The organism is Enterococcus haemoperoxidus ATCC BAA-382 (assembly GCF_000407165.1).
Classification (GTDB): domain Bacteria; phylum Bacillota; class Bacilli; order Lactobacillales; family Enterococcaceae; genus Enterococcus_L; species Enterococcus_L haemoperoxidus.
This window is the reverse complement of record NZ_KE136480.1, coordinates 807,402-865,072: the sequence shown is the minus strand read 5'-3', so window position 1 is coordinate 865,072 and position 57,671 is coordinate 807,402. Positions and strand designations below refer to the sequence as shown.

The 57,671-nt window shown below is 36.4% G+C and carries 43 protein-coding genes, 8 tRNA genes, 3 rRNA genes and 1 other annotated feature (2 of these 55 cut by a window edge); of the genes, 9 read left to right on the top strand and 45 right to left on the bottom strand.

Annotated elements, in window-relative coordinates; all coding sequences use genetic code 11:
• The 17 genes from gor to I583_RS14560 form a co-directional block, all read right to left on the bottom strand.
• Positions 1 to 617: the beginning of a glutathione-disulfide reductase gene (gene gor / locus I583_RS14645; protein WP_010762189.1), read on the bottom strand. 736 nt of this gene lie to the left of the window's left edge; only the first 617 of its 1,353 coding nucleotides appear in the window; the start codon lies at positions 615 to 617; its stop codon lies off the left edge, out of view.
• 66 nt (positions 618 to 683) lie between these two features.
• Complete coding sequence (locus I583_RS14640) at positions 684 to 1,925, bottom strand: peptidase U32 family protein (protein WP_010762188.1); 1,242 nt, start codon at positions 1,923 to 1,925, stop codon at positions 684 to 686.
• Positions 1,926 to 1,938: 13 nt separating this feature from the next.
• On the bottom strand, positions 1,939 to 2,859 hold the full coding sequence (locus I583_RS14635) for a peptidase U32 family protein (RefSeq protein ID WP_010762187.1): 921 nt from the start codon (positions 2,857 to 2,859) through the stop codon (positions 1,939 to 1,941).
• 255 nt (positions 2,860 to 3,114) lie between these two features.
• Positions 3,115 to 5,604, bottom strand: a complete 2,490-nt coding sequence (locus I583_RS14630; protein WP_010762186.1) for an ATP-dependent Clp protease ATP-binding subunit — start codon at positions 5,602 to 5,604, stop codon at positions 3,115 to 3,117.
• A gap of 4 nt (positions 5,605 to 5,608) precedes the next feature.
• A complete protein-coding gene (locus I583_RS14625; protein ID WP_010762185.1) occupies positions 5,609 to 6,076 on the bottom strand; it encodes a CtsR family transcriptional regulator in 468 nt (155 codons plus the stop codon).
• Positions 6,077 to 6,606: 530 nt separating this feature from the next.
• The gene (locus tag I583_RS14615) at positions 6,607 to 6,825 is read right to left on the bottom strand and encodes a hypothetical protein (RefSeq protein ID WP_010762184.1); all 219 of its coding nucleotides are present in this window, start codon (positions 6,823 to 6,825) and stop codon (positions 6,607 to 6,609) included.
• 212 nt (positions 6,826 to 7,037) lie between these two features.
• A tRNA-Pro gene (locus I583_RS14610) sits at positions 7,038 to 7,111 on the bottom strand.
• A gap of 84 nt (positions 7,112 to 7,195) precedes the next feature.
• Positions 7,196 to 7,269, bottom strand: a tRNA-Arg gene (locus tag I583_RS14605).
• A gap of 10 nt (positions 7,270 to 7,279) precedes the next feature.
• Positions 7,280 to 7,365 (bottom strand) — tRNA-Leu (locus I583_RS14600).
• Between the two features lie 14 nt (positions 7,366 to 7,379).
• Positions 7,380 to 7,451: transfer RNA gene (locus tag I583_RS14595), tRNA-Gly, on the bottom strand.
• Positions 7,452 to 7,459: 8 nt separating this feature from the next.
• A tRNA-Thr gene (locus I583_RS14590) sits at positions 7,460 to 7,532 on the bottom strand.
• 35 nt (positions 7,533 to 7,567) lie between these two features.
• Positions 7,568 to 7,649 (bottom strand) — tRNA-Leu (locus I583_RS14585).
• Positions 7,650 to 7,661: 12 nt separating this feature from the next.
• Positions 7,662 to 7,734: transfer RNA gene (locus I583_RS14580), tRNA-Lys, on the bottom strand.
• Between the two features lie 6 nt (positions 7,735 to 7,740).
• Positions 7,741 to 7,813: transfer RNA gene (locus tag I583_RS14575), tRNA-Val, on the bottom strand.
• A 14-nt stretch (positions 7,814 to 7,827) separates the two neighbouring features.
• Positions 7,828 to 7,943: ribosomal RNA gene (gene rrf, locus I583_RS14570) — 5S ribosomal RNA — on the bottom strand.
• Between the two features lie 97 nt (positions 7,944 to 8,040).
• Positions 8,041 to 10,952: ribosomal RNA gene (locus I583_RS14565) — 23S ribosomal RNA — on the bottom strand.
• Positions 10,953 to 11,239: 287 nt separating this feature from the next.
• Positions 11,240 to 12,800, bottom strand: a 16S ribosomal RNA gene (locus tag I583_RS14560).
• The 16S, 23S and 5S rRNA genes sit together here with 8 tRNA genes alongside, the layout of an rRNA operon.
• Positions 12,801 to 13,573: 773 nt before the next feature.
• Here I583_RS14560 and croR point away from each other — a divergent pair.
• The 4 genes from croR to I583_RS14540 all read left to right on the top strand — a co-directional run bounded on the left by croR (position 13,574) and on the right by I583_RS14540 (position 18,625).
• On the top strand, positions 13,574 to 14,263 hold the full coding sequence (croR, locus tag I583_RS14555) for a response regulator transcription factor CroR (protein ID WP_010762183.1): 690 nt from the start codon (positions 13,574 to 13,576) through the stop codon (positions 14,261 to 14,263).
• Positions 14,253 to 15,404: a sensor histidine kinase CroS gene (croS, locus tag I583_RS14550; protein WP_010762182.1), complete on the top strand. Its 1,152-nt coding sequence runs from the start codon at positions 14,253 to 14,255 to the stop codon at positions 15,402 to 15,404. The genes croR and croS overlap by 11 nt, the downstream gene beginning before the upstream one ends.
• 38 nt (positions 15,405 to 15,442) lie before the next feature.
• Positions 15,443 to 15,655 (top strand) — a binding site (T-box leader).
• A 94-nt stretch (positions 15,656 to 15,749) separates the two neighbouring features.
• A complete protein-coding gene (gene serS, locus I583_RS14545; protein ID WP_010762181.1) occupies positions 15,750 to 17,021 on the top strand; it encodes a serine--tRNA ligase in 1,272 nt (423 codons plus the stop codon).
• Positions 17,022 to 17,131: 110 nt separating this feature from the next.
• Positions 17,132 to 18,625 carry a polysaccharide deacetylase family protein gene (locus I583_RS14540; RefSeq protein WP_010762180.1) on the top strand — a complete coding sequence of 498 codons (1,494 nt, stop codon included), beginning with the start codon at positions 17,132 to 17,134 and terminating at the stop codon, positions 18,623 to 18,625.
• 41 nt (positions 18,626 to 18,666) lie between these two features.
• Here I583_RS14540 and guaB read toward each other — a convergent pair whose 3' ends face one another.
• The 5 genes from guaB to I583_RS14515 all read right to left on the bottom strand — a co-directional run bounded on the left by guaB (position 18,667) and on the right by I583_RS14515 (position 24,279).
• The gene (guaB, locus tag I583_RS14535) at positions 18,667 to 20,151 is read right to left on the bottom strand and encodes an IMP dehydrogenase (protein WP_010762179.1); all 1,485 of its coding nucleotides are present in this window, start codon (positions 20,149 to 20,151) and stop codon (positions 18,667 to 18,669) included.
• 158 nt (positions 20,152 to 20,309) lie between these two features.
• The gene (locus I583_RS14530) at positions 20,310 to 21,986 is read right to left on the bottom strand and encodes a glycosyltransferase family protein (RefSeq protein ID WP_010762178.1); all 1,677 of its coding nucleotides are present in this window, start codon (positions 21,984 to 21,986) and stop codon (positions 20,310 to 20,312) included.
• A 207-nt stretch (positions 21,987 to 22,193) separates the two neighbouring features.
• Complete coding sequence (locus I583_RS14525) at positions 22,194 to 22,877, bottom strand: DUF1129 domain-containing protein (RefSeq protein WP_010762177.1); 684 nt, start codon at positions 22,875 to 22,877, stop codon at positions 22,194 to 22,196.
• Between the two features lie 100 nt (positions 22,878 to 22,977).
• Positions 22,978 to 24,078 carry a redox-regulated ATPase YchF gene (gene ychF, locus I583_RS14520; protein WP_010762176.1) on the bottom strand — a complete coding sequence of 367 codons (1,101 nt, stop codon included), beginning with the start codon at positions 24,076 to 24,078 and terminating at the stop codon, positions 22,978 to 22,980.
• A gap of 3 nt (positions 24,079 to 24,081) precedes the next feature.
• Positions 24,082 to 24,279 (bottom strand): DUF951 domain-containing protein, encoded by a 198-nt coding sequence (locus I583_RS14515; protein ID WP_010762175.1) that lies wholly within the window; start codon positions 24,277 to 24,279, stop codon positions 24,082 to 24,084.
• 310 nt (positions 24,280 to 24,589) lie between these two features.
• Between I583_RS14515 and I583_RS14510 the strand changes: the two genes are divergently transcribed.
• Positions 24,590 to 26,101 carry a helix-turn-helix domain-containing protein gene (locus I583_RS14510; RefSeq protein ID WP_010762174.1) on the top strand — a complete coding sequence of 504 codons (1,512 nt, stop codon included), beginning with the start codon at positions 24,590 to 24,592 and terminating at the stop codon, positions 26,099 to 26,101.
• A gap of 232 nt (positions 26,102 to 26,333) precedes the next feature.
• Here the strand turns inward: I583_RS14510 and I583_RS14505 are convergent, their stop codons facing one another.
• The 14 genes from I583_RS14505 to I583_RS14440 all read right to left on the bottom strand — a co-directional run bounded on the left by I583_RS14505 (position 26,334) and on the right by I583_RS14440 (position 40,579).
• Positions 26,334 to 27,437, bottom strand: coding sequence for a tyrosine-type recombinase/integrase (locus I583_RS14505; RefSeq protein ID WP_010762173.1), 1,104 nt, complete (start codon positions 27,435 to 27,437; stop codon positions 26,334 to 26,336).
• Between the two features lie 388 nt (positions 27,438 to 27,825).
• Positions 27,826 to 29,022: a hypothetical protein gene (locus I583_RS14500; RefSeq protein WP_010762172.1), complete on the bottom strand. Its 1,197-nt coding sequence runs from the start codon at positions 29,020 to 29,022 to the stop codon at positions 27,826 to 27,828.
• 367 nt (positions 29,023 to 29,389) lie between these two features.
• A complete protein-coding gene (locus I583_RS14495; RefSeq protein WP_010762171.1) occupies positions 29,390 to 30,568 on the bottom strand; it encodes a WxLIP family cell surface protein in 1,179 nt (392 codons plus the stop codon).
• Positions 30,569 to 30,881: 313 nt separating this feature from the next.
• Positions 30,882 to 32,006, bottom strand: coding sequence for a hypothetical protein (locus I583_RS14490; protein ID WP_010762170.1), 1,125 nt, complete (start codon positions 32,004 to 32,006; stop codon positions 30,882 to 30,884).
• A 17-nt stretch (positions 32,007 to 32,023) separates the two neighbouring features.
• Positions 32,024 to 32,812, bottom strand: coding sequence for a coiled-coil domain-containing protein (locus I583_RS14485; RefSeq protein ID WP_010762169.1), 789 nt, complete (start codon positions 32,810 to 32,812; stop codon positions 32,024 to 32,026).
• Between the two features lie 33 nt (positions 32,813 to 32,845).
• Entirely contained in the window at positions 32,846 to 33,673 is an 828-nt protein-coding gene (locus I583_RS14480; protein WP_010762168.1) for a helix-turn-helix domain-containing protein, read from the bottom strand.
• Between the two features lie 1,021 nt (positions 33,674 to 34,694).
• Positions 34,695 to 35,588, bottom strand: coding sequence for a ParB/RepB/Spo0J family partition protein (locus I583_RS14475; protein ID WP_010762167.1), 894 nt, complete (start codon positions 35,586 to 35,588; stop codon positions 34,695 to 34,697).
• Complete coding sequence (locus I583_RS14470) at positions 35,581 to 36,342, bottom strand: ParA family protein (protein WP_010762166.1); 762 nt, start codon at positions 36,340 to 36,342, stop codon at positions 35,581 to 35,583. Before I583_RS14470 ends, I583_RS14475 begins: the two co-directional genes overlap by 8 nt.
• Before the next feature lie 15 nt (positions 36,343 to 36,357).
• Positions 36,358 to 37,074: a 16S rRNA (guanine(527)-N(7))-methyltransferase RsmG gene (gene rsmG / locus I583_RS14465; protein ID WP_010762165.1), complete on the bottom strand. Its 717-nt coding sequence runs from the start codon at positions 37,072 to 37,074 to the stop codon at positions 36,358 to 36,360.
• Positions 37,075 to 37,309: 235 nt separating this feature from the next.
• Positions 37,310 to 38,068: a class II aldolase/adducin family protein gene (locus I583_RS14460; protein WP_010762164.1), complete on the bottom strand. Its 759-nt coding sequence runs from the start codon at positions 38,066 to 38,068 to the stop codon at positions 37,310 to 37,312.
• A gap of 6 nt (positions 38,069 to 38,074) precedes the next feature.
• A complete protein-coding gene (locus I583_RS14455; protein ID WP_010762163.1) occupies positions 38,075 to 38,335 on the bottom strand; it encodes a hypothetical protein in 261 nt (86 codons plus the stop codon).
• 26 nt (positions 38,336 to 38,361) lie between these two features.
• Complete coding sequence (locus tag I583_RS14450) at positions 38,362 to 39,717, bottom strand: PTS galactitol transporter subunit IIC (protein ID WP_010762162.1); 1,356 nt, start codon at positions 39,715 to 39,717, stop codon at positions 38,362 to 38,364.
• A gap of 96 nt (positions 39,718 to 39,813) precedes the next feature.
• On the bottom strand, positions 39,814 to 40,116 hold the full coding sequence (locus tag I583_RS14445) for a PTS sugar transporter subunit IIB (protein WP_010762161.1): 303 nt from the start codon (positions 40,114 to 40,116) through the stop codon (positions 39,814 to 39,816).
• Positions 40,109 to 40,579: a PTS sugar transporter subunit IIA gene (locus I583_RS14440; RefSeq protein WP_010762160.1), complete on the bottom strand. Its 471-nt coding sequence runs from the start codon at positions 40,577 to 40,579 to the stop codon at positions 40,109 to 40,111. The genes I583_RS14445 and I583_RS14440 overlap by 8 nt, the downstream gene beginning before the upstream one ends.
• 198 nt (positions 40,580 to 40,777) lie before the next feature.
• Between I583_RS14440 and I583_RS14435 the strand changes: the two genes are divergently transcribed.
• Together I583_RS14435 and I583_RS14430 are read left to right on the top strand one after the other, a co-directional pair.
• Positions 40,778 to 41,536, top strand: a complete 759-nt coding sequence (locus I583_RS14435) for a DeoR/GlpR family DNA-binding transcription regulator (protein ID WP_010762159.1) — start codon at positions 40,778 to 40,780, stop codon at positions 41,534 to 41,536.
• 65 nt (positions 41,537 to 41,601) lie between these two features.
• The gene (locus tag I583_RS14430) at positions 41,602 to 42,567 is read left to right on the top strand and encodes a 1-phosphofructokinase family hexose kinase (protein WP_010762158.1); all 966 of its coding nucleotides are present in this window, start codon (positions 41,602 to 41,604) and stop codon (positions 42,565 to 42,567) included.
• A 71-nt stretch (positions 42,568 to 42,638) separates the two neighbouring features.
• Here the strand turns inward: I583_RS14430 and I583_RS14425 are convergent, their stop codons facing one another.
• The 5 genes from I583_RS14425 to I583_RS14405 form a co-directional block, all read right to left on the bottom strand.
• On the bottom strand, positions 42,639 to 44,030 hold the full coding sequence (locus I583_RS14425) for a M24 family metallopeptidase (protein ID WP_010762157.1): 1,392 nt from the start codon (positions 44,028 to 44,030) through the stop codon (positions 42,639 to 42,641).
• Between the two features lie 37 nt (positions 44,031 to 44,067).
• A complete protein-coding gene (locus I583_RS14420; protein WP_010762156.1) occupies positions 44,068 to 44,778 on the bottom strand; it encodes a GNAT family N-acetyltransferase in 711 nt (236 codons plus the stop codon).
• A gap of 251 nt (positions 44,779 to 45,029) precedes the next feature.
• Positions 45,030 to 46,037 (bottom strand): GH25 family lysozyme, encoded by a 1,008-nt coding sequence (locus tag I583_RS14415; RefSeq protein ID WP_010762155.1) that lies wholly within the window; start codon positions 46,035 to 46,037, stop codon positions 45,030 to 45,032.
• Between the two features lie 157 nt (positions 46,038 to 46,194).
• A complete protein-coding gene (locus tag I583_RS14410) occupies positions 46,195 to 47,241 on the bottom strand; it encodes a bifunctional transcriptional activator/DNA repair enzyme AdaA (RefSeq protein ID WP_010762154.1) in 1,047 nt (348 codons plus the stop codon).
• Between the two features lie 15 nt (positions 47,242 to 47,256).
• The gene (locus I583_RS14405; protein WP_010762153.1) at positions 47,257 to 48,084 is read right to left on the bottom strand and encodes an isocitrate lyase/PEP mutase family protein; all 828 of its coding nucleotides are present in this window, start codon (positions 48,082 to 48,084) and stop codon (positions 47,257 to 47,259) included.
• A gap of 762 nt (positions 48,085 to 48,846) precedes the next feature.
• Here I583_RS14405 and I583_RS14400 point away from each other — a divergent pair.
• Positions 48,847 to 53,157, top strand: coding sequence for an LPXTG cell wall anchor domain-containing protein (locus I583_RS14400; protein ID WP_010762152.1), 4,311 nt, complete (start codon positions 48,847 to 48,849; stop codon positions 53,155 to 53,157).
• 858 nt (positions 53,158 to 54,015) lie between these two features.
• Here I583_RS14400 and I583_RS14395 read toward each other — a convergent pair.
• The 3 genes from I583_RS14395 to I583_RS14385 all read right to left on the bottom strand — a co-directional run bounded on the left by I583_RS14395 (position 54,016) and on the right by I583_RS14385 (position 56,221).
• Entirely contained in the window at positions 54,016 to 54,990 is a 975-nt protein-coding gene (locus I583_RS14395; RefSeq protein ID WP_010762150.1) for a dimethylarginine dimethylaminohydrolase family protein, read from the bottom strand.
• A 97-nt stretch (positions 54,991 to 55,087) separates the two neighbouring features.
• On the bottom strand, positions 55,088 to 55,852 hold the full coding sequence (locus I583_RS14390; protein WP_010762149.1) for a peptidoglycan amidohydrolase family protein: 765 nt from the start codon (positions 55,850 to 55,852) through the stop codon (positions 55,088 to 55,090).
• Positions 55,853 to 55,876: 24 nt separating this feature from the next.
• The gene (locus I583_RS14385) at positions 55,877 to 56,221 is read right to left on the bottom strand and encodes a hypothetical protein (RefSeq protein WP_010762148.1); all 345 of its coding nucleotides are present in this window, start codon (positions 56,219 to 56,221) and stop codon (positions 55,877 to 55,879) included.
• Positions 56,222 to 56,541: 320 nt separating this feature from the next.
• Here I583_RS14385 and I583_RS14380 point away from each other — a divergent pair, with 320 nt between their 5' ends.
• Entirely contained in the window at positions 56,542 to 57,060 is a 519-nt protein-coding gene (locus I583_RS14380; RefSeq protein ID WP_010762147.1) for a hypothetical protein, read from the top strand.
• Between the two features lie 43 nt (positions 57,061 to 57,103).
• Here the strand turns inward: I583_RS14380 and mnmG are convergent, their stop codons facing one another.
• Positions 57,104 to 57,671 carry the final stretch of a tRNA uridine-5-carboxymethylaminomethyl(34) synthesis enzyme MnmG gene (mnmG, locus tag I583_RS14375; protein WP_010762146.1) on the bottom strand. The gene runs 1,337 nt beyond the window's last position, so the window shows 568 of its 1,905 coding nt (coding positions 1,338-1,905); its start codon lies off the right edge, out of view; it ends in the stop codon at positions 57,104 to 57,106.

Below are 57,671 nucleotides of genomic sequence, written 5' to 3'. Positions count from 1 at the left end.
AATTCTCGCAACGGACGCTCTTTACGAAATGCCCAATGTGTTTCAGCACCTAATCCGTGAAGTGTTCCAGCAAGTTCAGCTGCTATATAACCTGCGCCAATAAATACGACTCGTTTCGGTAGCTCTTCTAAAGCAAAAAAGCCATTAGAATCTATTGCATATTCTTCACCAGGAATGCCCAATTTTTTAGGACGTCCGCCAGTAGCAATCAAAATATGAGGAGCTGTATACATTTCTCCACCTGCTTCAATCGTATGATCATCCACAAACGTTGCATACTCAGATAAAACGTCTACTTTGTTACTATCTAATCCGCGATGATACGCTGCATGTAAATTATTGATATATGCTTCACGATTTTGAACAAGTTTTTTAAAACTGAAGTCTTTTACATCCACGTCAAATCCGTATCCTTGTGTATCTCGTCTCATCATTTCCATCATCGAACTTGCTTGCCACATTACTTTTTTAGGCACACACCCAACATTGACACACGTTCCGCCAATATCTGCGGCTTCAATCAATAAAACGCTGGCCCCATGCATCCCTGCACGATTGGCAGAAGCAATTCCACCACTACCGCCACCGATTACGATGTAATCATATTGTTTTACCATTATTCACTTATCCTTTCTGCAATGAAAGGGATAAGCTATTAAAAGCCAATCCCTCACTCAAATTATTTATTTCTTCTTACGAATCATATCACCAACCGCTACTGGTTCTTCAACCGGCATCGTTAAAATCATCATTGGATTTGGTGCCCGATCGATCGACTCGCCATCTTCATTATACATAACTTCTACTGTTTGATGGAAGTGATTGAACCCAGGACCATAAAATTCAATTTCATCGCCTACACTAAAATGGTTTCTTTGACGAATCGTTGCGACTTTTGCCTCAGGATCATAAGCCATAACTTCCCCAATAAATTTATATTGAGGAATCTTGCGACGCTCTCCAAATAGTTGTTCTTCATCTGTCGGTACATGATAATAAAAACCCGTTGAAAGTTCTCTTTGCGCAACTTTCCAGAGTTCATCGATCCATTCTTGTTTGCATTCATAATTTTCAGGATCTTCCATATACGTATCGACAGCTTTTTTATATACATTCGCCACAGTTGAAACGTAGTGAATTGATTTCATGCGTCCTTCTATTTTAAAACTATCAACACCGTTTTGAATTAATTCAGGAATATGTTGGATCATCGCCATATCCACCGCACTCATTGAAAATTCTTCTTCGACTTCACCTTTATTAGTCAAACTTGTACGTTCACCGCCAAAAGGCATATCATAAAGCTCATATTTCCAACGGCAAGATTGAGAACAGCCGCCTCGGTTAGCATCACGCATAGACATATGATTAGACAGCGTACATCTACCTGAATACGATATACACATTGCGCCATGAATAAACGCTTCGATCTCAACATCCGTATTTTTACGAATTTCGGCTACTTCATCCATTGATACTTCACGTGCTAAAACAACACGTTCTAGCCCTTCGTTTTTCCAGAATTCCAATGTTTCATAATTGGTAGCTGAAGCTTGTGTAGACAAATGAATCGGTAAACCAGGCGCTTCTGCTGCACAAATTTCAATCAAAGCCGGATCAGAAACGATTACTGCAGAAATACCAACATCGCGGATTTCTCTGAAAAAGTCCCCTGCGCCTTCTTGATTCCCTTCATGCGTGACCATATTTGCTGCTACATAAACTTTAGCCCCGTGTTCTTTAGCGAAGGCTACACCTTCGATCATATCTTCTTTTGTGAAATTGCCTGCACGACTACGTAAACCATAAGCATTTCCGCCAATGTATACTGCGTCTGCTCCGTAATGAATTGCTGTTTTTAGTTTTTCTAGCGTCCCTGCTGGTGCTAAGACCTCAGGACGCTTCAGTGTTCGTTCTTTTGTCATGTGTTTTTTCTCCTTATTTTATCTCGTCTGGATCTAAATCAAAAAATCCAATGTCTAAACCACGATTTTCTGGATGCAAAGCTTCGATTTCATCAATTGCTTTTTGTGCCTCAGCATGTGACCAAAGACCTGATTCGAGTTTTTCTTTTGCATCTACGAATTGTTTAGCTACTTTTACAAAGTTCTCCCCTGGCGCGTAAATCCCATCAAGTTTCCATTTTGTGTAATTATGTTCATGAAGCTTGTCCAGTTCACCAATTAAATTCACATCATTATCTGCAAAAATATGCGTACCGTGACTGTCTTCATAAATTGAATAGTGTGTCTCTTCTTTTTTAGGTTCTGATATAAACAAACCACGTTCTTTGCCAGCTGTTTCATCATTTTTAGTAAAATTATAGTAGTTTTGCAGCAATGGTCGTTTTGATTGGTGGATGCATGTAGCACCATACACTAGAACTTCAGCTGGAACCATCAAGTTATCCTTCATCGCTTTCATTTCTTCAAAAGGAACTTCACGTGCCAATACTGCACCAGTTGCTCCACGTTTCGCCCAAAAATTGATTTGGCGAGAGCTAGTCACTAAGGTTTCGCCATCGTAAATATATGGGATATCAATGCCATCACGCTGCATCACAAATACAACACCTGGATCCCCAACTGTTACTTGGTCTACTTTGATCTCCTGCAAAAATGCCAAATATTCCGGAACCTTCTTCATTTTTTCAGGATGCATAATGCCATTCAATGCAACCGTTACTTTTTTACCGACTTCGTGTGCTTTTTCAGTAATAGTCCGCTGTTCCTCACGAGAAAATGACGTCGGCAAGCGTAACCCGAACAGCTCTTCTCCAATGTATAACGTGTTTACCCCTACTGCTAACAAAGCCTCTGCTTGTTCAATCGACTCAGCAGTCGCAATAAGTTCAATCATTTTGTATCCTCCTTTAAAAGCTGAATGAGCTTGTTCAGTCTCCAACAAGATCCATTAAAAACAATGCTATTATCTTTTCCAAACGTTCTTCTGACAACTGTTTTATAGTAGCACAGGTTCACAAACTTTCCAATAGAATCTCTTTATTTTAACGCTCATTTTTCATAAAAATTAATTCGTCATTCTCTTTTTTATGAAGAAAAAAAGCTGTACAAAACAGATTCGTTTTGCACAGCGAATTATTGATTTTTTTGATTAAATTGTTTGTAATACTTGTTTAGGTTTAGGTGATTTAACATTCAATGTTATCTTGCCTTTACTTGCACCAACCGTTACTTTATCACCTAAATGGATTTGACCGGAAAGTAATGCCTCACTTAAACGATCCTCAACCTCTTTTTGTAAAGCTCGTCTAATCGGCCGTGCGCCATATTCTGGATCAAAGCCGACTTTTCCAATCACTTCGATGGCAGCTGCTGTGATCTTCACATTGACATCTTGCTCTCTCAAACGCTTAATGATGGATTTGCTCATAATTTTCACGATTTCATGGATTTCTTCTTGATCCAATGAACGGAAGACAACTGTCTCATCCACACGGTTCAAGAACTCTGGACGGAACGCTTTTTTCAATTCTTCCATGATTCGTTTTTGCATCGCATCATAATCTTTTGTCAGGTCTTTAACGTTGAAACCGACATTTTTTTCTTCACGAATCGCTGTTGCCCCAATATTTGATGTCATGATCAAAATCGTATTTCTAAAATCAACTTTACGTCCTTTAGAATCGGTCAAATGACCATCATCTAATACTTGTAAGAGAATATTGAAGACATCTGGATGCGCTTTTTCTACTTCATCCAATAAAATGACAGAATAAGGTTTTTGACGGATTTTTTCAGTTAACTGACCGCCTTCTTCATAACCCACATAACCTGGAGGAGAACCGATCAAACGACTAGTACTGTATTTCTCCATAAATTCAGACATATCCACTCGAACAAGGGCATCTTCACTACCGAACATCGTTTCAGCTAACGCTTTGGCAAGCTCTGTTTTACCCACTCCTGTTGGGCCTAAGAACATAAATGAACCAATTGGTCTATCTGGATCTTTTAACCCACTGCGAGCTCGACGGATTGCACGTGACACAGCTTGGACAGCTTCATCCTGACCGACTACTCGATGATGTAAAATACTTTCTAATTCAAGTAAACGTTCACTTTCTTTTTTCTCTAACTGTTGTAACGGCACGCCTGTCCATTGTGAAACAACATTCGCAACATCTTGCTCTGTCACTTGGTTAGCATAACCAGAAGCTTCTTTTTGTTCTAATAGTAGAATGTTTTCTAATTTACGGGCTAATTTTTTCTCTTTTTGGCGTAGTCTGGCTGCACTTTCAAAAGACTGTGACTGAATCGCTTCTTCTTTTTCTTGAACTAAACGAGCAATGTCCACGCGCAAATTATTGATTTCAGAAGGTTCATCTGCCAAATCTAAACGAACTTTAGCTGATGACTCATCCATCAGATCAATTGCTTTGTCTGGTAATTGGCGAGAATTAATGTAGCGTACAGATAATTGAACCGCCGCATGTAAGGCGTCATCTGTGATTTCTACACCATGATGTTCTTCATAGCGAGAACGCAAACCTTTTAAAATCTCTTCTGCTTCTTCCGGTGTTGGTTCATCAACTTGTACTCGAGCAAAACGACGTTCCAAAGCTGAATCTTTTTCGATATATTTTTGGTATTCATCTAGTGTTGTTGCGCCGATCGTTTGCAATTCTCCTCTTGCAAGTGCTGGTTTTAAAATATTTGATGCATCGATCGCACCTTCAGCACCACCTGCACCGATTAAGGTATGCAATTCATCGATAAACAAAATCACTTCGCCATCTTGATAAATTTCATCGATTACTTTTTTTAGTCGATCTTCAAATTCACCACGATACTTAGTACCGGCAACTAAAGCACCCATGTCCAACATCATCAAACGTTTTTCCAGCATATCTTCAGGAACTTCACCATTCACAATTTTTTGTGCTAGTCCTTCAGCAATCGCAGTCTTACCGACACCAGGTTCGCCAACTAAAACAGGATTATTCTTTGTACGGCGACTTAGAATTTGAATTAAACGTCTAACCTCTTGTGAACGTCCAACAACAGGATCTAAATCATTTTCACGTGCTAATTTCGTTAAATCCCGCGCTAATGAATCCAAGGTTGGTGTTCCTTTTGGCGCAGCTTTTTGAGCTTGATTATTGCGCCGGCGTCCTACATTCCCACTCATTTGCGGATCAGTAATACCTATTTTCTTCATTAATAGCTGACGCATTTTAGATAAACTTAAACCTAAATTCAATAAAATGCGTGAAGCCAAGATATCTTCATCTCTTAATAAACCTAGCAAAATATGTTCCGTTCCGATATTTGGTGCACCCAAACGCTTCGCTTCATCGCCTGCATAAGCAAAAATTTGTTTTGCACGAGGAGAATACGGTAAATAAGCACCTTTAGGATATCCTTTCACGGTCCCATAGCCAGTTAAATGTTCGATTTCTTCACGAATATCGTTTTTATCTGCGTTCAACTGACGTAATGACTTCCCGGCAATTCCATTTGGCTCTAAAACTAACGCCAACAACAAATGTTCTGAGCCCACAGATTGATGCCTAAAATATTTTGCTTCTTCTTGTGCAATAGCTAATACCGCCTTGGCACTTTCTGTAAATAATTCATCCATACTATCATTCCTCCTCGTAACTCAAACGTTCTAAAAATGAATGCATCAATTGAGCACGTAAATAATCTTCATTTGATCCAGCTTTACCTAAAACTGATTTTCCAAGAACAGACAACATCAGATTACCTTCTCTTTTGGTAATCACGTCTTCTTCATATAACTTTTGGACAAAAATCAGTGCGTCTTTTTCTGAAAGTCCATCCCCCGTAAATTTGGCAATTTGTTTTAGCAATTGATCACTATCAGAAATCTGAACTTTGGCGATCCTAATATAGCCGCCACCACCACGTTTACTCTCAACAGAATAGCCACGTTGAATTGTAAAACGTGTGTTAATAACATAATTAATCTGGGAGGGAACACAATTGAATAAATGAGCCATTTCAGCTCTGCGAATCTCAATCTTACTGCTTTCTTCAAGAATCTTCTTTAAATATGCCTCTATTAAATCCGAAGTATTTTGATTACTCATCACTCTCATCCTTTTCCCTTGACTAATACTGACCTTAATTATACATAATTTCAAGTGTTTAATAAAGGAGAATGCCTAATTTGATAAGAAAAGATAAATATATTAGACTATTAAATTGTTCTTTAACAAAAAATATCGATTTATTTTTTTATTAAAATTTAAAGTGTGTGAAAAAAACTAAAATCTAGTTTTCCCACACACTTTTCTATATCTTAAGGTATCTATCAAAATATAACGCTAACTGCATAAGATATAGCTAACTAAAATATTTATACGATCGATAATGATTGTTCTAATCTATCAGTGACATAATGATTATCATATGAACCTTCTGTAAATATACGTTCATCCAAAATTGAACTTAAAAATAAAACATTACATAAAAATCAGAAATTTCTTTCAGCTCACAAGTCAATAGAAAATCTACAACTGTCACTTTTTCATCTTTTATGACTTGGTATGAATTGTTTCGATTAAACAATTCAACTACACTTGGTATATCGTTATCTTCTAATCTGTTTAATTTATATTTATTGTGTTTCAACTTTACTCACTACTTTAGTAAATGTGATATTAAAGACTAGAGCAATTGCAGCAAAAGCGAATAGATAAATCAGCATCTGCTGAGCTGTTAGAATTGTTTCTGTATTAAAAGATAAGTCGATACCATCTTCAAAATTCATATCAATTCCTTTTAAAACAGTTATATCACCATAACTTTTCTTTAAATCTTTAATTTCAACTTTCATTTTTACTCACCGTTATCTTTCCTTATAAAATATTTCCTGTAAATTAATTATACCAAATGATATATTAGAAAAGTCAATATATGTGTAAATCTATTTCTTATGTATAAAATCATTTAAAAGACACCAGCCGTAACAAGCCAATTCTTTAAATTATCGTAAAGTAAAAAAACACCACTCAAAAAATGAGTGATGTTTATACAAAATTAAATAAATCGGGAAGACAGGATTCGAACCTGCGACCCCTTGGTCCCAAACCAAGTGCTCTACCAAGCTGAGCTACTTCCCGTAGCTATAATAATAAAAAAAGACTAATCACTTAAAAGGAACTAAGACCCATTACCTTCTAAATCGTAGTCAAAAATTTCAACTATGCACCCAAAGGGAGTCGAACCCCTAACCTCTTGATTCGTAGTCAAGCACTCTATCCAGTTGAGCTATGGGTGCTACATTTCTATGCCGAGGACCGGAATCGAACCGGTACGGTGATCACTCACCGCAGGATTTTAAGTCCTGTGCGTCTGCCAGTTCCGCCACCCCGGCGAAAGAACAAGCTAAGCGGAAAACGGGGTTCGAACCCGCGACCCCCACCTTGGCAAGGTGGTGCTCTACCACTGAGCTATTTCCGCAGTCTGGATGCCGGCTAAAGGATTTGAACCCTCGACCCTCTGATTACAAATCAGATGCTCTACCAACTGAGCTAAGCCGGCGTTATAATCGCCTAGTAATAAAACGAGACTAAAAATGCGGGTGAAGGGACTTGAACCCCCACGCCGTAAGGCGCTAGATCCTAAATCTAGTGCGTCTGCCAATTCCGCCACACCCGCAAAATATTCCTATGAGCCGTGCAGGGCTCGAACCTGCGACCCTCTGATTAAAAGTCAGATGCTCTACCAACTGAGCTAACGGCTCAAAAAATGGAGGTTGACGGGATCGAACCGCCGACCCCCTGCTTGTAAGGCAGGTGCTCTCCCAGCTGAGCTAAACCTCCAAGACAACACTTTAGCGTGGCGACGTCCTACTCTCACAAAGGGAAACCCTTCACTACAATCGGCGCTAAGAAGCTTAACTTCTGTGTTCGGCATGGGAACAGGTGTATCCTTCTCGCTATCGCCACCACACTGGGTGTTGTTGCTATTCAATTGAGTGATTATTCACTCAAAACTGGATTGAAGTAATGTGATCAAACAGTCCGAAAAACTTTTTTATTTCGTTTCTTTGGTTAAGTCCTCGACCGATTAGTATTGGTCCGCTCCGTACATCACTGCACTTCCACTTCCAACCTATCTACCTGATCATCTCTCAGGGGTCTTACTTTCTTAAAGAAATGGGAAATCTCATCTTGAGGTGGGCTTCACACTTAGATGCTTTCAGCGTTTATCCCTTCCCTACATAGCTACCCAGCAATGCCCTTGGCAGAACAACTGGTACACCAGCGGTAAGTCCATCCCGGTCCTCTCGTACTAAGGACAGCTCCTCTCAAATTTCCAACGCCCGCGACGGATAGGGACCGAACTGTCTCACGACGTTCTGAACCCAGCTCGCGTGCCGCTTTAATGGGCGAACAGCCCAACCCTTGGGACCGACTACAGCCCCAGGATGCGACGAGCCGACATCGAGGTGCCAAACCTCCCCGTCGATGTGGACTCTTGGGGGAGATAAGCCTGTTATCCCCAGGGTAGCTTTTATCCGTTGAGCGATGGCCCTTCCATGCGGAACCACCGGATCACTAAGCCCGACTTTCGTCCCTGCTCGACTTGTAAGTCTCGCAGTCAAGCTCCCTTCTGCCTTTACACTCTGCGAATGATTTCCAACCATTCTGAGGGAACCTTTGGGCGCCTCCGTTACTCTTTAGGAGGCGACCGCCCCAGTCAAACTGCCCACCTGACACTGTCTCCCACCACGATAAGTGGTGCGGGTTAGAGGGTTCATAACACAAGGGTAGTATCCCACCAGCGCCTCCACCGAAACTAGCGTTCCGGGTTCATCGGCTCCTACCTATCCTGTACATGTGGTACAAACACTCAATATCAAGCTACAGTAAAGCTCCATGGGGTCTTTCCGTCCTGTCGCGGGTAACCTGCATCTTCACAGGTACTAAAATTTCACCGAGTCTCTCGTTGAGACAGTGCCCAAATCGTTACGCCTTTCGTGCGGGTCGGAACTTACCCGACAAGGAATTTCGCTACCTTAGGACCGTTATAGTTACGGCCGCCGTTTACTGGGGCTTCAATTCTGAGCTTCGCCGAAGCTAACCCATCCTCTTAACCTTCCAGCACCGGGCAGGCGTCAGCCCCTATACTTCATCTTTCGATTTTGCAGAGACCTGTGTTTTTGATAAACAGTCGCTTGGGCCTATTCACTGCGGCTGACCGAAGTCAGCACCCCTTCTCCCGAAGTTACGGGGTCATTTTGCCGAGTTCCTTAACGAGAGTTCGCTCGCTCACCTTAGGATACTCTCCTCGACTACCTGTGTCGGTTTACGGTACGGGCAGTTGTTTTCTCACTAGAAGCTTTTCTTGACAGTGTGACATCAGGAACTTCGGTACTATTATTTCCCTCCCCATCACAGCTTGTCCGTATAGAGTAAAGCATTTGACTCTACTCAAGACTTACTGCTTGGACATGCACTTCCAGTCGCATGCATTCCTTAGCCTCCTGCGTCCCTCCATTGCTCAAACAAAAACAACTGGTACAGGAATATCAACCTGTTGTCCATCGCCTACGCCTATCGGCCTCGGCTTAGGTCCCGACTAACCCTGGGCGGACGAGCCTTCCCCAGGAAACCTTAGTCATACGGTGGACGGGATTCTCACCCGTCTTTCGCTACTCATACCGGCATTCTCACTTCTAAGCGCTCCAGCCGTCCTCACGATCGACCTTCAACGCCCTTAGAACGCTCTCCTACCATTACACCAGAGGTGTAATCCACAGCTTCGGTAATATGTTTAGCCCCGGTACATTTTCGGCGCAGGGTCACTCGACTAGTGAGCTATTACGCACTCTTTAAATGGTGGCTGCTTCTGAGCCAACATCCTAGTTGTCTGTGCAACCCCACATCCTTTTCCACTTAACATATATTTTGGGACCTTAGCTGGTGGTCTGGGCTGTTTCCCTTTCGACTACGGATCTTATCACTCGCAGTCTGACTCCCGGATATAAATGAATGGCATTCGGAGTTTATCTGAATTCGGTAACCCGAGATGGGCCCCTAGTCCAAACAGTGCTCTACCTCCATCATTCTTAATTCCGAGGCTAGCCCTAAAGCTATTTCGGAGAGAACCAGCTATCTCCAAGTTCGTTTGGAATTTCTCCGCTACCCACAGCTCATCCCCGCACTTTTCAACGTACGTGGGTTCGGTCCTCCAGTGCGTTTTACCACACCTTCAACCTGGCCATGGGTAGATCACATGGTTTCGGGTCTACGACTACATACTCATTCGCCCTATTCAGACTCGCTTTCGCTGCGGCTCCGGCTCTTCACCTTAACCTCGCATGCAATCGTAACTCGCCGGTTCATTCTACAAAAGGCACGCCATTACCCATTAACGGGCTTTGACTTGTTGTAGGCACACGGTTTCAGGATCTATTTCACTCCCCTTCCGGGGTGCTTTTCACCTTTCCCTCACGGTACTGGTTCACTATCGGTCATTAGGGAGTATTTAGCCTTGCGGGATGGTCCCCGCGGATTCCGACGGAATTTCTCGTGTTCCGCCGTACTCAGGATCCTCCTAGGTGTTGCCAACATTTCGTCTACGGGGCTATTACCCACTTTGGCGAACCTTTCCAGGTTCTTCGACTATCTTGACAGACTACCACAACGGAGTCCTACAACCCCAACAAGCAAGCTTGTTGGTTTGGGCTCTTCCCGTTTCGCTCGCCGCTACTCAGGGAATCGAATTTTCTTTCTCTTCCTGCAGGTACTTAGATGTTTCAGTTCTCTGCGTCTACCTCTAACCAGCTATGTATTCACTGGAAAGTAACATCCTATAAAAGATGCTGGGTTTCCCCATTCGGAAATCTCTGGATCATAGCTCACTTACAGCTCCCCAAAGCATATCGGTGTTAGTCCCGTCCTTCATCGGCTCCTAATGCCAAGGCATCCACCGTGCGCCCTTATTCACTTAACCTTACGATCTTACGATCGGTTTTGTTTGGTTCGTTTCTCTAGCGATAGAGGCGTGACCAATAAAATAAGCTTCGAACTATTTTAATTAAAAAACTCATTCAACGCGGTGTTCTCGGTTTGTTTTGATTACTTTTTTACTTCAATATCCAGTTTTCAATGAACAATTCGTTTGAGAGAATCATATAAATAAGAAAGAGAATCAAATGATTACTTTTCACTTATAAGAGTAAACCTCTCAAAACTGAACAAAGTGTCGACGAATGTGTAAGTTTCCGTAATATTCCTTAGAAAGGAGGTGATCCAGCCGCACCTTCCGATACGGCTACCTTGTTACGACTTCACCCCAATCATCTATCCCACCTTAGGCGGCTGGCTCCACAAGGGTTACCTCACCGACTTCGGGTGTTACAAACTTTCGTGGTGTGACGGGCGGTGTGTACAAGGCCCGGGAACGTATTCACCGCGGCGTGCTGATCCGCGATTACTAGCGATTCCGGCTTCATGTAGGCGAGTTGCAGCCTACAATCCGAACTGAGAGAAGCTTTAAGAGATTTGCATGACCTCGCGGCCTAGCGACTCGTTGTACTTCCCATTGTAGCACGTGTGTAGCCCAGGTCATAAGGGGCATGATGATTTGACGTCATCCCCACCTTCCTCCGGTTTGTCACCGGCAGTCTCGCTAGAGTGCCCAACTGAATGATGGCAACTAACAATAAGGGTTGCGCTCGTTGCGGGACTTAACCCAACATCTCACGACACGAGCTGACGACAACCATGCACCACCTGTCACTTTGTCCCCGAAGGGAAAGCTCTATCTCTAGAGTGGTCAAAGGATGTCAAGACCTGGTAAGGTTCTTCGCGTTGCTTCGAATTAAACCACATGCTCCACCGCTTGTGCGGGCCCCCGTCAATTCCTTTGAGTTTCAACCTTGCGGTCGTACTCCCCAGGCGGAGTGCTTAATGCGTTAGCTGCAGCACTGAAGGGCGGAAACCCTCCAACACTTAGCACTCATCGTTTACGGCGTGGACTACCAGGGTATCTAATCCTGTTTGCTCCCCACGCTTTCGAGCCTCAGCGTCAGTTACAGACCAGAGAGTCGCCTTCGCCACTGGTGTTCCTCCATATATCTACGCATTTCACCGCTACACATGGAATTCCACTCTCCTCTTCTGCACTCAAGTCTCCCAGTTTCCAATGACCCTCCCCGGTTGAGCCGGGGGCTTTCACATCAGACTTAAGAAACCGCCTGCGCTCGCTTTACGCCCAATAAATCCGGACAACGCTTGCCACCTACGTATTACCGCGGCTGCTGGCACGTAGTTAGCCGTGGCTTTCTGGTTAGATACCGTCAAGGTAAGAGCAGTTACTCTCCTACTTGTTCTTCTCTAACAACAGAGTTTTACGATCCGAAAACCTTCTTCACTCACGCGGCGTTGCTCGGTCAGACTTTCGTCCATTGCCGAAGATTCCCTACTGCTGCCTCCCGTAGGAGTCTGGGCCGTGTCTCAGTCCCAGTGTGGCCGATCACCCTCTCAGGTCGGCTATGCATCATGGCCTTGGTGAGCCGTTACCTCACCAACTAGCTAATGCACCGCGGGTCCATCCATCAGTGACACCCGAAAGCGTCTTTCAAATCAACACCATGCGGTGTCGACTATTATGCGGTATTAGCACCTGTTTCCAAGTGTTATCCCCCTCTGATGGGTAGGTTACCCACGTGTTACTCACCCGTCCGCCACTCCTCTTTTCAAATGAGTGCAAGCACTCGGTAGAAAAGAAGCGTTCGACTTGCATGTATTAGGCACGCCGCCAGCGTTCGTCCTGAGCCAGGATCAAACTCTCATAATAAAAGTTGAACACAATCCGAAAATTGTTAAGCTCATTTGTTTGCTAGCATATTGCTTCGCTTTGTTAAAAATTGTTGTTTGTTTTTACCGTTGTAAAAACAACCTACACATTTGGTTCGTCTTACTTTGTTCAGTTTTCAAAGGTCTACTGTGTTACCTCGCAGCAACTTTTATATCATATCAAATCTTCGATTCGATGTCAACACTTTTTTAAAAAAGTTTCAAAGTTTTTTTCTGCTTGGTGTTATCGAATGTTTCGTGACAACTTCATTAGTTTATCAGGTTACTCGTTGTTTGTCAACAACTTTCTCGCTGATTTTTCAAGTTTTTTCAAACTTGAATTGTTATTCTATTTTAGTTGATTGTCACTCGTTTCTGCGACAACTTCACTAGTTTATCAGGTCGTCCGTCGTTTGTCAACAACTTTCTCGCTGATTCCCAAAGTTTTTTTCAAACTTGGTTTGTTATGTTATGTGATCGTTTGGCGTGTTACATCAGTGCCTTGCGACAAGATATAATATACCAAGTTTACGGGCTCAGGTCAACTAAAATTTGCACTTTTTTTAAACTTTTTTTCGTTACCGATTGTTTTATTACTTTTGTTCTTTATTGTTCGTTTTTGAGCAAAAAACCAGCTCTTTTCCCCCTATTTCTTAATTTTTGGTAACATATTCTAAATTTACCGTAACTTCTCTTTGTTTTTGTCAATTTTTCTATTTTTTTGTTAGAATGAAGAAGAAGAATTCTACTATATATATGGAGGAAATGAATGATATGAAAATTTTAGTTGCTGATGATGATAAAGAGATTGTAGAACTACTGAGCATTTATATTCACAATGAGGGGTATGAGGTGGTTAAAGCTTACGATGGAAAAGAGGCATTGTCCAAGATTCGAACAATTTCAGATATTGATTTACTTATCTTAGATATCATGATGCCAATCATGGACGGTATGCAAGTAGTGAAAGAATTGCGTAAGGAATCTCAAATTCCTATTATTATGTTGACTGCTAAAACAACTGATATGGATAAAATAAAAGGTTTGGTAGCTGGAGCTGATGATTATGTTACAAAACCATTCAATCCATTAGAAGTTATGGCTCGAGTTAAATCTATTTTAAGACGTAGTCAAATGCAACTGAAAGCAGATGAACCTGATGTACTCGAAATAGGATCATTAATCATCAACAAAGATTCCCACGAAGTAAAAACAGTTGAAGGAAAAGAAATTCAATTAACTGCTTTAGAGTTTGGTATTTTGTATCTATTAGCTAGCCACCCTAATCGTGTTTTTAGTGCTGATGAAATTTTTGAACGTGTATGGCAGCAAGAAAGCATTGTTTCTGCAAAAACGGTTATGGTTCATGTAAGTCACTTGAGAGATAAGATAGAAGAAGCAACTGGCGGAGAAAAAGTCATTCAAACAGTTTGGGGAGTTGGATATAAGATCGATGCTCGTTAGACAAAAGAAAATCGAAAAACAAAAAAGAATCACCCTAACATCAAAGGAAATTAGCGAATTACTTGCTGAAGGAATCGTCACGATCATCCTGTTACTTCTATTAAATGTTTCAATTACAGTTATTCTTAGTGGTAACCAAACATTACAAGGCATCATCTGGGCAACTAAAGGTGCTTTTGCAACCGAGCTAAATACAGATTTATTTTGGAGTTTGAGTAAATTTGTTATTCCAATCTTTTTTATAGTAGACGTCGCTGTATTGTATTGGCGTTTGATTCGTCGTTATCGTCAAATGCAGTTGCGGCATATTATCAGTGAGCTGCACTATATCGCTGATGGTAATTACGACCACCGTATTCCTTTTGAGCTGAGCGGTGATTTAGCAAAAGTTGTTACTAGCATCAACGGTTTGGTTGATAGCACCGTTGCAGCTATTGAAGACGAACGTAAAATTGAAAAATCAAAAGATGAGCTTATCACAAATGTGAGTCATGATATTAGAACACCTTTAACTTCTATTATAGGATATTTAGGTTTGATCGAAGATCGGCAATTTCACAATGAAGAAGATTTGTTGAAATATACCCATACAGCTTATGTAAAAGCAAAACAGATGAAATTACTTGTTGATGATCTCTTTGAATATACGAAAGTTCGCCAACCTTCTGTCCCTATTAATACGATCAACTTTGATATGACTCAACTGGTTGAACAGCTTGCCGCTGATTTCGAACTAGAAGCTGATAAAAATAATATGACCATTCAAGTCAACGCTAACCCTACATCAATAAAAATGGATGGAGATACTGAAAAATTAGTTCGTGTCTTCAATAATTTACTATCAAATGCACTTAAATATGGTAAAGGTGGTAAAAACATTGTTATAGATGTTGAAAAAGTTGGAACCGAGGCTGTAATCGCCGTTAGAAATGATGGCCCCCCGATTCCTAAGAAATCTCTTGATCAATTATTCGATCGTTTCTATCGTGTCGAAGAGTCTCGCTCACAAGAAACGGGCGGGACAGGTCTTGGTTTAGCAATCGCACAAAGCATTATAGCTCTGCATGGCGGCTATATCTATGCGACTTCGGATAATCGTTGGACATCGTTTATTATTCATTTACCTTTAAAAAGAAATTGATATACTGAGGTTGACATCTAAACAAAAGTTTTGTATCCTAATGACAAGCAAAGAGAAAAAGTATTTATAGTGCTGAATTAAAGAGAGTTTGCGGTGGTGAGAGCAAATATTCTACTATAAAGAAGTCCGTCTCTATTACATGCGTTTGACGAAATAAGTCAGACCGGTCGTAGCCGTTATCTGCATTACAAGGGCAGCGTTATAGCTGAACTTGGGTGGTACCGCGAAATTCAAGTCATTTCGTCCCAAGAATTTTTTTCTAGGGATGGAGTGGCTTTTTTTTTACAATGTTATTTAGCTATATGTGCTAGCCCATGTAGCTTTAAAATTGAAGGAGGAGTAATTATGTTAGATGTAAAAATGATTCGTCAAAATTTTGATGAGGTTCAAGCAAAATTGAAAAGCCGTGGTGTAAAAGAGGAGATATTAGTAGAATTCTTGCGTTTAGATGAAAGCCGACGTAATTTATTAGTAAAATCAGAAGAACTAAAAAAATATCGGAACGATGTTTCAGCAGAAATCGCACAATTAAAACGAAATAAAGAAGATGCTACAGTCAAGATTGCTGAAATGAAAGAAGTAGGCGGTAATATCAAAGCCTTGGATACTGAAATCGAAGACATCGATACTAAACTTCATGAAATTTCTACAACATTACCAAATCTTCCACATGATTCAGTACCTGTCGGCGCAGATGAAGACGATAATGTTGAAGTACGTCGTTGGAGCGAGCCTAGAAGCTTCGCTTTTGAACCTAAACCACATTGGGATGTAGCCGAAAATCTTGATATTCTTGATTTTGAGCGCGGAGCAAAAGTTTCAGGTAGCCGTTTTGTTTACTATAAAGGACTTGGTGCTCGACTAGAACGTGCCCTATACAATTTCATGTTAGACTTGCACGTCTATGATCACGGCTATACAGAAATGATGACACCTTATATCGTAAATAGTAATTCTATGTTCGGTACCGGTCAATTTCCTAAATTCAAAGAAGATGTCTTTCAGTTAGAAGGTACTGACATGACGTTGATCCCAACAGCTGAAGTTCCTCTAACAAACTATTATAATAATGAAATTTTGGATGGTAAGGATTTGCCAATTTATTTTACAGCTCTTAGCCCATCTTTCCGTTCGGAAGCTGGAAGTGCTGGCCGTGATACTCGCGGATTGATCCGTCTACATCAATTTAATAAAGTAGAAATGGTAAAATTTAGTGACGCGCAAAATTCTTATGAAGAACTAGAAAAAATGACAGCCAACGCTGAAGATATTTTACAAAAGCTGAACCTACCTTATCGTGTAATGTCACTAGCTACAGGCGATATGGGCTTCTCTGCTGCTAAGACTTATGATTTAGAAGTATGGATTCCAGCGCAAAATGCCTACCGTGAAATCAGTTCTTGTTCAAACTGCGAGGATTTCCAAGCTCGACGCGCTATGATTCGTTACCGCGATGAAAATGATAAAGTTCAATATGCCCATACTTTAAACGGATCTGGTCTAGCTGTTGGACGAACTGTTGCTGCTATTTTAGAAAATTACCAAAACGAAGATGGATCTGTCACGATTCCAGAAGTTTTAGTTCCTTATATGGGTAACTTGAAATTAATTAAATAAATGAAAAGAATCGCTAATTTAACCTTATGTTTGTTGAAAGTATAAATCAAGCATGATACATTTGAGTTACTATAAGCAGTCAAATTTATAAATTAGAAGGATTAAACGTTATGGACAGAAAAAATCACCCACGAAGTACTCGAAATAGCCGGCGCGAAAAAAAGAAACACATTTTCACAAAAAAAATAGCTTTTGCATCTATACTTGGTGTTTCTTTTATTTTAATCTGCGGTGGTGTTTATGCAACTTATGCCGTGCAACACAAACACGATGAGGTAAATGAAGTTGAAGAAGATAACCAGTATGAAGAAAAAGAAACCGCCTTATTAGAAAAAATCCGAAAAGCTCAAAAACAAGAGGTTCTCGAAAGTTCTGAACAAGAAAAAATAGATGGTAATATCCAAACATTAATCTATGAACCCGTTGCTACAGACATTATCCCTCAATTACCAGAAATAAAAACAGAATTAACGGCTTTAATAGAAGCTACTAAAAAAAATAGTTCTAAAGAAACCCCCATAAAAATTATTGGGCGCGTAAAAGCAGATAAAATCAATGAACAAGTGATAGGCTATTTACCCGCTGTCGACACCTATACATGGGATCAAGAAAAAGAAGACTGGTCTGAAAAAACCGAAGTGGGTAAAAATACAGCTTACGTCAACAAAAAAACGAAACAGCCATTGACGCTACAAGATATTTTCTTAAGTGAAGCAAATATTCTAGCTGTCCAACAAGTTGTTCAACAAAAATTGCTAGATGAAAGCTCTGATGGTAATGCTATCATTGATGCGGTACTCAATATGCCAAATCTCTCATTAGATAAGACTACTTTCACTTACTATTCTGATAAAATCAGCTTAAACCTACCTGACAATTCGACTGGTAAAAATGAAATCACATTACCTTATAAAGACATTGCTGGTTACGTAAACCCAGAATTTGTAGATGCATCTTTTATTAAAGACGTATTACCCGCACCTTTAGATCCAAACAAAAAATATATTTCACTTACGTTTGATGATGGCCCAAATCCTGAAACCACACCTCGCCTTCTAGATATTCTAAAAGAAAAAGGTGTCAAAGCTACATTCTTTATGTTAGGACAAAATGTGGTAAAACATGAATCACTTGTACAACGAGTAGCCCAGGAAGGCCATGAGGTAGCTAGCCATTCCTACTCACATCCACAATTGACTGGCCTCGATGCCCAAAGAGTGAAAGATGAAGTCCAAAAAACAGACAAAGCCATCTATCACGCAATTGGCAAGCTACCAACTGATTTTAGACCGCCTTATGGTGCTGTTAATAAAGATGTAGCAGCAATCATTGGTAAGCCGATTATTCAATGGTCTGTAGACTCTCAAGATTGGCAAAGTCATAATGCTCAAGCGATTATCAAACGTATCGATGATACAGCCTACAATGACACAATTGTGTTGATGCATGACATCCATCCTGAAACAGTGGACGCTGTAGCAACTGTGATTGATCATTTGCGTGGAGAAGGCTACGAGATTTTACCTTCTAAAGAATTACTAGGAAAAAAAGCTAAGCCGCTTCATATGTATTATGGTTCTAAAGATGAACGGCCTGTCCAATAACAAAAAAACTACCAATGTCGATTATGACATTGGTAGTTTTTTTATTGTTCTACAGAGTAATTAGGTGCTTCTTTCGTAATTTGTACATCATGAGGATGAGATTCTTTCAATCCATTTCCACTCATTTGAATAAATTGTGCTTCTTCACGTAATTGTTGTAGATTTGCTGCACCGACATAGCCCATACCAGATTTTAACCCACCGATCATTTGGAAAACAATATCTGATACGCTACCCTTATAGGCAACACGTCCTTCAATACCTTCTGGAACTAATTTATTTGCTTCGTTAACTCCGCCTTGGAAATAACGATCACTTGAGCCTTTTTCCATTGCACCCAATGATCCCATTCCACGATACGTTTTAAAACGACGTCCTTGATAAATTTCAAATTCACCAGGTGATTCATCTGTACCGGCTAACATACTACCTAACATAACAGCATGTCCACCAGCTGCTAAAGCTTTTACGATATCTCCAGAATACTTGATTCCACCATCAGCGATAATAGCTTTACCATATTTACGTGCAACAGAAGCTGCATCATAAATCGCTGTTAATTGAGGAACACCCACACCTGCAACGACACGTGTCGTACAGATAGAACCAGGTCCGATCCCAACTTTAACGACATCAACACCTACGTCATAAAGAGCTTTAGCCCCTTCAGCTGTTGCGATATTTCCAGCAATTAATGTAGCTTCTGGGAATGTGTCACGAATTTCTTTGATTTTACGAATCACACCAGCACTATGACCATGAGCAGTATCGATAATGATTGCGTCAACACCTGCCTCAAGTAATGCTTCGGCACGTTCAAAAGTATCACTTGTAACGCCAACTGCTGCCGCTGCTAGTAAACGACCATGTTCGTCTTTCGCTGCATTGGGAAATTCGATTACTTTTTCAATGTCTTTGATTGTAATCAGACCGCTCAGACGATTGTTTTCATCTACGATCGGTAATTTTTCAATTTTATGCTTTTGTAAAATCTTTTCAGCATCTTTTAGAGAAGTACCTACTGGGGCTGTGACTAAGTTGTCTTTTGTCATGACTTCATCGATTTTCATTTGATAATCTGTTACAAAACGCATATCACGGTTCGTAATGATACCAACCAATTTACGATTATCCATTGTTTCTACGATAGGTACACCGCTGATACGATACTTGCTCATTAGATTTTCTGCATCTGCCACTAAATTCGTTGGGGTTAAGAAAAATGGATCGATAATCACGCCGCTTTCAGAACGTTTTACTTTACGAACTTCATCTGCTTGTTGCGCGATGCTCATATTTTTGTGAATAACGCCTAAGCCACCTTGACGAGCCATTGAAATAGCCATTTTACTATCAGTTACTGTATCCATACTTGCACTGATTAGAGGAATATTCAACTTTATATTTTTTGCTAGTTGGATACTCATATCCACCTCATTTGGCAAAACATGACTTTCTGCTGGAATCAATAAAACATCATCAAATGTAAGACCCTTTTTCGCAAATTTTGTTTCCCAGTTAGACATTTTTCAGACCACTCCTCTATTTAATTTTATATAAGAAAATAACAGATAATAAAAGGTAAGTCAACCGCATTTCCCTGTTTAGAGAAAATTTCTTACACTTTCTCTAAACATGAGTTTTCTCTCATTTTTTTGTTATCCAATTAAAAGAATAACTATAGTTATTTCTTTAAGTTCAGCTCAGTTGAAGTCCAAGGTCTAGATTTCCAAATTATACAAATTAAGAGGGTGATGATCGATAAGCTTAATGAAATTTTTTGCGCCCAAGTTGTTTGGTAAAAAATAGATACCCGACCTTTTTCAGCTAAACGAATAGCAACTAATCCATTTTCTTTATTTAATGATGCTGGTATTGTTTTGACGTTTCCATTACTTACTATTTTAGCCTGATAACCATAATAATAGATAAACGGAATCGTAACCATCGTTTCTTGTGTACCCTTTGTATGATAGTCAAAAGCCACTGAATCAAAGTTCATTTCGGTATTCGATATGTTTATTTGGTCTGAGTCATAAAGTACTTTACGTTTTTTATTCTTTTTAATAGTAGAATAATCAACTTCTTTTGGTAAATACTCATGTCCTGCACCAATATAATAGCTATTTGTTTGATCATATGAGTGGTGTGATAAGATTCGTTTTCCTTCGGTATCAATACTTTCCTTCTCATACAACCCGACACCAATTAAAATAACCATAATTAGAATTATTTGGCTACTTGGAATTTTTTTGAATAATCCGATGTCATCATTTGCGATGAGATACGCCAACAACAAGGTCACGATCGATAAAAAACGCCATGGAAATTGAATCGTATTTAGTGGTGTTTGATCAAAAAAGTGCCATGGAAAAAGATCTGTCACTATAATCATAAAAAACAGCGCTAAAATGATTAAGTCCCGATGTTGTGCGTCTCGTTTGAATAGCATTACTCCATATATAATCAACCCCGCCAATAAAATAATTCCAATATTCGCAGATGACGCATGAAAAACTGTATTTTTAAAACTATTTGCCAACAATTCGCTAAAAGAATAACTTCTATCTGAAATCAACGTTAGCGGGTTGGATGTAACTTGAAAAGTCGTATGCTTCATCTGTTCAAAAACTGGTACTAAATAAAAAGCGAGTAATAAAATAGTCACCCCAGCGGCTTTTAGAATCGCAAAGATTACCTCTTTTTTTAAAAAGCTCCTCAGATTTAAAAGAATATACATGCCGATAAAAATGCTGATAATTTCTATCGAAATAAAATGTGCTAAGCCAATTCCTGTCATCGCAACGGTCAACAGTAACCATTTTTTCTCTTTACCATGTTTCAATAAATAGAGACTTGCTAAAACTAATGGAAAAAAGCTCATTGCCAAGAGCTCACCAATAGCCTGACGATTAAAAAAATCCTGCAGACGGTAAATCGATAGCGTATATAATAATGAAAACAAGTAACTTTTCATTTCGGATAAACCCATGTACTTTCCTGATATATAGGTTAAAATAAATGTACCTAAATTTATCCCAATAGCAAAGATAATAAAACTGGTTGCAAGCGAAAAACCAAAAACGCGCAAAATTGCTGGAAAGTATAGATAAAAATCTGGATAGAACAAACTAGAGGCATACCCATATCCACCAATAAAAAAGTAACTTACTTTTGGCAATAATAGGCCATGACGTAAAGATAAAGCCAATCCTTCGATCCTATTTTGATGAAAATGGTAATCGTCACCTATCATGATATGATTATTTTGAAGATAAACAATATATAAAGACAGTACACTTAATATAAAAAAACTTAAAAAAATTAGTAATCGACTATGTTGATTGATCCATGTTTTCATTGAGCCACCTCTTCATAATGAAAATTGATTGAAACTTTCATTCTTATTCTCTATGGTATCGTGCCAACGCTTTTCTTTCAAACATGAACTCTTTCAGATTAAAACTATGAATAAATTTAGCCATAATTTAATACTTAGCTAAAAAAGAGAAAAGTCTTGGACAAAACGACGTTTAGTTTTGTCCAAGACTTTTCTCTTTTTTATTCTTTAACGTGCCAAGCTACTACGCATATTATACTTTTTCTTTAACAAATAACGAGTACCTAACGCAATCCCACCAATAATGATAACTACAACTGGATCTAAAACTGGGTTAATAACAGCTGGTAACATTGCTGAGCCCGTAAATACAACTAGCCATAAAAGCATAGCACCAACTAAAATGAATCCTGTTTTGATCCAACCCGGGCGTTTAGATTTGTCCACGCCAGGTCGATCATATTGATATACGTATTTATACATTAGATAGAATGCATATCCACCAGCCATTGACGCTAATACTAATGTCAATAATCCCAATGGTTGTGATTTTCCTTTGGACCACATCATCATAACTGAAAACATAATCGTCATTACACCGAATAATAACAATGTATTATCTAACCACATCAAGATCGGTGTTGATTCTGGAAGTTCTTCCGGTTTATTTAAGATAGACTCCGTACGTTCAGCCACTGTTCCGAAAAGCTGACGGGCAGTTTTCCCACTTTTTTGACCTTCTACTAAATGAGGTAGAATTTCGTGCAAAGCAAGTGTCTGTGCTTCTTCTGAAAGATTAGCAGCAACCAATGATTTTTTTAAGTCAAAGATGTACTGTTCGTTTCTCTTTGTCAATTTTTGTTCAAGTTCACGATTTTCTGAAACAATATCTCGAAGTACTTCTGATTCCATTTTTGCGTCCTCCTCGCCCGTGGCCAACGGGGCAGTCTTTACCTAAAAAGTATTCTAACACATTTTTTAGGGAGAAAAACAGTTTTTAGCAAATTTTTCCCTATACGTTGAAACGGAAAAGCATAACATCGCCATCTTGAACAACATATTCTTTTCCTTCTAAACGAACTTTTCCTGCTTCTTTTGCGGCTTGCATATTACCGTACGTATTCAAATCATCAAATGAAACCGTCTCTGCACGAATAAATCCACGTTCAAAATCAGTATGGATAATCCCGGCTGCTTGAGGCGCTTTGATCCCTTTACGGAAAGTCCACGCACGTACTTCTTGCTCGCCGGCAGTAAAATATGTTGCTAAGCCTAAAAGGTCATATGCTGCACGTATCAATTGATCTAAACCAGACTCTTCAATACCTAACGCTTCTAAAAAGTCGGCTTTATCTTCATCATCTAATTCAGCTATTTCTTCCTCGGCACGAGCACAAACAACGATTACCTCTGCTTGTTCATTTGCAGCGAAAGTACGAACTTGTTGAACATATGGATTATTATCTGAATCCGCTACTTCATCTTCTGACACATTTGCCACATATAAAATAGGTTTTGCTGTTAGTAAAAATAAGCTTTTAACGATTTTTTGCTCATCTTCGGTAAATTCGATCGTACGAGCAGACAACCCTTCTTCTAAAACAGGTTTAAGTTTATCTAATACTGCTAATTCAGCTACCGCATCTTTATCTTTCGTCTTAGCTATTTTAGCTACACGAGTATAGCGTTTCGTGATAGAGTCCAGGTCAGCTAATACTAATTCTAAATTGATCGTGTCAATATCTGCCAACGGGTCTACACGTCCTTCAACGTGGGTAATATTATCATCATCAAAACAACGTACTACATGACAAATAGCATCCACTTGACGAATATGGCTTAAAAATTGATTTCCTAACCCTTCACCTTTGCTTGCACCTTTTACGATTCCGGCGATATCTGTAAACTCAAAAGTAGTGGGTACTGTTTTTTTAGGTTTCACTAACTCTGTTAAACGCAGCAAGCGCTCATCTGGTACTTCAACCATACCTACATTAGGATCAATTGTTGCAAACGGATAATTTGCCGCTTCTGCTCCTGCTTTTGTAATTGCGTTAAAAAGGGTAGATTTCCCTACGTTAGGTAAACCTACGATTCCAGCTGTTAATGCCATTGATCATTCACTATCCTTTATTAGTTTTTTTTCCAAAATTTTCTTCATCTTTTTTTCAAAATCACGGCGTGTCAACATCACGATATGACCGCAGTTTGTACATTTTATTTTAATATCAGCGCCCATTCGGATAATTTCCCAACGATTTGCCTGACAGGCATGGGGCTTTTTCATTTCTACAATATCACCAAGATCATACATAATAGATATATCCCTTCTATCAATAGTCGTTAATAGTCAGAAAATCAGACATAAACATACAAGGATACAATACCATTTTTTGGGCAATCAAGCAAAGCTATTTTATTGATTGGCTTTTTTTATATGATTCGTAAGGAAACACTAGGAATACAAACCGTTATTTCTCAAAAAATCAAAAATAATTCAATTTAATTAAGATTGTATTTGTAATATTTATGTTGGATAATAATGAAAATATCACTACACAAACAGTATCTACATTTCTGTTCAAGATACTATTATCTATACTGATATTTAAAGGAGTTTTACTATGAAAAAATTTGACTTACTAGAAAAAGTAGAAGTTTATCAACTTGACTTACTAATATATCTAAGTAACGTTGGGGGTAGCGCAACAAAAAAAGAGCTCATGCAACATTTAAATATCGGAGATTATTTTTTATCCAAACTGATTGAAGGATTGATGGTCTCCGAAAAAAAAGCAAATAGTCGCTTTTCTATTGAAGTAACTAAACAAACAATCACTTTCAAAACTAAACCCGACTACTCTCTTCACACTTTGTATAATGAAATGATTGTCTATGCACCCAAATATAAAATTTTGGAAGAATTGTTACTACACGGGTCGATTGATAGCTCTCGTTTATGTGAAAAAATTGGATTAAGCTATTCAACTTACTTTAGAAAAATCAATGAATTAAACAGCTTATTAAGCGAATTTGATTTGACCATCCAAAATGGCGTTCTACTAGGTTCTGAATTACAAATTCGTTTTTTTTATGTTTCTCTTTATATGGTCACAGATCCTAAACAACAATTAAAAGTACCGAATATTGATCCTAGAATTTACGAAACAGTCAATAATATTCAGCAGATCATTGACTGCAAAATGCCCTTTTTTGCTCGAAAAAAACTTATTATCTATTTCAGTCTATTAAAAAGGAGAAATGCACAAAAGTGCGTACAAAACGACTATGATCAGGAAACTTTTTTCAGTAATAAAACAGATATTGACAGCCAAAAACTATTTATAAGCGCCCTTAAAAGATCCCACTTATTCAAAAAAGTAAATAAAATACTTGGATCTTTTTTAGTTTATTACTCCTTTAAATTACTTCCTAATGAAACGATCTTATTGCTTCTCTTCATGTTTGGTGAAGAAATCATCTCTGTTAATTCTCCCTGTTTAAAGGAACTTGATTTAATTGAACGTTATAGTAATTTTTTTATTCGAACTTTAAATAAGGAATTTCTGAACTTAATGGAAAAATGCTTCCCAAATACTTTTTTAAAGGATACACAAAGTTCAATCCTCTACTATTATTTAAACTCTATTGGCTACCGTCATTTAATATTTAAAGGGCATATTGATTATTACTGGGAACGAAATTATATAGAGTCAGTGGATACGATACACTCCGAAACTATTCATTATTTTATTGATTACTTAAAAGAACGATACCCAGTGCTCTTTATGGATGACACTCATGATACCATTCTCATTTCAAAATATGCTCATGCTATAAATTTTTATGAAGAATGCATCAAAACTAAAATTTCTGTTGGGGTATTTATCGAAGGTGATTTGCTCCGTAAACAAAAATCCATGGATTGGTGGATTAAATACATTGAATTAACCACCTTTGCCCAAGCCACTCCCCTAACTTCAAATCAGCTTTATGATCTAGTTATTAGTAACGTAGATTGCTCCTATCTGAAAAAAAGAGGGAAGTATTTTTTCTTTTTGAGTAACTATAACGAGAAAAAAGATGTATCTGATCTAGATCACTTACTGTATGATATTTATTCCTCTAATCGATAAATTCTGCTTACTCTCTATGAAAACATTAGGTCTGAGGCATAACTATAACTCTGTGAGTCATATACAACTTTAAGGAATCCCAATAAACGGTAAACTCCCTCTTAGTGCTGTAAAACATAACAAGCTATGAGTTTATGTTGCACTATACCTACTTGATTCTCAGAGTTAAACGTTTTTCCCTCAAGATCAGTCTCCAATTAGCACCCTTAAAAGATAATCGTTCGTTTTTTTATCAAACAAATTCAAGTTTTTCTACAAGTTGACGTTCTTCTGTAAAGAATGAATTCGTATAACAATCAAGTGTCATCTTTGTTGATGAATGTCCTAATAGCGAACTTATTGTGGCGATGTTTCCCCCAGCTTCTAAACAACGGGTTGCAAAAGTATGCCTTAAAGAATGGAAGGAAAATTTTTCTAATCCAATTTTTTTGCGTATTATTTGAAAACGATACGCAATTGTACGTGGTTCTAAAGCTTTATGCTTGTTTGAAATAACATACTCACTAGTTGATACTTTTTTAAGTTCTAATAAATTTTTCCTTAAAGTCTTCGTGATTGGAATTTTACGTTGTGAATTACTACTCTTCGGTGTAACCTCAACGATCTCAGTCTTTCTTCCAGCAGTATCTTCCGTTTGAATTCTAAGCACCGTTCTGTTAACACCTAACGTATTATTTTCAAAATCAATATCTTCCCATTTTAATCCACAAATTTCTCCAATTCTAAGTCCAGTTTGCAAAGCAAGCATGATGGAAAAGAATTTCTGATTTGTATTGATTTCTTTGACTAGTTTGGCTTGGTCTTTAATTGATAAAGCTTGTACTGTTTTTTTCTTTGTTTTTGGAAGCTCTACTCCCATACAAGGATTTTCTGTCAATAAATTCAACGATATTGCCTTACCTAGACAATTTTTTAACACTGAAAATATTGACCGAATGGAGCTTGCCTTTAGTGTTTCATCCATTTTTTCAAGTAAAGAAGTCAGATCTGATTGCTTCAGCTTCTGTAATTTTATTGAACCAATTCTTGATAATACATGGACATCCATTTTATTTTTATAGCTAGCAAATGTGCTGCTTTTTACTTTTGGACGAACAAATGTCTCTAACCAATAATTCGTCCAATCCAATAACTTTCCTTCATAAGGTAGTAGCTTTTTACTATCGTTTGTCTGTTTTTCGTATTTTTTCAAAATAAGTTGATGCTTTACCTCTGAATATTTATATCCATAGATATAACCATAATGAATTCTCCCATTATTTTGTCTACCTTTTATGTATCGGCCTTCCCAACGACCGTCTTTTCTTTTATAGATATTTTCTCCTCTTCTTGCCATAATTAAGATCCTTTCTAAAACTTAATTTTCAATGCTTTAAGAAAATGAATTACTACAAATTTCTAAATAATATATGTTATTTTTTTCAACTAAAAACCACTTATTTGAAACCGATGCAAATAATTCTTTTTTCATTTTACTTCCAATCAAAACCAACTATGATCATACAATACGTTTACTTTTCTTAACCAATTATGCATTATTATTTTTTTTACTTAGTTTCAAATTTTCCAGAAAAAAAGAAAATTTTTGGAAGTATAATGTCACTTTTTTTGTTATAGAAATACTATTTGTATAATATAAAAGAGAAAAAGAAAGAGGTCTCGTACATCTGAAACTGTTCTAGTCTCTAGTACACCACCCCTTTTTCAATTCAGTCCGTCGATTATCATGCTTCCTTTACTAAAGTACTATTGCTTAATCTTAAAGAACTGCTCAAAAAATCTTTTAGTGCAGCATAGCCTTCCATTTTAATCAGTATTTCTTGTGAGCAAAACACCCAATAATTAAAAATTGTAGGACCAACAGCAACCTTTTCGACAGTTTCCATAAACTGACCTAATTCTTTAATCAGCTTTCTACAGCTTAACTTGCCAGCAATAATAATTTCTTCTCTTCCTTCAAGTTCCAATAACATCCATAAATAATCTATAAATTCTACTTTCGCTTTTAAGATCAAGAATTGCTTTATTGGTACCATGCGTTTTTTTTTTAATTCTTTGTTTTCTGTAAAACACGTTAGCACTTCCAACTCAAGGTTAGAAACATATTCTTTAAAATCATTTTTTTTAATCGGTTCTCTTCTATTTATATTTTTTAAGGGAAAATAGTTTGATGTCCAATTCTTTATTTTTAAAGTTGATTTTAGTTGTTTTGATCGATCAAGAGTGTACTTACGTATGTGCGATTGTTCTTTCCTCACGCTTTTTTTTTGCTTTATTTTCGTAGTTCCTAGTTCTTTTTTTGGGGAATCACTTGAAACTTCTTTTATGCTTTGTTCAGCTTGACCCATTTGTTCTTTAATCGTTTGGCTGACTTTTGTAAGCTCTGTTTTCAGTAACTCACCAGAATCTAAAACAATTGTTTCATTTTTTGTAAGTCTCTCTTCTAAACCATCCATCTTCTTAGTTAGCTGGTCAAACACTTCATAGATCTCTTTTTCTTTTCGTTTATACTCAGCTTCTTTCTCTTGCTTGATTAAGGTATCATATGATTCAATCAATTCTTTGGCATGCTCTTTTAATTTACGTAAATGCTTTACCTGAGCTTCTTCATAAAAACCTATGGTGAACGTTAATACAATATACGCAGCCGACGTAAAAATATTGATTTTTTTTATAAGTAATTCATTATTTTTTTCAGTCCATGTCTCATATATCTTTTTTGCAATTTCTTCTAGTTCCATCAATGATTGAACATCTTTTTTAAAAATCAATTTACATGATAAGTATGCTTCATGCGGTGTAGCTAAGTGTTTGTTGAGCAACTCTACACCTAAAAGTCTTGGATTAACTTTTTGATGGAGTATATATTTTTTAATTATTCTTTTTCCCTGTTTTTGAGAATTTTGTTCTACTTCATTCATAATTCTCCAACTCCTAAAATCTCTATACTATAAATTCACTTTCTGTGATTTAAAAATACCGATCAATAAACTTTATTATCAAAAACCGTAATGACCAACTGTACATATTTTTAGTAGATAGGAAACACACTAACTTTTCTATGCAAATATTTTTAATAGAGCTCCGAATTCTTTTCTAATACGAGGATCTTATCAAATTTCTCTACACTTAAATTTTTTAAGTCAGAGAACGAAAATCTTATAAAATCCACTTTATGCACAATTCTGTTTAGAATTACGAATCAATTTACAAGATTGTGGATAGTTCCATAACCTTTCTTCTATTTCTAAAAAAAGGGAAAATCCCCTCTATGTGTTTGCTGTCATTTTATTTTTCTAAGTGATTCTGATCTGTAGGACGTTTTTTCTTTGCTCCTTCAATTTTGTTTCTCTTACGTTTTCTGTTTCGTTGCGTATTTTTACTGTCTCGGTCGCGTTTTTGCTTTCTGTAATGCAATGCTTCTTCATAGCGCTTTTCTTTACGCTTTCTTGAAATCAGTAAAAACAAAAGGAGTATTAACAAAAATACAAATGTAATCATGCAAATAATTGTGTAAAACATTATATGTTCTTTAGTTGATTTAATCGTAGACGTTCCTACTTTTTTATCTTCAGCTTCTATGATTTCAAGCTCTTTATCCCATTTCCATTCCTGATTTGTTGCTTTAGATTTAGCTGTCAACGCAATGTGATATTTTCCGGCTAGAAATCCCTGTTGCTCCCCATCAAGTATAAAAGTAAAGCTCGAATTAGGTGCCATCCGATAGCCAGTTACTTTCGTTTGAGAATATATTTCATCTGAGTTTTCTTTGTATGCTTTGCCTACAAATTCAATATCTTCTAAGTTAACTGCTTGTTCATTTTGAATAACTGCTTTGATAATATTTTTTTTCGACTCTTTTGAAAAACCAACATCCAATAAGTTCAATTTTGCTGCAACAGGTGCGTCTGTTTCGGTTAGTTTTACCGCTACGATATATGTCTTTTTATGCTGCTTATCTTTACTTTTAGAATCGCGTGCTTCGTTATTTTTTTCTGATGAAACAACTTTGATTCCACCTAATATCATTCCATCAAACTGATTCTTAGGCATTTTTAAATGAATCATTGTTTTTACTGTTTTTTTAGCTGGAATAATTAGCTCTGACTCAGCCGTAGCAATGTCTTTTAAAGAGACTTTTAGACTTTTTTCTCTTGGGACGATTTTTGATCGATCAGAATAATCTATATCTCCACTGTCATTTGTTGTAGCATCATTGATTTGTAGAGTAACTTTTTTTTCTTTATCAGAAGTATTGACTAATTCCAATTCTAAATCTTGTTCCTGATCTGGTGTCACTCTCAGATCGTAATAGGTTGCTTCAGAATTATGCTGGTTCTTCGGTAAAATTGGATTTACTGAAATAGCCCAAGCAATTTCCGATTTACCAACGATCAGTATCAGTGATAAAAGAAAAAATCCTATCATTACAATAACCTGGTGCAATAGTTTTCGTTTATTAATCATTGAATTTTAAACTCCTTGCATAGTAAAATCATATGTATATATTAAAAAAAGAATCAAGTATAGTAACTTTGAAAACCAAATGAACAATAGCTAAAAATGAGTATTTTCAAACTATTGCTCTCTTTTCCCAGTACTTCAATTGATTTTCTTTTTAATATACAGGTAGTTATTTTCCTTATATCATTGATTATTTTGCCACTTTAACAATGTTCTATTTTCGATATCGCTTGTAAGCAGTTCAATCATTATGTAATAGCGGACGGGAAAAGCCGACTATTCCCAATCCTTTTTATTTTTCAAGCAAAGAGCTATTTCAATCGACCTCGATTGACTCCTCGCTTAACACAATCTGTTCAAGTAAATAATTTTCTCCTTGTATAAGATCAAAATAAGCTGCTTTATTCAGTATACTGTCATAATCCATTTTCATGATTCGGACATGGGGCTGACGAAACCAAGATTTTTTCTTAATCTTTACTCTTGATTCAATTAACTTACACTCATCTAAAATCAAATAAATTTCGTTTGTAGAAACTGCATCTTTAAAGCTTCTTACTTGTTCTCTTTCATAAGTCAATTGATTATCAGAAATCGTCATCTTTTCTGATTTTGTAACTAACTCTTTATTCATTAGCCAAGATTGCTCTAAAAACTTAGCCTTTTGTAGTAGTTGAGAATATTCTCTCAAATCAACTTTTAGTATATGATCCCAGTTCTCATTGTCATCATCGCTGGTTTTACTCAGTTCCTTCATGGCCCGAGATAGATTTTGCCTTTCCATTTGATCGATTACAACTTCTAATTTTTTATTTGCAAGCCGCATTCTTTCTTTTGCATATCTTTCTCTACTGACAGCTTCTTCCATTTTCAGTAAATAATTTTCATTATCATCACTATATTCTACAACCTCAGTTTTTTCTATTGGAGCAGAAGTCGCTGCCTTAAATGGTTTGATAAACTTAGCTACCAGCCTTTCGATCTCGTAAATGAACGATTCTAACAAATCATCACTATCACCCAGTAACTGCTGATCTAATGACTGCAGTAAATTGACCATGAAAGGAAATCCAGTATCTCTATAAGCAATAGGAACAAAATCTATATAGTAAACAACTCGATTATCTTCTTTCTCTTTAGAACCACCTATCCAAGCGATTTGGGGAAAGGTATGAATCAATTCATCCAATAAAGCAGACCAATCAAGATCTACAAAATCTAAGGTAATCTCCACATGTTTAAAAAAAGAAATTATGGTATGAAATTCTTCAAAATATTCTTCTACTTCTTTTTGAGGATAAGGGATTTGTTTATTTTTTTTTTGAAAAATCTCTTCGCATATATAACAGATATCCCGCAACATATCGTCATCAAAAAGACGTTCACCTACAGCTGGAGAAGCGGCTTGATAGATGTCAACCATGATATTTTGATAAACCACTTCTTAATCCCCTTTCCTTAATCCAATGACTGATCAGCTAGTCGGCTAGATTTACTCAATAAATCTTCCATTAACACACTTGTTTCACTTTGCAAACGAAGTATACGTGTATGATAATTTGCCGCTTCCTGATTGATCATTTTTAACTCAATTGAGGCTTCTGAAACTGCTTTTTTAGTTTCATGTCTGGCAGCTTCTACTGTACGATCTGCTTCAATCGTCGCACGTTCAATAATTTGCTGCGCTTTTTCTTTAGCTTCCATCAAAACTTCTGCAATTTGATTTTTCATTAAGTCTTGTTGGCGTAGTTGCTTTTCAGTCTCTGCGCTCTTATTGCGCTCTTCTAGTAACTGCTCGTCTAACTGAACTCTCAGTTCTTCTAAATTCCGCACTTGCTCTTCGAGCGAAATAATTCTTTCTTTTGACTTAGAAGAGCTTGTCAAACGCATGGTCAGTTGATCAATTTCTTGTTGCTTATTCTCAACTTCTGCCTTCAATCGTTCAGCCATTGTTTTTTGACGTTGCATTTCTTTTTGAAATTGTTGATTTTCATTATTCAAATGTTCAATTACAGCTGCTTGTTCTTGTTGTAATTCGTTCTCTTGTTTTCTCATAATGTTTTCCGAACGCTCTCTTTTAGTTGAAGTTTCTGGGCGGCTTTTTTTAGGGGGCTCATACTCCTCTTCTTCGAATTCATCGTCATCATATTCATCGTACTCGTCGTATTCATCATACTCATCATAGTACTCCTCGTAATCATCATCATAGTTCTTTTTTTTTTTGTTTTTTTTGTTAAATATTGCCAAATTTCCCGCTCCCTTTCTGATTTTTCCTTTTAGTTATACGCTACCTACCAGTAGTTCTCTTGTTTTTTCATTATTTTGTTCATCTAATTCCACAAACTCTTGATTCAGATAGTAACCTATGCCTTTTTTATTTAAAATAAATGGTTCAAAAATTGACGTTTTATCCATTATCTTTTGTTTGATACGATTAATCAGATTACTCAACAGTGCTTGTTTATTTTTTTGCTTGGCATTTGTCCAAATTGCTTCACATAATGCTTGACTTGAAAACACTCGTTGGTCAGATTCAATAAAATGTTCCAATACCTGATGTTCTTTTTTAGTTAATGGAATCAACCAATTGTCAATGATTAATGTACGATCTTTTAATTGAAATGAATATTGTTTTTTTACTTTAGCTATGTTTGAATGGGATAATGGATTTTGAGAAGCTCCTTCATTGTTTATAGAAGAATTCATCGCTCTTTCTTGGCCACCGTTACCTTGACTATTCACTGATTCCTCAAAAATAGACGCTAATTTACTTGCTAAATCAGTGACAGATATTGGATAGCGAACAAAACTCACATTTCCATTGTTCGAATACTTAGACTTGTTGACCTGTTCTGCCTCAAACGTTAAAACAACGATCGGCTTATTCAGTAATGCTAAATTATCTAAAAACGATTCTTTCAATCCACTGTACATTGATTGTTGATAAATAATAAGATCAAAATTTTGCAGAAAATAAAACTCTTTGTCTTTCGGCTGAGTTAAGATATCTTTTGAAACCATTATTTCGTAATCCATATTCAACAAACTATTTTGCAATAATCCATTTGCACTTAATGTGTCGGTCAATATAATTATTTTTTTCCTCATAATAGAAAATCCTCCTCTTAATTTTTTATACATAGTAATTCCAACCATTTATATTCGATAAAATTCCTTTGAAATAGATGTCAGTGATACATATTTTTTAAAACATGTACTACATAAAACTGTAAATATTAGATAATAGGAATTTCCTATTCTTATATAAAATAAGAAAAATGAACTTAAAATGTTTGTTTATTAGCATTCTAAATAAAGTAGTGACGGTTAGATGACGGTGAATCAAACTTAAATACATAATTTAATATTCAAAAAAAAGATGATTTTAGCAAAATAAATGAATCAAAGCGGTTGCTCTTTTCGACGAGCTTTAACAAAAGTATGATCACATCAAGTATTTTGTTGAAGTCTTTTTAGCTAAAAATAGCAGGTGTGTTAAGAGTAAAAATAGAATTATTTTAATTTAGTTACACTTTTAAAGAGACAGACTTAGATTTTTAACTCAGGATACAGATACACTTGGAGACTATATTAACGAATCGTTCGTTGTTGCGTATATATCTAACGTGATTTATTTGACGGTTCATTTGACGGCGTATAAGAATAAGTAAATATAGTCCAAATTACTATTTATTATTAACCACAGTAAAGCTATTGTATTTCGATATAAAATTTATATAATAATATAGCTGTTTATCAACATTTTATTTTTAAATATCTAATATACTTTCTCTCGTACGCTGTAATATACATAAATTAATATATTATACTTTGCTTATTACTCATTGACATGTCCAAATTATTTATTGTATACTTGATGTATAGGTATTTAACAATAAGTATCTATTTAACACTATTCAGATAGTTTAATTTAAACAATTATAGATTTTTCTTATTTTATATAAGAATAAGAAAAATAGATTTAATTTATACATATATCATTTTTATAAAAAACAAATTTAGGTAAATAACATTTTCTTTATTACTACCTGTAGTTCAACGATAAAAAAAGAGTAGGCTCCAAAACTAATGTTTAGTTTTGGAGCCTACTCTTTTTTTATCGAATGAATTATGCTTCATCAAAATGAATCTCTAAAATATCTAAAATTCTAGCTAAATCTGATTGTGAAAGGTACTCAATCTCAATTTTCCCTTTGCCTTCTTTTTCTTGGATTGCAACAGTCGTACCGAATTTATCCATTAAGCGATCTTCGCTTTCACGAATATAATATGGCTTATCTTTGATTGCTTTCTTTTCTTTCTTCGGTGCTTTTTTTCCTTGGTTTTCATTGAAGTCATTCACGATTTGTTCTAACTGACGAACAGTTAAATTCTCTTCTACCACTCGTTTAGCCAATGTTAAAATCAAGTCTTTATCTTTTAAACCAAGTAATGTTCTTGCTTGCCCCATTGATAAGATTTCGCCTTGCACCATTTCTTTAACTTGAGTTGGCAATGTTAGTAAACGTAAGTAGTTGGCAATGTATGGGCGGCTTTTGCCTAGACGTTCTGCAACTTCTACTTGTGTTAGCTTCAAATTTTTCATCAACATGTCATAAGCTTCAGCTTCTTCCAGCGGATTCAAATCTTCCCGCTGTAGATTTTCTAAAACTGCGACCTGCATCATTGCTTCTTCATCAAATTCACGGACAATCGCTGGAATCGTTTCTTTATCTGCTAATTTTGAAGCACGAAAACGTCTTTCACCTGCAATGATTTCGTAGCCTTTGACAGCCGATTTTCTAACGATGATCGGTTGAAAAACACCTGATTGTTGAATCGAGTTTGCCAATTCTTGAAGTGATGCCTCATCAAATGTTTTTCTTGGCTGATATGGATTCGGACGAAGTTCATTTAAAGGAATTTCAAGTACTTCTTCTTTTTGAACATCTACATCTTCCAAACTAGCAAAATCTTGAAACAATGCATCAATACCTCTACCTAAACCTTTTCCTTTACTCATTATCCAACACTTCCTTTGCTAGTGCTTGGTACACTTCGGCACCACGTGAACGGGGATCATAATCAATAATCGACAAACCATGACTTGGCGCTTCAGACAAACGAACGTTTCTAGGAATGATCGTATCATACACTTTCTCACGGAAATATTTGCGAACTTCTTCTACGACTTCAGCACCTAAATTCGTGCGGGCATCGTACATCGTTAGCAAGACTCCTTCGATACGTAATTCAGGATTAAAATGCTTTTGAACTAAACGAATAGTATTTAATAATTGGCTCAAGCCTTCCAAAGCATAGTATTCGCATTGTACGGGAATCAAGATCGAATCACTCGCTGTAAAGGCATTGATCGTTAAGTGTCCTAATGAAGGTGGACAATCAATCAAAACAAAATCATAGATATCATTTATTTCTTCTATAGCAGCTTTTAAGCGAGATTCTCTGGCCATCATCGAAGTCAATTCAATTTCTGCTCCAGCAAGCTGGATCGTCGCTGGAACAATATCTAAATTCTCTCTAGAAGTTTGTTGAATCACATTTTTGATTGGTTCTTCATTTACTAATACATCATAAACATCTGTTGCAACATCTGGTTTACGTACGCCGATACCACTTGTTGCGTTTCCTTGTGCATCAATATCGATCAGCAACACTTTTTTGCCGTAATAGGCAAGGCAAGCACCTAGATTCACAGTAGTCGTTGTCTTACCAACGCCACCTTTTTGATTCGCTACAGAAATTATTCGTGCCATTTGTGTCCCTCCATCTTATTTGATTGGCTGTTTATTTGGTAATCCAGGTTTTCTCGGGTATTTTTTAGGTGTTTCCTTCTTTTTTTGAATCACAACGATATGTCGCTCGTCTTCTGTGATTGGTAATTCAAATGAAACTTCTTTTTGAAATTTACCACCTAAAATAGCAATTGCCGGTTTAGCTTCAATAATTTCTTCTTCACTTTTGGCAGCTTTTAAAGCTAAGAAAAATCCATCTTTCTTTACTAAAGGTAGACATAACTCGCTCAAAACATTTAAACGAGCAACTGCACGAGCTGTAACGTAATCAAATACAGCACGAAACTCTTCTTTTTGACCAAACGTTTCCGCACGATCATGATGTAAAGAAACATCTTCCAACTTCAACTCATTGACTAATTCAGTTAAAAACGTGATTCGTTTATTTAAAGAATCAACGATCGTTACTTGCAATGTTGGAAAAACGATTTTTAACGGAATACTAGGGAATCCAGCTCCTGCACCTACATCACAAATTGATTTATTGGTTGAAAAATCTTCAAAGAATGCCAACGAAATAGAATCATAGAAATGTTTTAGGTACACCTCTTTTTTTTCTGTGATCGCAGTTAGGTTCATTTTTTCATTCCACTCAACGAGCAATTCAAAATAACGGGCAAATTGTTCCATTTGATGATCCGATAAATGGATCTCTTTTTGGCTTAATAGTTGTTTAAATTCTTCTGGTGTCATATGTTTCCTTCCTTGCGTGAAACAGAAAATGTTTCACAGTTGTCTTTTCTTACTTTAACGCAAATAGAGATTTCTTGCAATGTTTTTAGTAAGATTTATAGCAGTTGTAATAAAATGTTTCTTTCTATAGTATTGTTGAAAAAAATCCCTCTCTTATTTCTTGTAGTAAAAAGAAAAACAGCTAGTTTAAAACCCAAAAAGAGTCTTAAACTAGCTGCTTCATTTTATACATTATTTAGTCTCCGCCAGCCGTCATTTTAATTTTTTGATTGTAGATTGGTTCTCGGTTGATCAGATCATCGATTGTACCAATTTTAACTCCTTTAGAATAATATCCATCTAAGATACCTAATTTTTGGAAAATAGTTTGCTTATAGGCAATTTCTGCATTCCATTCCACCGTATCCAAAATTGCTAAAGCTGAATGGATTGCTTCCATTCCCGTTTCTCCACCTGTTGTGATCAATACACCGTGACTGTCTAATAAGAATTCATGCGGTAATGTTTTTCTCTCCATCGTTTTAATGTGATTACTGACAATTTCTGCTAGTTCTTCCGAACAATTCGGTTCAAATTCCAGCACTTCTATATATTCTACTTTCTGAGTTGCTTCTGTTAAATTGGGCATATCCAAACCGCTAGTCGCCCAAAACATACTGTTTGGCGCATGGGCATGCAATACAGACTTGATTAAGGGATTGGCATCATAGACAGCTTCATGCATATTGATCTCCCTGGTCAAGCCGCCTTCTCCTGCAATAACGTTCCTCGTATGAGGTTCTACCACTAAAATCTGCGAAGGCGAAACATGCCCTAGATATGCTTGTGACATCATGGTAGGAGTCATGATAATATATTCCTTCCCCTTTTCATCCGTTGTTTTGAATGAAAAATTCCCTCCTGCAACGTTAGTGTTTTTACGCTCAAAAATCAGTTGTACAATTTTCGCCATATCTTCTCTTTCACGTTCAAATAAAATTCTTCCATCTGCCATGATTTATTACAGCTCCTTCTTCTTTTTTAATAATTTACCTGTTTGGATCGCTTCTTTGGCCGCATTTTGCACTACTTTATACTCTTCATATTTTTGTTTTTTTCTGTCATCGTTTTCTTTAAAAAGCACTGCATTTCCGTTTTTATAAATGAAAAGAGAAAGGAGCATGACTAGTAAATACAATGGGACGATATTGATCGATAGCGCCAATATAAAAAGGAAACTATCTAAAAATAGTAGCGTCATCCATTTTCCTTTTTGGTTCATTTTATCCAGTCCTTTCAAGGCTTTAATCAATTTTCCACTTCATCATAACGTGCACTTGGAACAGGCTCTTTTGCCATATACTTATATAACCAGACAAACATTGCGATAAAGATAATGAATCCAACAATTGCCATACTATTCAAATTAGCTGCTTCAGCAAATAAAATTCTAAATTCTGGACCTTCAATGGATGACCAAGTAATACTTCCGCCCTTTAAATCGACTGCGCCAGTTTTTTTGGCTAAACCAGTTAAGACTGGTGCAAGATACGTTGCGCCATACAAATAAAGCGGCGTATAGATAATCCCTAACGTAATCATGCGATATAAGTTTCCGCCAGTCAGTAACAGTCCTCCAACTGCAATCGAATAGTTGATAATTCCAGCAAGTGGCAATACTTGATTGCCCGGTAAAATCATAGCATATCCAATGAACACCGGGACTAAGATGATCGCCGTCACCCAGATTTCAGAGCGTCCAGCTAAAATTGGCCAATCTAATCCTATATAGACTTCACGATCCTTAAACCGTTTTTTCATCATCTCTGACATCGCATCAGCCAAAGGAGAGAGTGATTGCATAAACATCTTACTAATCATTGGAAACAAGGCCATTGCTGTAGCAACTTGAATCCCTAAGTTCAGCGAACCAGAAATACCATATGCCGCGCCGAAACCAAGTAGCATACCAATAATAAATCCCATCACACTATTTTCTGAAAAAATTCCGATTTTCGCTTTTAATGCTGATGTATCTGCCTTTTTATTAAAGAATGGAATTTTATCCATCACAATATTAACTGGCAACATCAATACCGCAGAAATGTTCATTAAATGTGTTACAGTTACCAACGGAATACCTGTTAAATCCTGAATATGGCGTTGGAACATATCTCCCATTTTCAACTCTAAAACCACTTGAACAACTGCTGCGATAAAACCAGCAACGAGCGATCCACTGATAAAATAAACTAAATAAGCAGTCAACGCTTTGCCCCAGACATTCCACATATCAACGTTCAGTGTTTTCGTTAAGTTCAATAACAGCATAATAAAATTAACACCTAAAACGACCGCGAAAAAAACAAATGCATAAGACCAAGACCAGGTAATACTCGCTGCACCTGTCCAACCTAAATCAAGTGCTGGTAAACTGATTCCTGTATTTTTAGCCATCGCAACAGATGCTGGACTGACCGCATCAGACATAAACCCGATTACCATACTCATTCCAGTAAATGCAACCCCTAGCGTAATCGCCGACATAAAGGCTTTTTTCAATGGCATACGAGCTATTACGCCAATAATCAGGATAATCAAAGGAACAAAAATTGCTGAACCAAGATTTAATATATAATCAATCACAGATTGAAAAATTCCCATCTCTTTTACCTACCTATCTATTTGTTTTTTTGGTATGATTAGTTTGTATTATTATTTAAGTGGAGTTCGGATTCGTCATAATCTGAGCTCCCGTTTTTATTTTCTCGTATCGTTAACGATTCCTTCATAAATTTCGTCAACACCCATGCCAGTCAAAAATGGAACCCCTGCATATACAGTAACCCCTAAATTTTCAGCTTCTTGCAATACTTCATCATCGGGTTTAGCAATATAAACATAAATACTAGCAGTTGGTAACTCTTGTAAAATCGACTTATAGTCGACAGCTTCTACTGGGTAATCAATATGATCTGTATCAAATTTACTTTTGATTTTTTCTGCTACCGTAGTACTTGTTGCTACACCACTACCACATGCTACAATTAATTTTCTAGCCATTTTTAACTTCCTCCCATTGTTTCATAAATAAGTTGAATAACTCTTCATTTTCTGTTGTCGCATTTAACGTTGACACAAATGCTTCATTTTGGAATAAGACCATTAATTCCTGCAATAAGCCTACTTGTTTTGAGGGTTCTTTGATTCCTAAGAAAAACAAATCTCTCACCTCCATTTCTTGATTGTCCCCCATTTGTTTGACCTTGATTGGCTTTGTTGTTCTAGCGACATATATGAAAGGCCTTTCAATATATTCCGTATCAGAATGAGGTAATGCAATATTAAGATATTCAGTGATCAATCCTGTTGGAAAATTTTTTTCCCTAGACTTAATCCCTTCCAAATATCCATTTTTCACATAACCAGCCGCTTGCAACCGCTTTGCAACCAGTTCAAATAATTCTTCTTCGTTACGAACTTCTACATCTAAATCGATTAAGTCCGGTTGGAACATCTCCTTCATCACTTTACTTCCTCCTCTATCCCTTTTAAATATTTAAACTTTTTGTGTTCAACTTTGTGAATGTATGTTAAACTTTGTTTATACAAAAAGAATACATCTTGTACAAAGGTTTGTCAACGCTTTCTTTCGATTGTTTTTTGTTCGTTTTACGTATAAAATATAAGAGATGAACATTTTCGAACAAAAAGGAGAACTTTTATGCTAAAAAGAGAGCGACATGCACATATTTTAGAATTATTGGAAAAAAGTACGTTTATGACTGTGTCCGATATAGCAAAAGAACTACAAGTTTCTGAAATGACGATTCGTAGAGATATTAATGAACTAAGCGATTCTAATCAACTCGTTCGTTTATATGGTGGTGCACAAAAAATTGATCGAAAAGACAAAGAGCTAGCCACTCATGAAAAAATCAATCTACATATCGAGCAAAAAGAATATATTGGAAAAATCATGAACTCTTTGATCCAAGATCACCAAGTTGTTTTTGTTGGTGCAGGAACGACCATTCTATATGCACTGCCTTTTATCAAAAAACAAAATTTAATGATCGTTACAAATAGTTTGTTGGCGTTCAACTATATTATTGAGCACACTGACTATCGGATCTTGTTAACGGGGGGGGATTTTACACCGATCACAGAAGAATTTATTGGAGAGCACGCGGAGCAAACATTCGAAACGATCAATATCGATATTGCCTTTGCTGCAACGAATGGTATTTACAACAATAACGTAACGACCTCAAATTATTTAGAAGGTGGCGTTCAGCGCGCTGCTTTTAAAAACGCTAAGAAAAAAATTGTTGTAGCAGACAGCACAAAATTCAATGTTAGCGATGTCTATACTTTTTATAAGCTTTCAGATTTAGACTATGTGATCACCGATGATAAAATCGACGAGCAAACATTCAATTTTTATCAATCTTATGGCAATTTATTAAACAAAAAAAGTTAACTGGGTTTGATCTACTCTTTTCAGGAACCCAGATTAACTAGGGATCTGAAAGAGAGGAAATAACCATGATTTTAACAGTAACACTTAATCCATCAATGGATTCTATCTATTTTACAGAGACATTTGTTTTAGGAGAAATGAACCGTTGTAGTAACCCTGTCAAAGCTGTGGGTGGAAAAGGCATCAATGCAGGAAGAACTGCTGCAATTTTAGGTGCAGACGTAATAGCAATGGGGGTTTTGGCTGGAACAAATGGAAAATCGATTCAAACCGCACTTGATCAAGAACCATTTAAAACCGCCTTCCTCTCAATCAATGGTGAATCTAGAAATGCGGTCACGGTTATGGACCAAGAGAAAAACCAAACTGAAATTGTAGAGTTAGGTCCTGAAATAACAGAAGAAACAGCTCAAAAAATTGTAGCGACTGTGATTGATTTTTCATCTCAGCAAAAAGAACTACCGATTATTGCGTTATGTGGATCTGCAAACACCAAAAATGAGCGACTGTACCAGAATTATTTGTACCAACTAAATCATCAACTTGGATCGGAAATAAAAGTATTAACTGACCTTTCTGGAAAACAACTGCAACATGTCCTTAAAGGTACAATCAAGCCTTATTTTATCAAACCAAATATCCATGAGTTTTCAGAGTTATTGGATATTCCTATCCATGGTAAAAATGACGTGATCGAACATCTAAATCATCCATTGTTGAAGGGTATTCCGTTTATTTTAGTTTCTTGTGGTGGAGATGGTGCAGTGGCTAAATATAACGAGCGGATCTTTGATGTTATCATACCTACACTCGACATCATCAATCCAACGGGATCCGGGGACGCAACAGTTGGCGGTATTGCATTTGCTTTAGATCTAGGTCTTTCTATAGAAGAAACATTGCGTTATGGGATGGCTTGTGGAATAAGTAATGCCCTTGAAAAAGCTGTAGGATATGTATCCGTTGAAACGGTGGCAGCTTTGAAAGATAACATCATTTTACAAGAAACAGAACAAATGTTTCACGTGTAACAATACATGTTTAAAATAAAATAAGGAACCACTCTCCTATCTGAAGAGTAGTTCCTTATTTTTAATAATGATTAAACACGACGAAATGCTTGGTCTTTCGCCAAATAAAACGGTCGTAAATACCCAACTGTGTTAGACAATGGAATAATATCTTCACTTAGATCAATATTCAATACTTCTTTGATATAATTTTTTCTTATGGTTATTCGTTGCCATAGCTCTGGATAATTCTCTTTGATTTCTTTTTGTAAATTCGTATCAGCCAAAGCCACACACTCCTCGGCACTTACTCCTGTATAGCCCGTTACAGATGGAATAATATCGATTTGTAAAATCATACCACTCTTTAATCTCTCTTCTGACTCAGCGTAGATTGGGGAAGACATCCATTCTTCGTCTGATACTAAATGTCCAGGATTTAAATGCCAATGATACTCTGCTTTAGGAAAAACAGTCTCGATTGCTTGATAAAGTTCCTTTCCAGCCATGCCAATTTTTATCGTTTCCAGCCATGTTACAACAGCTTGATAGTATGGTTTCGCGACTCTCTCTAAGTAATCATGCTGATTTACTGGAAGTTGTGTCTCATTTTCTATCACAAAACCTGTACGGCTAGATAGACCACCTTTGAATGCAGTCGTTAAAGATAATGGATCGCCTAATTTCACTTGTTTATGCGTCGGATACACATTACCATATTCAAAACGCTGTCCAGTTGCGGCAATCGTTACAACGGTATTGGTTTGACCTTCAGCAGTCAATTCATTACCTAGTACAGCCTCAGTTACACCGATTTCAACGGCATCCATTGCATTCAAAATGCAACTAGATGATAAATTAGCACCATATTCATAATGTGCGATCTCATTTGAATTATTCGTCGTGCGTGCACCTTTATCTCCTCGAATAAATAGGTGCGCAGCATTTTTAAGCACCGCTTGCTCATCTTTACTTGTTAATAGTGCTTGAATAATAAAATAAGGAAGATCAAAATAAGTATCGTTGTCTGATTCATTTGTTGTAAACATTTTCCAGCCAACGACCCCGATTTTACTTTTTTTAGATAAATTGATTGTTTCAAAAATATCTTCCAGTCTTGCTTCATTATCCATCGGTTGATTTGGTAATGAAAACAACGGAGAATGGATTAATTGATTTTCGATTCGAGCAACTTTTGCCATTTTTAAGTTTTCATTTCCCAAAATCAATGTACAATCACCATTGACATCTAAAATAAGCAATCCTTCTTCAAAGCGTGGAATAAAACCTGTTAAATACTCAAAATTTCCACCATGCTCTTTATCTGCATAAAGTACTAGTGCATCAAACCCTTCTAATTTCATATTGTCCAATACTTTTTGCTTTCTCTCATCCATAGTTTCATCTGTTAAAAAAGTTGGAGCCACATCCATAAAGATCGTTGGTTTACAAATGTTTGTTAATTGAATTTCCGAATTATTCATTTCATTACTTTCCCTTCAAGTAAGCTAATTTTTATGCTCAACATTCATTCAGTGATTTTTTTTGCTCTCCGTCTGCAGTAAAGTTTGAGATAGACAACCATGATTCCAATTTAGACTTTATTTTGGGCCACTCACTTTCAATGATAGAAAACCACGCAGTATCACGATTGCGCCCTTTATAAACTATAGCGTTCCGAAAAACCCCTTCAAAAGTAAATCCTAAACGCAACGCAGCTTTTCGGGAAGGTTCATTTAACGCATCACACTTCCATTCATAACGTCGATAACCTAACTCATCTAATGCATAACAAGCCAAAAGGTACTGCGCTTCTGTCGCTATTCTGGTTTTCTTTAACTGATCAGAATAAATCACAAAACCAACTTCAACTGTTCCCTGTTCTCTATTTATCCGCATCAAAGCCAAAGTACCTACAGCTTTTTTGCTGGCTTTATCAATAATTGCATAATGAAATGGATCTTGTAAATGGCTGATCGATGTAAGATATACTGAAAAATCCTGCTTATTTTCAAATGATACTATTGGAATGTATGTCCAGTTCTTGGGATTGGTTTCTGGTCCATAGACATTATTGTATAAGTCTTCTAAATGTCTGCTTGGATCTATTTTTTCTAATCGACAATAGGTTCCTTCGAGGATTGTTTTTGTTGGATAATCTCTTGTAGACCAGTTGTTTACTGGGTAACTGATTGGTTGGTTGTATGAATTGTATTGTGTCCCTATTTTCATTTTATTTTCCCCCCATTACTACCTTTAGTGTATCAAAAAAAGACAACTAATTATACATATAGGTTTCCGCAGTTCTAACTTCTTTCCCATGTTTATTTCAAAGAAGTATGATCAGAACGCGAAAATTTAATAGTCAGTCCTTTAACTAAACTATTTATTGCTTCTACCAACACAGAGGGGAAAAATAAAAAGAGCAGACAATACTCAGATTTTCTCTGCCGTTTGTCCACTCTTTTTACTCATAATTCCAATTAACGCTTCTCTGAAAACAACGCTTGCGCAATCCCTGGTACGCCACACGGATCACCATAGTTCTTATGTGTTTGAATCACTGTATATTTTTTCCCTTGATACGTAACTTCTTCCCCTTGATAATACTGGATAGGCTTCGTATCCGTCCCAATCTTAAACTCAAGTGTATCTATAAATCGACCAAGATAATCCACATTCGCGTCAAATACTCCTGTCACACCTGAAAATTCCACTTGTGAACTCCATTGCCATGCAGCTGTATCGGAATGCAATAAATTTTCATTCGACGGTGTTTTCGGCCACTCAGCAACCCAACTATTTTCTTTTCCTAAAACTGGAAACTCTAACCAATTATTCGTAAACCAGCTTGCCATACTATAATGAATCACGTTCTTGAATCCGCGCTTATTTAATTGATTTTTAAAAGCAGTTGATGTGATCGTTACGTCTGCCGGGATCATTTCCCCTTCTTCTGCATCATTGACCATTATTGTATCAGGATTCAACCCAAGTTCTTCTGCAAAATCCGCAAAGTAATTGGCTTCCTCAACAGCCTTTTGCTCATCTACAAACCAAGAATAATGATACGTTGAAACAGTTAACCCTGCTTTTTTTGCATTTTCGATTTGAATCTTCGCAAAAGGATTTTTATAAGTTGTGTACTCTGTCAATTTTACGACGACACCTTTAACACCTTGTGTATTCATTTTTTTATATGAATCTACAGATATTTCACCATTCCAAGAAGAGATATCGATAAAGTCCGCTCTCGGAAGAGATTCCTGCGTGTAAGGTAGCGAAACTTGTCTCTTTTTTCTAGTAGATTCCGCTTTTTTTAAATTATTTCCCATAACATGATTATTTGATTCATTGATTCTTACATCTTGAGCAGATGCTTGCACACCCATAGAAAATAAAGCTGCACTGCCTAAACAGACGAATAATACATTTAATAACGTTTTTTTCAAAATAATTACCACGCTTTCTTTCATTTTATTGTATATCATTTTAACTTCACCTTTACAATAACACGTTTTTATAAATCTTTTAGCTCAGAATAGTAGCTTTTTTGTATTTTTTTGAATTAACATAAAATAACAACCGTTACTGAAAAATGCCCTTTTCCTCTGGCCAAAGGAAAAAGACACGCTTTTCATTTTATATTTAACGGTACTCCCGTTCATGTTTCAATAACCATTTTTTCCGCTCAATACCGCCACCATATCCACCTAAACTACCATCTGACTGGATCACACGATGACACGGAATAATGATTGCCAACTGATTCGCACCATTAGCATTCCCAACCGCTCGCATTCCATTAGGATTTCCAATTACAGCTGCCAATTCTTTATACGAAGAAGTTTCACCACGTTCGATTTTCGTCAAAGCCTGCCACACACTTTTCTGAAAATCAGAACCTAGACACAAATAAGGTGTCTGAAATTTACCCAGCTTCTTTTCAAAATACAAACCTAATTCCTCTTTGATTTGGTTATTGATTTTTGTTTTTCCCGGAACGATTGAAGCATTCATTCGATTACGTAGCCGCTCGATTTCTCTTTCCAAGCCGCGTCGATCAACAAATTCCAGTAAATATAAATATTCATCGTCCGCAATACTCATCATTGGTCCAAGAATCGTATCGATCCAATCAGCAGATAAGCTCTTGATGTCTTTTGAATGTTTAGGATTTCTACCCATAATTTTTGAAAAAGCGTCATAGAATCCACTGGAAGAATCATAGCCCATATCCAATTGCGTATCGATCCGTTTTTCACCATTTTTGATTGATTTCAAAGCCATTCCCATTCTTCTTGAACGTGCATATTGAACAAATGTCATGCCATAAACCTTCTTAAATTGTCTTCTAGCCGTTATCGAGTGAATGCCCAACTCTGCAAAATCTTTATCTTTCCATCGTTTTTCTGGATTTTTTTCTACTAATTCGATTATTTGCTGAACCAAAGGCGGGATTTCTCTTGGGTAGGATAATGGTTTACAACGTTTGCAGGGTCTGTAGCCAGATAAAAGTGCATCTTCTGCCGTTTCATAAAATGTACAGTTTTCGTACTTCGGTTTTCTTGCAGGACATGTTGCATGGCAGAAAACGCCTGTCGATTTGATGCCAACAAAGAAAATACCGTCATATGAAGAATCTTTCGCCAACAGCGCTTGATAATACTGTTTTTGTTCTTTTTCACTGATCATTGGGCATTCCCCTCTCTACTTTATTTTGAATAATTCAATAAGATTTTGTTTCTCATGTTGAACAATCTCTGCCAGTAACGACGTATAAAATGTATCTAAGTCACTATTTTCATGTTCACTATAAAGCATATAAATCGACGGACCAAAGCTGATTCTTGAAATTCCTATATTTAGATATTCTGCAACTGAATCTTCTTTAACATCCAGCATAATGTTGATCGGTAAACTCGTTTCACCTGTGATTTTCTCGATATGTTCTTTATTTTTTAAGCCTGGTACAAAAATACCATCGATTCCTGTTTTTTCATAGGCTTTGATTCGCGTGATCGTTTGGTTTAGTACTTGTTCATCTTGATTATTATTAGCAATATCTCCAATAAAATACTTATCGGTTCTCACATTGATAAACAAATCTTTTTTCATGAAGTTGAGTTTTTGTTTGATGCAAAGCAACCGCTCACTTTGCTCTTCTATAGAATAAAGTGTCTCTGTATTTGATTTTCTATCTTCAATATTGATCCCGATAACACCGCTGTTTATGAGCGCTTCAGTATTCTTTTCCAGATCTGTTAAATTTTCGGCATATCCTGATTCAATATCTGCTGTGATGTAATTATTCCCCGTATCCATGTGTTGAATATAGCAAAGTATCTCATCAAAAGGCATATTTTCACCATCTTGATAACCATAATGATCAGACATTGCGTAACTGCCCGTTGGAATCAAGTTGATTTTTTTCTTTGTCAGTTCATTTGCGCTTGCTACATTCCAGATATTTAGTAGAACCAGTGGTTTGTCTCTTTTGTGTGCATTTCTAAATTGAGCTATTTTATTTTCGTTCATTGATCGCCCATCCCTTCATTTTGTCTCTTTAGTTTACTGCGGATTAAAAGAAGGTTCTTTCGAAAAATGAACATCAATTTTTTATTTTGGGAATAGCAGGAATTAAGACTTCTTTGATAGCAAAAAAAGACCCACTCTTTGGGGAAGAGTGGGAAAAGGAGTTAAAAAATGAAAAAGTGTTTTGTTAGGGTTGTTTGTCTAGTATGAATATATATTAACTTGAAATTATGACTATTTTGTGTTGAATTTGCGGTTTCTTTGATACGTTTGTTAGACGAAAATCTGAATTTTAAACACAAACGAGATGCTAACTAAAGAAGGTACTATTTCTAGTCGTGTTATCAGCTATCGCTCTTTTTATAACAAACTGTAAAACTACAGTAAGAATATCTCACTCTAATTCAACAGTAAATGTCCTATTTCTGTAACTCAAATGATTACATAAATCAAAGAAACAATCTATTAAATGATTTAGCTCAGTAAATACATATTATATCGTTTTTATATTCGTATTTTAATTATTATCTATCAAAAAACTTATGCTTATCTGTTAAATGAATTCACTTCTTTTTTGTTATTTACTATAAAAAAAGCATCTCCTTCATTGTTATTTATCAAAAAATTAGAATGATACAGAAAAATATGATAAATAAGTTACTTTTACCTGTTGTATAATTACATTTATGTAAATATAAGTTCCTTTAAGATTTTATATTTTTACCATATGAACATTATTAAAAAAAGGAAGGTACGTGTGCTTTAATGAATGATTCATGTAGAAAAGGTTCGTTTAAATTTTTATTGTATTCGAGTACGCTTGTCATAGCAGCAAGTAATTCTGTACAAGGATTGGCCGCAACGCTGGAACAGATACCACCATCCTCATCAGTTCAAACGATTTTAGAAAAAGATTATAAGACTGTATTACAGGACTACACCCAGGCAAAAGAGGAATATGAGCAAATAAAAGAACGTTACGACATTGCATTAAAAGATTATAATACATCGAAAAGTGAAGCAGACAAAACTTACAAAACTGCAGATGAACTAAAGACAGCTTTAGATGAATTAAAGGAAACCTATCAAACACAGCTAACAAAATTTGAAGAAGCTAGTAAGAATTATGAAGTAAGCAGGGCTACATATGAAACAAACAAGTCTAATTATGAAGCACATATTGAACACTATAATACAGCCAAAAATGCTTACGAAACAGAAAAAATACTTTATGAACAATCAGAATCAACATTTACGACTATGCAAAATGAATATCACGATGCTCGAACAAAATATGAAGAATTAAACGAAGATGCGGAGAAAAAAAGAACAGACTACGAAACCCTACGTATCGCATATGAAAACAAACAAGAAATCTACAACGAAGCCGCGGCAGCTTACACAACAGTTCGAACTGCCTATAATAAGGCAAAAGATACTTATAATACCCAATTGAATGACTATAACGTACAAAAACTATCTTATGAGAATCTACTTAACACTTATACTACTAAAAAGACAGCTTATGATGCTAAAGCTAAAGAATTTAATCAGGCAACTATATCATACAGTACATTAAAAACAGAACTTGAAACTGCTAAAAATGACTACTCTGAAGTCAAAACAGAATATGATCAAGTGCTCAAAGAATATAACGTACTATTGACAGAGTACAACAAGGCTAAAGAAAGTTACCTAGCGGATAAAGTAGCTTATGAAAAACGGCTGTCCGAATTGAACACCTCAATAAATAATTACAAGAGTAAACTTGCTGAGTATAATAAAATCAAAAACGATTATCAAACAACGAAACAAAAATACGAAGAAACAAAGACTAATTATGAGACTCTATCACAGCAATTAAAAGAATTAGCGAGTCAATACGAAGCAGAACGCACAACCTATGAAACCAAAAAGACAGCGTTTGATCAAAAAACGAAAACATATGAAGCAGCTAAAACCACATATGATCAACAAAAATCTGAATATGATGGGAAACTTGCTGCTTACGACACAGATTTGAAGATTTATAATGAAAAACGAACTGCAGCAGAAGCTCTTCTAAAACAATATGAAGAAGGTACCGTGGAATATTCAACGGCACTAGCGGCATACACTGAAAATAATAATCGTTACAATGAAGTGAATAAAGAATATCAGCAAGTAAAAGAACAATCTGACTCGCTAACTGCTTTATTCAAAGAGGTCAAAACAAGTTATGAGACTGCAATAAGTGCGTTCCAAGTCATTACTAACGCTTACCAGTCTATCAAACAAACATACGATTCCCTTGTAAAACAATGTGATCAAGCAAAAATTGATTATCAGCAAGTAGAAAAAGAGTATCAAACCATCAGTACTAGCTATACTCACGTAATGAGTGTCTATGCTGAAACAGAAACAGCTTATAAAACTACACTTAAAGAGTCTGATGAAGTAAAAGCTCAATTTGATCAAGTAAAATCATCCTATGATACTATCTCAGATAAATTTACAATTGGATCAGAAATTTTGAGCACGACCGAAGCTAACTACATTGAGGCAAATAAAACATATGAAGCTGTTATCCAAAAATATGAACTAGCTCGCGCAGAATATGATCGGCTTTTCCAAGAATATCAAGCACTAAAAAATGAATTAGCACAATTAAAGTCAGAGCTTTCACAGACAGAAACAACTTTTGTAGATTTAGGAAAAATATTAGAAACAACTCAAAAACAATACACTAATTTAAAAACACAATATGCTGAAACAATGGCTGATTTCGCAGAAGTTAAAAAGCAGTTTTCTGATCTAGGAGTAGATTACACAACTGCGAAAACAGCTTATACAGCTGCAGCAGAAGCAATTTCAAAAGTAAAAGAAACTTTTGCATTACGAGAAAAAGAATATGCTGATTTAGCTGCTTACTATACTCGTCTTAAAACTAAATACGAAGAAACTCTGGAAACCTATAACACAACTTCGGACATGTTAGTTGAAGTTACAGCTGAACAAAAGGTACATGAAGCTGAGTTCATTACCATTTCACAAGAATATAAAAGCTTAACAGAATCCTTTACAGCAATTAAGTCTGAGTACGATGACGTGAATACAGCATACAAAACTGCGAATGATGCGTGGAAATTAGCTGATGCTGCATATCAAGGTGCAAATGGAAAACTAAAAACACTTAAAGATGACTATGATGCTGCTCTTAGACTCTTTAACAGTCTACAAACTAAATATGATCTTGCTAAAGAAAGCTTCAGTACAGCTGCAAAACCTTATGAAGATGCACTTGCTGCTTATGAAAATGCAGTTACTGCCGAAGAGCAAATTAATGCTGCGGTTACTAGTATGGAGCAAGTTCTTGGAAAATTTCCAGAGGATAAAATTACACAAGAAAATTATACAGAAATTCCTGATATTTTAACTACTTGGGAAACAGAATATAGTGCAGCTAAAAAAGATCTAAAAACAGCTTTAATTGATTCTTGGCCAATCATTGAAGAATATCAAGCAAAAAATGTTATCTACAATGCTAGTCCAATTGCACCTGATATTAAACATGATTTAGTGTATAATCCAGAAACTTTTGAAGCTAAATTAACAGACTTTATTGCAGATGCGGAAGAAATGATGCAAAAAAATCTTGATAAAGCTAATGCTTATCAAAAATATTATGAATCATATAGTAACTATCAAAAAGCATTTGATGCATATACATCTGGCTGGAAAATTGGAAATGATGGAGATCCAAATGATGACTATACTAATGTTTGGCAACCAATTTTTAATTCATTAACTACAGGAGATTTTACTCCTATATCAGCCGATTTCACAACTGATAATCTGCAAAAGATGAACACTTTAGAAGATTGGAATACATTTGTAGCCGCTTATGAAAAAGCAGTTTTAGAGCAAGTCACAAAATTCTCCGAGTATGGAGCTTATTTAGAGGGAGTTGCATCATCGTGGGCACAGGCGCAAAAAGATATAACAGAATCAATTAAAGCTTTTAATGCTCAAACTGGTAGTAATGTTCAAATTTATTATTTGAATGATCCTCTCCCGAAATCAATTGAAAGTATGTATGAAATCACTTCTACTGTTTCTGCAGCAAATATAAAAAGTCTAAAAAATAACCCTTTTCCAGAAATACCTGGGTCCCCAATATCAATTTATTATTGGTTAACAAATCAATTTAGACAAAGTGGGCAGTATAGTGGTTTTATAACGGGACAAAATCTAGATATTATTTTACCAGCTCCTGATTTTAGTGTGGAACCTATCAAATCAGGTTTAGAATTACTAGAGCTTAAAAAAATCACAGCTCCAGTAATTCCAACAGTACCCGATATGCCCGGAAATCCTGTAGAGCCAGAGGGAATCAACACTCCTAAAAAAGTAGATTCTGTAGCAGAACCAGTGAATCCAGCAATTGCACCTTCTGCAGCTTCAACAAATAGTTTCACGGGTATCACTGGAATTGATCTACCAACACTAACACAGGATCACGCATCTACTCCTCCTGATTCAATTATAGAATTAGGTACTTCTGAAGACATCACAGATGTGGAATTAGATAGTGAAGAAGCCGAAGAAAGTATTCAACCTGACGCTCCTGTGGAGTTAAATGATCTAGAAGATATTACTAACGCAGATCCACTGGAAAAGCCTAAAGAACTAGAAAAAGTACCTGAAGTGGAAAAACCAGTTATTCCAGAAGTTACGGCGCCAGAATCGGCAGATCCTGCAGAAGCTCCAGTAGAAAAACCAATTGAGATTACTACGCCAACAAAACCTAAAACAGTAGAAAATCCTATGCCAGTAAAATTATCTAATACTCCTGAAGCGTTGGAAGAACCTAAAAAGAAAGCTGAAGAAAAGGTTTTACCAATGACTGCCAGTACTAAAACAACTACCATCGCAGATTCTTCAAAAACGAAACTTCCCAATACACGTTCTGGAAGAAAACTGCCAAATACCGGAACCGAAACGTCTCTGATGGGACAAGGAGTGGGCGCCTTTGTGACAGGAGCAGCTGGATCACTTCTTTTCTGGAAGAGAAAAAAAGGAAAACATAGTAAATAGATTTTGATTTTCTATTTAGCTAGTACTATATTAGTTAATTGAATTTAATTACTATAATGATTAAAAAACACCAAGAATCAATCACTTCAATGTTGAATGATTGATTCTTGGTGTTTTTCTATTTTAAAAGATTTACTACTTTGGTAAAGTCTATTTTGGTACTTTTGTCTTAAAAAATTGATTGATCAAAACGTTGCGTTGGGATTCACTAATACGGAAACTTCTCTCCCTTTGGTCGCCAAGTATTGTTCATCATCTGCTTTGGCAACGACTAGCTTGATGCTTCTTTCCTTAGGATTTGACGGGCTTGATTCGTTGTACTGTGATTCACTAGTACGGAAACTTCTCTCCCTTTGGTCGCCAAGTATTGTTCATCATCTGCTTTGGCAACGACTAGCTTGATGCTTTTTTCTTTAGGATTTGATTGGCTTGATTCGTTGTACTGTGATTCACTAGTATGGTAACTTCTCTCCCTTTGGTCGCCAAGTATTGTTCATCATCTGCTTTGGCAACGACTAGCTTGATGCTTTTTTCTTTAGGATTTGATTGGCTTGATTCGTTGTACTGTGATTCACTAGTATGGTAACTTCTCTCCCTTTAGTCGCCAAGTATTGTTCATCATCTGCTCTGTGGGCAGTCGCAGTGATTCACAACAAATACCCGCTCTTCGGGGAAAGAGCGGGAAAAGGAGTTAAAAAATGAAAAAGTGTTTTGTTAGGGTTGTTTGGTATAAATATATAATAACTCCAAATTGTGACTATTTTGTGTTGAAAAATTGGATTCTTTACTACGATTGTTTGTTGAAAATCTGAATTTATTTTAGATTTTTATAATCTTTGGTTGGGTTTTATCAAAAAGTTAGTTGCTTGTTCTCAATAATGCTTGTGTCGTACATCGAAAAGAGCCGCCAAATATTCTTGAAATTTCATAATCTAACGTTTCCACCTTCATCCCATAACTTTGCAACGCAGCAATCAATTCTGTAAATGATTGATCGGTAACGTACACAGATTCATTTATTGGGAGACCATTAGCCATTAATAAGGACGCTTCTTTTAAAGAAATGTTTATCTTATCCCAATTGTTTAACTCTGTCGGTAAACCATCTAAAAATGCTTCCTCACAGTAAATCATCAAACCATCTTTGACCATGCTCAGTGCACAATCTAAATGTAGTATGTCTGGATGCAAACGTACTGGTATGACATCATAATCCCAGTGAGCTAAAAGTGACTTCAACCAATTGATTCCATTTAGATTACTCGCCAATCCAGAGTAACCCACAAATATTTTTTTCCCATAAACTAAAACATCGCCACCCTCTAGAAAAGGACCTGCTTCACTTTCTAATCCTTCGGAAATATCTGGTTGTGGCGCAGCTAAATAAACTGCTTCTGAATGTTTGGATTCTCCAGTTAAAATATCTCGAATCGGTAATATTTCCAACCGTCGATGAGCAAATCTCAGATTTCCTTCAATAATGAAATGACCAAATGTGAAAAACGGATCTCTTGAAAAAAAATTAGCATATCCATGTCCACTCTCTTTGCCTAACGTCTTTTCATATTCTGTTAACATTCTCGGTCTAATAACTTCTACGCCATAAGATGTTAATAGTTGAAACATTTCCTCTTTTTCATTTTCCCATTTTTTTTGCATATCTGGGTAAAGATCACCTACATCACCAACTTTATTACTGAAAAGAGTGAGGTTCTCTTCTGATAGAAAGCTTGTATCTAACTCATCTTCCCCTTCTGGTAAATAAAATTGTGATTGCGCTAAAACAACTCTTTTTAACGGAGCAAATTCACTCTCTACAAAATTAGTCTTCATTACTTGTCACTCCACCTATCGTTACTTTTTCATCATTATAGCAAAATTCTACTGATTTTTATAGAAAGGCAATCTTTACCAGATTATATCTTATTGCTTAATTAAAGAAACCCGTTCCCCAAGTCGTGCCTGTCTGCCCATCATCTGGTCCCACAGCAATATAACGACGGGCGCCCCCTTGACTGATATAACTGATCCAAACATAGCCGTTACTATGAAGATAATAATCATAATTGATGGCCATGCCAGGTAAATAATAATCAAGTGCTGGACTACTATTGTCATCTGGATTCGTATCACGGCTAACCGCTAATTTTCTATCAGGATAAAATGTGCCTGACATTGAAATCAAGCCAGATTGTTGTTCTTGCGGCACGGGTTTTGGTTTTGGGGAATTTGGCTGTGGTTTCAGCTGACTGCTTTCATTTTTTCCATACCGATATACCGTTATTGCTGGACAGCCATTTAATTTCCAAATCGTGTCGTGATCATTGATTGTGATACCATTGTAGCCATAATTACAATGAATAATTTGGTCTTGATCATCTGCAAAAATGCCTGTATGACCTGCTGCTCCTCCTGATGCTCCACGATTTCCCCAAATAAAAATATCTCCTTTTTTAGCAGGATAATTACCGGATGCATCTGCTTGTACCTGAGTCCAGCCAGCCTTTTCTAAATGTGCGAAAAGAGTATCTGTATTCCCCATCACTCCACTGGTTAAAAAATCACCGCTGATCAAAGCGAAATAAACTGCGCTTGAACAATCATAGCTGTTCGGACCTAGTCTTGCATTCATCGAGTAGGTGACTTTTCCTTTACGGTCCGTCATCCATTTAATCATATTTTCTATATTAGCCATTTTTTTACTCCCTTAATTTATTTTTTATAGAATCGTCTTAGCAACTTCTTGAACCTTTTGAATGATTTCTTCATCCTCCATCCAATTATCAGCTTGAATCCATTGGAGAATCAACTTCATTTTGTTGGGCGTCTCCGGATCTTTATCAACTAATTGTTCAGATTCAATTAACTCATAGACAAACGTGTTCATGATATCTATATCTAGCTTTTTCTGTATTTGAAGAATATACGTCAATGGAGGATTCCACCGTTGACTAGCAGCTAATTTTGCTTTTCCTCCAACTAAATCTGACCAATTTAGTTCTCTTTTTATTCTGATTTCATCGATTACTTTCCAGAAATCATCGACTGTTTTAATTGTATACATTGGTTTTACTCCTTTATTTTGGTTTGTATTTATGCTTTGATCTTACTCTATAATCAAGCGTGTTAACTTTTAACTTACTTTTAAAAGTCTCCCAAAAATCGTTTACGTCTACATTCTAAAAATAAAAAATGTTTCACATGAAACAAAAAAGGCTTGGTATCAAGCCTTTTTAAAGAAGAAGCATTATATTGAACAAAAACAGTCATGCCGAACCTACATAAAATAAGAAAAAATTTAATATAAACAGTGCACAATATATATATTATGTTAAAATTAACTAGTGTTATATAAAATAATTTATTTTAAAAGGAGAAATGGGAATGAAAAAGTTAAAATTGGGAATGGTTTGTTTATTTATGGGCGTATTAATTTTTAGTGGTTGCGGTCAGACAAATAATAAGTCAAATTCAGCAAGTACTGATACTAATAGTCAGGAAGAAAGTTCAGAGTTGTCTACTAACGAGAGTGTAGAAAAAACATCTGAGTCTAAATCTAGCAACTCAAGCGGTTTGAAGCTTATGATAGAAGCTGCTCAGTCACAAATCCCGAGTTTGAAAAAACAATACGAGGGAATGTATTCTGATATTTCTATAACTGAAGGTGAAGACAGTACTATTGTTTACACCTATACATTTGCACAGGAACCCGTTGCAAATATTGATACAGAAGCATTAAAACCAACATTGGTTAAAGGATTAAAACCCGTAATAGACGGAGCTAAAACGGTAGTTCCAGATGTTAAAATTCAAGTGATTTTCCTCAATCCAGATAAATCAGAAGTCATTAACTTTGTTATTACACAAGCTGACACAGATAGTATTGAGAGTGATACTCAGTAAACAGAGAAACCACCCTATTCGCTATAGGGTGGTTTTTTGTTGTTTAGTTTGTTTTAGTTACCTTTGCTATCTTACCCTGTTCGATATAAACCATCAAAATCGATACGTCAGCTGGATTGACACCACTGATTCGACTTGCTTGGGCAATCGTTTCTGGTTGAATTTTTTGCAATTTTTGTTTTGCTTCAGTAGCCAAACCATTGATTGCAGCATAATCGATATTTTCTGGAATTCGTTTGGCTTCCATACGTTTTAATTTATCGACTTTTTCCAAAGCTTTTTTTATATAACCTTCATATTTTAGTTGAATTTCAACTTGCTCAATGACTTTATCATCTAATTCTACCTCAGAAGATGGGATAAATTGTGTCACTTCATGATAGCTCATTTCTGGGCGTTTTAAGAAGTCTCCGGCTAGGACCCCATCTTTCAGCGGAACAGAACCTTTCGCTTCTAAAAACGCTTGTACGTCCGCTGTAGGCTTCACTCTGACTGAATTCAAGCGAGCAATTTCTGCTTCAACCGCTTTTTTCTTTTCAAGATAAGCTGCGTATTGGTCTTCTTTGACTAGTCCAATTTCATACCCTTGCTCTGTTAAACGTAAATCTGCA

Excerpts from the sequence above, each read along its gene's own strand:
- serS (WP_010762181.1), top strand. The coding sequence starts at position 15,750 with ATGTTAGATGTAAAAATGATTCGTCAAAATTTTGATGAGGTTCAAGCA.
- I583_RS14530 (WP_010762178.1), bottom strand. The coding sequence starts at position 21,986 with ATGAAAACATGGATCAATCAACATAGTCGATTACTAATTTTTTTAAGT.
- croS (WP_010762182.1), top strand. The coding sequence starts at position 14,253 with ATGCTCGTTAGACAAAAGAAAATCGAAAAACAAAAAAGAATCACCCTA.
- I583_RS14480 (WP_010762168.1), bottom strand. The coding sequence starts at position 33,673 with ATGAGGAAAAAAATAATTATATTGACCGACACATTAAGTGCAAATGGA.
- I583_RS14385 (WP_010762148.1), bottom strand. The coding sequence starts at position 56,221 with ATGTATACAATTAAAACAGTCGATGATTTCTGGAAAGTAATCGATGAA.
- ychF (WP_010762176.1), bottom strand. The coding sequence starts at position 24,078 with ATGGCATTAACAGCTGGAATCGTAGGTTTACCTAACGTAGGGAAATCT.
- I583_RS14500 (WP_010762172.1), bottom strand. The coding sequence starts at position 29,022 with ATGAATGAAGTAGAACAAAATTCTCAAAAACAGGGAAAAAGAATAATT.
- I583_RS14420 (WP_010762156.1), bottom strand. The coding sequence starts at position 44,778 with ATGAAAATAGGGACACAATACAATTCATACAACCAACCAATCAGTTAC.
- I583_RS14515 (WP_010762175.1), bottom strand. The coding sequence starts at position 24,279 with ATGTATGATCTTGGTGATATTGTAGAAATGAAAAAGCCCCATGCCTGT.
- I583_RS14635 (WP_010762187.1), bottom strand. The coding sequence starts at position 2,859 with ATGATTGAACTTATTGCGACTGCTGAGTCGATTGAACAAGCAGAGGCT.
- I583_RS14475 (WP_010762167.1), bottom strand. The coding sequence starts at position 35,588 with ATGAGTAAAGGAAAAGGTTTAGGTAGAGGTATTGATGCATTGTTTCAA.
- I583_RS14455 (WP_010762163.1), bottom strand. The coding sequence starts at position 38,335 with ATGAACCAAAAAGGAAAATGGATGACGCTACTATTTTTAGATAGTTTC.
- I583_RS14380 (WP_010762147.1), top strand. The coding sequence starts at position 56,542 with ATGAAAAAGTTAAAATTGGGAATGGTTTGTTTATTTATGGGCGTATTA.
- I583_RS14540 (WP_010762180.1), top strand. The coding sequence starts at position 17,132 with ATGGACAGAAAAAATCACCCACGAAGTACTCGAAATAGCCGGCGCGAA.
- I583_RS14390 (WP_010762149.1), bottom strand. The coding sequence starts at position 55,852 with ATGGCTAATATAGAAAATATGATTAAATGGATGACGGACCGTAAAGGA.
- I583_RS14425 (WP_010762157.1), bottom strand. The coding sequence starts at position 44,030 with ATGAATAATTCGGAAATTCAATTAACAAACATTTGTAAACCAACGATC.
- I583_RS14625 (WP_010762185.1), bottom strand. The coding sequence starts at position 6,076 with ATGAGTAATCAAAATACTTCGGATTTAATAGAGGCATATTTAAAGAAG.
- I583_RS14400 (WP_010762152.1), top strand. The coding sequence starts at position 48,847 with ATGAATGATTCATGTAGAAAAGGTTCGTTTAAATTTTTATTGTATTCG.
- I583_RS14615 (WP_010762184.1), bottom strand. The coding sequence starts at position 6,825 with ATGAAAGTTGAAATTAAAGATTTAAAGAAAAGTTATGGTGATATAACT.
- I583_RS14405 (WP_010762153.1), bottom strand. The coding sequence starts at position 48,084 with ATGAACGAAAATAAAATAGCTCAATTTAGAAATGCACACAAAAGAGAC.
- rsmG (WP_010762165.1), bottom strand. The coding sequence starts at position 37,074 with ATGACACCAGAAGAATTTAAACAACTATTAAGCCAAAAAGAGATCCAT.
- I583_RS14510 (WP_010762174.1), top strand. The coding sequence starts at position 24,590 with ATGAAAAAATTTGACTTACTAGAAAAAGTAGAAGTTTATCAACTTGAC.
- I583_RS14395 (WP_010762150.1), bottom strand. The coding sequence starts at position 54,990 with ATGAAGACTAATTTTGTAGAGAGTGAATTTGCTCCGTTAAAAAGAGTT.
- I583_RS14410 (WP_010762154.1), bottom strand. The coding sequence starts at position 47,241 with ATGATCAGTGAAAAAGAACAAAAACAGTATTATCAAGCGCTGTTGGCG.
- I583_RS14525 (WP_010762177.1), bottom strand. The coding sequence starts at position 22,877 with ATGGAATCAGAAGTACTTCGAGATATTGTTTCAGAAAATCGTGAACTT.
- I583_RS14430 (WP_010762158.1), top strand. The coding sequence starts at position 41,602 with ATGATTTTAACAGTAACACTTAATCCATCAATGGATTCTATCTATTTT.
- I583_RS14460 (WP_010762164.1), bottom strand. The coding sequence starts at position 38,068 with ATGGCAGATGGAAGAATTTTATTTGAACGTGAAAGAGAAGATATGGCG.
- I583_RS14495 (WP_010762171.1), bottom strand. The coding sequence starts at position 30,568 with ATGATTAATAAACGAAAACTATTGCACCAGGTTATTGTAATGATAGGA.
- I583_RS14445 (WP_010762161.1), bottom strand. The coding sequence starts at position 40,116 with ATGGCTAGAAAATTAATTGTAGCATGTGGTAGTGGTGTAGCAACAAGT.
- croR (WP_010762183.1), top strand. The coding sequence starts at position 13,574 with ATGAAAATTTTAGTTGCTGATGATGATAAAGAGATTGTAGAACTACTG.
- I583_RS14505 (WP_010762173.1), bottom strand. The coding sequence starts at position 27,437 with ATGGCAAGAAGAGGAGAAAATATCTATAAAAGAAAAGACGGTCGTTGG.
- I583_RS14470 (WP_010762166.1), bottom strand. The coding sequence starts at position 36,342 with ATGGCACGAATAATTTCTGTAGCGAATCAAAAAGGTGGCGTTGGTAAG.
- guaB (WP_010762179.1), bottom strand. The coding sequence starts at position 20,151 with ATGTCTAACTGGGAAACAAAATTTGCGAAAAAGGGTCTTACATTTGAT.
- I583_RS14435 (WP_010762159.1), top strand. The coding sequence starts at position 40,778 with ATGCTAAAAAGAGAGCGACATGCACATATTTTAGAATTATTGGAAAAA.
- I583_RS14450 (WP_010762162.1), bottom strand. The coding sequence starts at position 39,717 with ATGGGAATTTTTCAATCTGTGATTGATTATATATTAAATCTTGGTTCA.
- I583_RS14440 (WP_010762160.1), bottom strand. The coding sequence starts at position 40,579 with ATGAAGGAGATGTTCCAACCGGACTTAATCGATTTAGATGTAGAAGTT.
- I583_RS14640 (WP_010762188.1), bottom strand. The coding sequence starts at position 1,925 with ATGACAAAAGAACGAACACTGAAGCGTCCTGAGGTCTTAGCACCAGCA.
- I583_RS14415 (WP_010762155.1), bottom strand. The coding sequence starts at position 46,037 with ATGATATACAATAAAATGAAAGAAAGCGTGGTAATTATTTTGAAAAAA.
- I583_RS14630 (WP_010762186.1), bottom strand. The coding sequence starts at position 5,604 with ATGGATGAATTATTTACAGAAAGTGCCAAGGCGGTATTAGCTATTGCA.